The following is a 57353-nucleotide window of genomic DNA, read 5'->3' as shown; positions in this document are numbered from 1 at the left end:
AGGCCGGGGCGGCGATCCTTCAGATACGGGTTGGCCTCGCGGGAGGCGGCGAGGAAGGCGGGGTCGGCGTCGGCGACGACGAGTTCCTCGCCGCGTCCGGCACGGGCCCGGGCGATCCCGTCGGGACCGGCCAGCGCGGAGAGGCCGAAGAACTCGAACTCCCCTTCCTGGCCGACCCGGTTGGCGTAGGCCACGTACATCTGGTTCTCCCAGGCCCGCACCGGGATCATGGACTCGGCGACCAGCTGGAACGGGTGCATGTTCGCCGTCGGGACGAGCAGCAGGTCGGTGCCGGCCAGGGCGTGGGCGCGGACGTACTCCGGGAACTCGACGTCGTAGCAGATCATGAGCCCCACGGTCAGTCCGCCCAGCACGGCCTGGACGACGGCCTGTTCGCCCGGCGTGAAGTGGTCGCGCTCGAAGCCGCCGAAGAGATGGGCCTTGCGGTGGTTCATGAGGCGGTCGCCGGTGGCGGAGATCAGCTGGGCGGAGTTGTGGACCGTGCCGCCGTCGCGCTCCGGGTAGCCGTAGGCGATCGCGAGGCCGTGCCGGGTGGCGAGGTCGGCGATCGCGTCCGCGGAGTCGCCGTCGGCCGGCTCGGCGAGGCGGGCGATGTCGTCGCCGATCGCGTACCCGGTCAGGAACATCTCCGGCGCGGTCAGCAGCGCGGCGCCCGCTGCCGCGGCACGGCCCGCTGCGGCGTCGAGGACCTTGAGGTTCTCGGCGACGGAGCCGGGGCGGCCGGAGCTCTGGAGCAGGGCGGTACGCATGCGTGTTCCTCACCGGTACAGGTGCGTGTGGGGGGCAATTAGACGGTACGGTCGCCTGCCGCGGACCGGCAAGAAGGAGCTGTTGCGCGCCGGTGAGCGGTTCATTGCGTACGAGGCCCCCCGGGCGGCGATTCGTTGCGCACCCCGGGGCGGAGATCTGCTCCTCCCGGAGGCGCAGCCCGCGGCCTGGCCCCCGCCGGGCGGCGGAGAGGCGATGCCGACCCGGGCGCGATGTGGGCCGGGCGCCCCGCCGGGACAGTGGTGAGCGTCCGCTTCACCTGCAGAAAGGACCGTCATGCAGCGTCGTACGAAGATCGCCGTGCTCGGGGCCGTGCTCCTGCTCGTCACCGGGGCGACGGGGTCCGCCGCGGCGTACGGGACCGACGGCCACCCGCGGCAGGAGGCCGCCGCGCTCACCGGCACCGCGAAGCTGTACCGGGCCGCCGGGGACGACATCACCTTCACCTTCGACGCGCATCTGGCGGCGAAGGACCACGACAACCCGCTCGACGCCACCGGCACCTTCCGGTGGAGCCACTACGCGGCGAACGGCGAGGGCGGCTGGGCGAAGGCCCGGGTCGACTGCCTGGTCACCGGAGGCAAGGTGGCCGTCGTCTCCGGCGTCATCACGGACACGGACCTGGACGGGGTGAAGGGCCACCGGGTCGGCATCAGCGTCCACGACACCGCCGGCACCGACCGCCTCGGCTACAGCTGGGCGGCCACCGAGAACATGGGCCCGAAGGACCTCCCCAAGTGCATCAGCTCGGCCCCCTTCGAGAGGGTCAAGCAGGGCACGGGCGACTTCAGGGTCGTGCCGTGGCAGCCGGACTTCTAGCGCGCCGACCGGTGGCGCCCTATGGGACGCCCCGTCGGCCCCGTGACGCTCTCCCCAGCACCAGTAGCGCCGCCGTCATCAGATACGGCGTCGCGAACAGCGTGAAGGTGGTGCTGTGTGCGGCTCGGGTCTCGACGGCCGCGTACAGGCCGTAGACCGCGACCGTGGCGAGGTCGCTGCCCAGGCCCGCCACCGAGGTCAGCGTGGCGCGGGCGGTGTCGTCGATGCGGCGTTGCAGGCGTACGTCGGCCAGTACGGTCGCCAGCTGGAAGCCGCCGAAGGCGACGGCCACCAGGGTGAGGGCGAGCGGGGTGCGCGTCGCGGCACCCAGGGCCAGGGCGAGCGCGGCGATCGTGAGGACCACCGCCAGCCCCGCGGTGCCGAGGCGCTCGCACCGCCCGGCCAGCAGACTCCCGGCCGTCGCTCCCGCCCAGATCAGCAGGAGCAGATACGGGACCGTCGCGTCGCCCACGCCGGTGTCCCGCACCAGCAGCGGCGTGTACTCGTCGAGCGCCTCCCACACGGCCCCCACCGCCGGGACGAGCAGCAGCGCGCCCCGCAGCGAGCGGTCGCGGCGGACCTCGGCCAGCCCGTCCCGCAGGGTCGCGGCCCAGCCCTCACCCCCGGCCTCGGGCGCCGGCCGGTCCTCGGGGAACCGGGTCGCCGTCACCGCGCTCGCCAGACAGGCCAGCACGCTCGCCGCTCCCACGGCCGGATAGCCGCCCCAGGCGAACACCGGCCCGGCCAGCGCCAGGGCCGCCATGATCGCGACATGCCCCGCGGCCCTGGCCCGGCCCATGATCCGGGCGTAGTGCTCGGCCGCGCCGAGCCGCTCCAGCTCGTCGTACACCAGCGCCTCCAGCGCACCGGAGCCGAGCGCTCCGCGCGCGCCCCACAGGAAGAAGCCGAGGGCGAAGGCCCCGTACGAGGGAGTGAGCACCCACAGGGTGAAGCCGGCCGCGGTGAGCAGCGGGCCGAGCCAGAGCAGCACGCGCCGGGACACGGCGTCGGCCCAGGCGCCGGAGGGCACTTCGAGCAGTACGCCGGTGAGGGACCAGATCGCGAAGAGGGAGGAGATCTGCCAGACCGAGAGGCCGGTGTCGCTGAACAGCAGCGCGTACACCGGGTAGAGCAGGACGAAGTCGTCGAGGAACGCGTAGCCGTACAGCGTGGCCGTGAACCGGCGGACGCCGGCGGTGGCGGGCACACGCGCAGGTGAGAGTGTCATGAGGCCTTCCCGCAGGGACGGATCGGATGCCGGATGTACGGCGTCCGAGGCGGCCCTCGGGAGGCGCGGCTGGTGGATCAATGTCGCCAGGTCATGACACCGATGGTAGGCGCAGCCGGCGCGGGCGGGCGCGGAATTTCGCCGGGCGGTTACGTCGGCGAACCGGACGAGAAGCGGCGCAGCAGGGGCGAGAGCACCAGCACGGACTTGGTGCGCTCGACGAACGGCTCCCCGGCGATGCGCTCCAGGACCCGCTCGAAGTGCCGCATGTCGGAGGCGAAGACCTGCGCGACGGCGTCCGCGTCGCCGGTGACGGTGGAGGCGGCGACGACCTCCTGGTAGCGCTCCAGGCCTCGCCGGATGGTCTCCGGCGAGGTGTTGTGCCGGCAGTAGATCTCGACGAACCCCTCGGTCTCCCAGCCGAGGGCACCGGGATCCACCCGTACGGTGAAGCCGGTGATGGCCCCGGTGGCGCGCAGCCGGTCCACGCGCCGTTTGACGGCGGGCGCGGACAGGCCGACGAGTTGCCCGATGTCCGCGTAGGAGCGGCGGGCGTCCTCGGCGAGGGCGTGCACGATGCGTTCGTCGAGATCGTTCAGCACTGCTGGTCGTTCACTTCTCTTCTGGCGCGGCGACTTCCGGAGCGGGAACCGCAGGCGTGGCAAGGCGGGAACGGCGGTAGCCGTACCCGAAGTAGAACACGAGCCCGACCGCCATCCAGACCCCGAACACCACCCAGGTGACCGCGGACAGACTGCCCATCATCCAGACGCAGAAGGCGAGGCCGAGGGCCGGCAGTACGGGCGAGAGCGGGACGCGGAAGGTGCGCGGCATGGCCGGGCGGGTCCGGCGCAGCACCACCACGGCGACGTTGACCAGCGCGAAGGCGAAGAGCGTGCCGATGCTGGTGGCGTCGGCGAGCTGGCCGAGCGGGATCGCGGCGGCGAGGACGCCGCAGAACAGCGAGACGATGACGGTGTTGGCGCGGGGCGCTCCGGTCTTCGGGTGGACCTTCGCGAACACCTTGGGGGCGAGCCCGTCGCGGGCCATCGCGAACAGGATGCGGGTCTGGCCGTAGAGCACGGTCAGCACGACGCTCGCGATGGCGATGACCGCGCAGGCGGCGAGCAGGGTGCCCCAGAAGCTCTGGCCGGTGACCTCGCGCATGATCTGGGCGAGCGCGGCCTCCGAGTCGGAGAACTGCCGCCAGGGCTTGGCGCCCACGGCGACGGCGGCGACGAGGACGTAGAGCGCCGTCACGATGACCAGCGACAGCATGATCGCGCGGGGCAGGTCGCGCTGGGCGTTCTTCGCCTCCTCGCCGGCGGTGGAGGCGGCGTCGAAGCCGATGTAGGAGAAGAAGAGGGTGGCGCCCGCCGCGCTGACGCCCGCCATGCCCAGCGGCATGAAGTGCGCGTAGTTGCCGGACCGGAAGCCCTGGATGCCGATCGCGCAGAACAGCACCAGCGCGGCGATCTTCACGGCGACCATGATCGTGTTGGCGCGGGCGGACTCCTTGGCGCCGCCCAGCAGGAACACCATCGCCAGCAGGACGACGATCAGCGCGGGCAGGTTGAAGATGCCGCCGTCGCCGGGCGGGGCGGACAGGGCGTCGGGGATGGTGACGCCGATGGTCCCGTCGAGCAGTTCGTTGAGGTACTCGCCCCAGCCGACCGCCACCGCCGCGACCGAGACGCCGTACTCCAGGATCAGACACCAGCCGCAGATCCAGGCGATCAGCTCGCCCATCGTTGCGTATGCGTACGAGTACGAGGACCCGGCGACCGGGATGGTGCCCGCGAGCTCGGCGTAGGACAGGGCCGAGAAGAGCGCGGTCAGGCCGGCTATCACGAAGGAGAGGGTGACGGCCGGACCGGCCTTGGGCACGGCCTCGCCGAGGACGACGAAGATGCCGGTGCCGAGGGTGGCACCGATGCTGATCATGGTGAGCTGCCACAGCCCGAGGGAGCGCCGCAGGCTCCCTCCCTCACCCTGACCGCCCTCCGCGACCAGGCGCTCCACCGGCTTGCGGCGCATGAGGCGCGCGCCGACGCCCGGGGACGGCGGGGCGTTGGTGGTGCGGTCGTGCGGGGGTGCGCCTTGGTCGAGCACGCGCTGACTCCTTCGTCACTGCGGTCAGGGCGGCGGGAACCGGCGGCGTCCCTGCGTCTGCAGGGACCCACCGAGCGGGGTCCCCGCCACGCCACGTACAGCGCATGACCCTACGGGTCCGGGCTTCACGGGCGTAATGCAGCAACCTTGCATGTGCGCGCAAGATCGTTGCGTTCCTCTCGGCGGGGGTGCCCATTCGTTGCACACGGGGACCCCCGTCCGTTCAGCTCCAGCTGGCGTGCAGGGGCTTGCCCTCCGCGTAGCCCGCGGCGCTCTGGATGCCGACGACGGCCCGCTCGGCGAACTCCTCCAGGGAGTTGGCCCCGGCGTAGGTGCAGGAGGAGCGGACGCCCGCGATGATCGAGTCGATGAGGTCCTCGACGCCGGGGCGGGCCGGGTCGAGGAACATCCGGGAGGTGGAGATGCCCTCCTCGAACAGCGCCTTGCGGGCGCGGTCGTAGGCCGACTCCTCCGACGTGCGGTTGCGGACCGCGCGCGCGGAGGCCATGCCGAAGGACTCCTTGTACAGGCGGCCGTTCGCGTCCTGCTGCAGGTCGCCCGGGGACTCGTAGGTGCCCGCGAACCAGGAGCCGATCATCACGTTGGAGGCGCCGGCCGCCAGCGCCATGGCGACGTCGCGCGGGTGGCGGACACCGCCGTCGGCCCACACGTGCTTGCCGTACTTCTTCGCCTCGGCGGCGCACTCCAGGACGGCGGAGAACTGGGGCCGGCCCACGCCGGTCATCATGCGGGTGGTGCACATGGCGCCGGGTCCCACGCCGACCTTGACGATGTCCGCGCCCGCCTCGATCAGATCCCGTACGCCCTCGGCGGCGACGATGTTCCCGGCCACGATCGGGACCTGCGGGTCGAGTGCCCGCACCACCTTGATCGCGCCGATCATCGACTCCTGGTGGCCGTGCGCCGTGTCGATGACGAGCGTGTCGACGCCCGCGTCGAGCAGCTGCTTGGCCTTGCCCGCGACATCGCCGTTGATCCCCACGGCGGCGGCGATGCGCAGTCTGCCCCGCGCGTCGGTGGCCGGTGTGTACAGCGTGGCGCGCAGGGCGCCCTTGCGGGTGAGGATGCCGGCGAGGCGGCCGGCTTCGTCCACGGCCGGGGCGTAGCGCCGGTTGGCCGCGTCGAGCCGGTTGAAGGCCTCGCGGGGGTCGATTCCGGCGTCCAGGAGCAGCAGGTCGCGCGACATGACGACCTCGAGCTGGGTGAAGCGGTCGACGCCGGTCAGGTCCGCGTCGGTGACGACACCGACGGGCCGGCCGTCCCCGTCGACGACGACGCCCGCGTTGTGCGCACGCTTGGGCAGCAGGGCCAGCGCGTCGGCGACGGTCTGGTGCGGGGAGAGCACGATCGGGGTGTCGAGCACCAGGTGGCGGCTCTTGACCCAGGAGACGACCTCGGTGACGACCTCGATCGGGATGTCCTGCGGGATGACCACGAGGCCGCCGCGCCGGGCCACCGTCTCGGCCATGCGACGGCCTGCGATGGCGGTCATGTTGGCGACGACCAGCGGGATCGTGGTGCCCGTGCCGTCCGGGGAGCTGAGGTCCACGCCCTGCCGCGAGCCGACCGCACTACGGCTCGGGACCATGAAGACGTCGTCGTACGTCAGGTCGTAGGCGGGCTGGATGTCGTTGAGGAAACGCACGTGCTGCACATCCCAGTCGATCAGAGGTGGCCCCCGGACAGGTCAGCCAGGGGGAAGAGCACGTACTTCATTGTCCCATGTCGGCTGGAATGCGATGCCCGGGCAGATCGTCCAGGCTGGTCAGAGGGTCACTTGGAGGATCCTCCGAGAGCCAGTGCCACCGAGAGCGCCGGGGTGCGGTCGGCCGCCTCGGCGAACACCTCCTGGGCCGTCCCCCATTCGTCGGGGCGCGCCTCGGCGTAGGGCCGCCAGCCCCGTACGACGACGAGCAGCCCCCGCTCGACCGCGCCCTCGGGCCACAGGGCGCGGTCGGAGAGGCTGTCGGCGAGGGCGTCCCAGTTGCGACCGAACCAGTCGGGCAGCCCGAGGGCACGCGCGCAGCGGTCCATCAGGCCCGCCTTGTCCGTGACCCCGTCGAGGTCCAGCGTGACGACGAGCTCCGTCATCCGTTCTCCGCCCTGAACGATTCGTGGGTGGTGCCGCGGCACCATGTCGGCGCTGCCACCGCGGCCGTACGCCTGCTGACCTGCCGTCAGGGGCCGTCGGGGTCCGACCTGTTGAGAGCGGACCTCGGGGTGGGGCCCGAGGTCATCAGGACGTCCGCGGCGGAGGTGTCCGTCACCAGGCTGGTGACGAGCCCGGACCGCAGCACCGCGTCGATGGCGGCGGCCTTGCGCGCACCGCCCGCGATCGCGACGACCTCGGGGATACGGCGGAGCTGGTCGGTCTTGACCGTGATGCACCGCTCCCCCAGGTCCCGTCCGACCCTGCGGCCCTCGCTGTCGAAGAGGTGCGCGGACATCTCGGCGGCGACTCCGAGGGAGGCGTAGTGCGCGCGCTCCTCGTCGCTGAGCATGTCGTGCACCGTCGAGATGCCCGGCTCCCAGGAGCCGATGGAGACACAGGCGACCGTGACCTTGTCGAAGTACTCGAAGGCGCGGGCGATCCCGGTCTGGTTGCGCAGCGCGGAGGCGGTGGCCGCGTCCGGCAGCAGCATCGGCGCGTAGATGGGGTGGGCGTCGCCGCCGGACACCTGGGCGGCGCGGCGCACGGCCTCGACGGACCCGCGCTCGGCCGTCCCGGCGTCGTAGACACCCGTCAGCTGCACCACCGTGCACGGCGGCAGCCTGTCCAGGGCCGCGGCCATGTGGATGGTGGAGCGGCCCCAGGCGAGGCCGAGCACGTCGCCCTCGTTGACCAGCTCGCCGAGCAGGTCGGCGGCCACCTCACCGAGGTTCTCGGGGTCGGGCGACTCGTCGATCTCGGCCGGGGACTCGACCACCACCGCGTGCCTGAGGCCGTAGCGGGCGCGCAGCGCGTCGGAGCGCTCCGCGTCCAGCTCGGCCGGGACACGGATCTCGATGCGCACGAGGTCCCGCTCGAGCGCCGTCTCCAGGACCCGGGCCACCTTGAAGCGGCTGACGCCGAACTCCTCCGCGATCTGGATCTTGGACTTGCCCTCGAGGTAGAAGCGGCGGGCCATGGCCGCCGCCTGCACCAGCTCAGCGGGTCCCATCCGTACTGCTGACCGGCCCGCCGTCATACCCGACACGGCGATCTCCTCACTGCTGTTCACGCACTGGATTCGCCGTTCATCCTTGCAGATCCGGCGTACTTGATCCGCCCTGATGGGCGGCGTTCACGTAGCTGTTCACGTTCTGGTCGGTCAGTGGTCGCATGCCCAGGACGCCTTCGATGTCGCGTTCTCGGCCCGGGCGCGCAGTGCGCGGACCGCTTCGGCCGGGTCGTCGGCGCCGTAGACCGCGGATCCCGCGACGAAGACGTCGGCGCCCGCCTCGGCGCAGCGCTCGATGGTGGAGGCCGAGACACCGCCGTCGACCTGCAGCCAGAGCTCCAGGCCGTGCTTGCTGATCAACTCGCGGGTACGGCGGATCTTCGGGAGCATGATGTCGAGGAACGCCTGCCCGCCGAAGCCCGGCTCCACGGTCATGATCAGCAGCATGTCGAGCTCGGGGAGCAGGTCCTCGTACGGCTCGATGGGCGTCGCGGGCCTGAGCCCCATGGACGCGCGGGCGCCCTTGGCGCGGATCTCCCGGGCGAGCCGCACCGGGGCGGTGGCCGCCTCGACATGGAAGGTGACGGATCCGGCCCCCGCCTCGACGTACTGGGGCGCCCACCGATCGGGGGCCTCGATCATCAGATGGCAGTCCAGCGGGGTGTCCGTCGCACGGGCCAAAGACTCTACGACCGGCACACCGAGCGTGAGGTTCGGGACGAAATGGTTGTCCATCACGTCGACATGGAGCCAGTCGGCTCCCTCGACCGCCCTCGCCTCGTCCGCGAGGCGGGCGAAGTCGGCGGACAGGATGCTGGGATTGATCTGCGCTGCCATGCCCCAAGCCTGCCATGTCCGGGCACGTTTGTTCGCGCCGGTCCGGACCCAGGGCGTTCTTCGGATGTCGCACCGGGCCCCGGCATGCCATGCTGGGCGGCCCACGGGCTACGGGGGTGGCCATGACCGAGGGGAAGACGGACGGCAAGGGGCACGGACGCCATGTGCGCCAGGGCCTCATCGGAGTCCTGACCGGGCATCGCAGCAAGTGGGTCATCGTGGCCCTGTGGCTGGTGGTGCTCGTGCTCGCGGCGCCGCTCGCCTCGAAACTCACCGACGTGCAGGACAACGACGCCGCGTCCTGGCTGCCGGGCTCCGCGGAGTCCACCCAAGTCCTGGACGCGTCCGACGAGTTCAGGCCGGAACAGATCCCGGCCGTCGTCGTCTACGCGCGCGAGGGCGGCCTCACCGCCCAGGACCGGGACAAGATCGCGCAGGACGCCGACCAGCTCAGGCAGCTGACCGCGCACGGCATCCGCGGCGCCGAGACCCGCGGTCCCGTCTACAACGAGCGGTCGGCCCCCGAGGCGGCGCAGATCTATGTGCCGATCACGATGGACGAGAAGGGCTGGGAGCGGATCGCGCCCGCCGTCGACTCCATCCGTGACCGTACGGGCCGCAGCACGGGCGGTCTCGCCGTGCATGTCACCGGTCCCGGCGGCACCTCGGCCGACTTCTCCGAGGCCTTCGAGGGCATCGACTCCACGCTGCTGCTCTCGGCGATGGGCGTCGTCATCGTGATGCTGCTGCTCACCTACCGCAGCCCGACCCTGCTCTTCGTCCCGCTGATCTCCGTGGTCGTCTCCCTGTTCACCGCGCAGGCACTGATCTATCTGCTGGCCAAGCACGCGGGACTCACGGTCAACGGCCAGAGCGCGGGCATCCTGACGGTGCTCGTGTTCGGCGCGGGGACGGACTACGCCCTGCTCCTGGTCGCCCGCTACCGGGAGGAGCTGCGCCGGCACGAGGACCGCCACGAGGCGATGGCCCTGGCCCTGCACCGGGCGGGCCCGGCCGTGCTGGCCTCGGGCGCCACGGTCGTCATCAGCATGCTCGTGCTGCTGGCCGCCGAGATGAACTCGACCAGCGGCCTGGGCCCGGTGGCCGCGATCGGTGTGGCGGTCGCACTCCTGGCGATGCTCTCGCTGTTCCCCGCCCTGCTGCTGATCTTCGGCCGCTGGATCTTCTGGCCGGTGATCCCGCACTTCGGCTCGGCCGACCCGACCGAGCGCGGTGTCTGGGCCCGGATGGGCCGCACCATGGCCCGCAACCCGCGCGCGATCTGGGCCGCGACGGCGGCGGCCCTGGCCCTGATCTCCCTGGGCCTGCTGCAGCTGCGGGCCCAGGGCATCAGCAACGCGGACGCCTTCACCGGCAAGCCGGACTCGATCACCGGTCAGGAGGTCTCGGAACGCTACTTCCCGGCGGGCAGCGGCGATCCGCTGGTGATCGTCTCGAACCAGGCCCAGGGCGCGGAGGTCCGCGAGGTGGTCGCGGACATCAGGGGCGTGGTGCCCGAAAGCCTCACGGTGCCGCCCGGCACGAAACCCGAGCACCAGGGCCAGGTGCTGTTCGAGGCCACGATGACCGACCCGTCCGACAGCGAGGCCGCGAAACACACCGTCGAACGGGTCCGGGACGCCGTCCACGCGGTGCCGGACGCCGACGCCCAGGTGGGTGGCGGCACTGCCGCCCTGCTGGACATGGACGCGGCGACGACGCACGACAACCTCGTGATCATCCCGGCGGTGCTCGTGGTCGTCCTGCTGATCCTGGGCGCCCTGCTGCGCGCCCTGGTGGCCCCGCTGCTGCTGATCGGCACCGTGGTGCTGTCGTTCGCGGCGGCCCTCGGCGCCAGCGCGCTCGCCTTCCGGCACATCTTCGACTACGCGGGCGAGCAGACGGACTTCCCGCTGTTCGTCTTCGTGTTCCTGGTGGCGCTGGGCATCGACTACAACATCTTCCTGACCACACGCATCCGTGAGGAGGCCGGCCACCAGGGCACCCGCCCCGGCGTGGTGACGGGCCTCGCCGCGACGGGCGCGGTCATCACCTCGGCCGGCCTGGTGCTGGCGGGCACGTTCGCCGCCCTCGGCACCCTGCCGATGGTCGCCTTCGCCGAGATCGGCTTCGCCGTCGCGCTGGGCGTCCTGCTGGACACCTTCGTCGTACGGTCGGTGCTGGTCACCTCGCTCTTCCTGGACGTCGGCCGGAAGGTGTGGTGGCCGCACCGGCTGGCCCGTCAGGACGCGGGAACGGCCGCGGCGGCACAGCCCGAGGCGCGGATCAGCCAGTCCTCCGAATGAGCGCCAGATACATGGCGTCGGTGCCGTGCAGATGCGGCCACAGCTGTACGTCGGGGCCCTCGCCGAGATCCGGTACGCCCGGCAGGAGGGGGCGCGCGTCGACGAGTTCGGCCTCGGGGTGCTGCTTGAGCAGGTCGTCGACGACGGCCCTGGTCTCGGCGAGGTGCGGCGAGCAGGTGGCGTAGCCGACGATGCCGCCGACCCGTACGGCGTCCAGGGCGCCGGCGAGCAGGGCGCGCTGCAGCGGAGCGAACCCGTCCAGGTCCTCGGGACGGCGCCGCCAGCGCGCCTCGGGCCGTCTGCGCAGGGCGCCCAGCCCGGTGCAGGGCACGTCCATCAGCACGCGGTCGAAGGAGCCGGGGCGCCAGGGCGGCCGGGTGCCGTCGGCGGCGATGACCCGGTAGGGCCCGGGGTTGCCGTCCAGGGCCCTGGCCACGAGCCCCGCCCGGTGGGGCTGCTTCTCGGAGGCCAGCAGGGTGGCACCGCGCTGGGCGGCGAGCGCACCGAGCAGCGCGGCCTTGCCGCCGGGGCCCGCGCACCCGTCGAGCCACAGCTCGTCGCGGCCCTCGACCGGCGCGGCGGCGAGCGCCAGCGCCACGAGCTGGCTGCCCTCGTCCTGCACCCCCGCACGGCCCTGGCGTACGGCCTCGATGGCGCCGGGTTCGCCGCCCTCGGCCAGCCGTACGGCATACGGCGACCAGCGCCCAGGCACGGCCGCCTCCTCGCCGAGCAGTTCCTCGGTCGTGGCCCGGCCGGGCCGCGCGACCAGGGTGACGTCGGGCCGTTCGTTGTCCGCCTCCAGCAGCCGCTCCAGACCGGCCCGGCCGCCGCCGAGGGAGTCCCACAGCGCGGAGACGACCCAGCGCGGGTGCGAGTGGACGACGGCGAGATGGTCCTCGGGGTCCTCGTCGTAGGGCGGCGCGACGCGCTCGATCCAGTCGTCCAGATCGTGCTGCGCGACCTTGCGCAGCACGGCGTTGACGAACTTGGCCCGGCCGTCGCCGAGCACCACCCGGGCGAGCTCGACGGTGGCCGACACGGCGGCGTGGGTCGGGATGCGCGTCCCCAGCAGCTGGTGCACACCGAGGCTCAGCACGTCCAGCACCGGGGGGTCGACCTCGCGCAGCGGCCGGTCCACACAGGCCGCGATGATCGCGTCGTACGTCCCCTGCCGCCGCAGCGTGCCGTACACCAGCTCAGTCGCGAGCGCCGCGTCCCGCGCGTCGAAGTCGCCCTTCTCGCGTGCCTTGCGCAGCAGCGGCGGGAGCACGAGGTTGGCGTACGCGTCCCGCTCGTCCACGGCCCTCAGCGCGTCGAACGCGAGGATGCGGACGGGGTCCTTCTTCGGCCGCCGGTAGGGCTTGCCGGGCCTGCGCGGCCCACGGGAGGTGTCGCTCACGAAAAAGGTGCTCCGGAAGTCTGAGAGAGATACGCACCAAGGGTACGTCCCGGCCGTCGTGCCGGTGCCTTCAGCTCTGGTGCCGGTGCTCCCGCTCGTCGTACGGGGACTCCCGCGCGGGGCGCCGCTAGTCGCCGAGGGTCTCCCCGTCGGTGATGCGCGCGCCGCGCGCCCAGTCCGCCGCGCGCATCGGCTTCTTGCCCTGGGCCTGCACCCACAGCAGCTCCACGGCGTACGAACCGGTGCCCGCGTGCACGCTGTTCTTGCCGACCGCCAGCTGCGCCGGTGCGAGGTCGGTGCGGTCCGGCACGGGCGTGACCTGGATGAGCTTGAGCCGCTCGCCCCGAAAGGTGGTCCAGGCACCGGGCGCCGGGGTGCAGCCCCGCACCACGCGGTCGACCCTGAGCGCCGGGGCGGCCCAGTCCACCCGGGCGTCCTCGACGGTGATCTTCGGCGCCATGGTGACGCCCTCGGCGGGCTGCGGCAACGCCTTCAGGGAGCCGTCCTCGATGCCGTCCATCGTGGCGGCGAGCAACCCCGCGCCGGCGAAGGCGAGTCGGGTGAGCAGGTCGCCGCTGGTGTCGGTCGGGCGGATCGTTTCGGTGACCGTGCCGTAGACGGGCCCGGAGTCGAGGCCCTCCTCGATGAGGAAGGTGGACGCGCCCGTCATCTCGTCGCCGGCCATGATCGAGTGCTGCACCGGTGCGGCACCGCGCCAGGCGGGCAGCAGCGAGAAGTGCAGATTGACCCAGCCGTGGGCGGGGACGTCGAGGGCGACGCGGGGCAGCAGCGCGCCGTAGGCGACCACGGGACAGCAGTCGGGGCCGATCTCCCGCAGCCGCTCCAGGAATGCGGGCTCCTTCGGCCTGAGCGGCTTCAGCACCTCGATGCCGGCGTCCTGCGCCCGCTGCGCCACCGGTGAGGCGACGAGCCTGCGGCCCCGGCCGGCCGGTGCGTCGGGGCGCGTGACGACGGCGGCCACCTCGTGCCGCTCGGAGGCGATGAGAGCGTCCAGGGCGGGAACGGCGACCTCGGGGGTACCGGCGAAGACGAGCTTCATGGGTGGGCGGGGCCTCTCGGGCGGGGGCTGGTGCGGCGACGCACAAGTCTATGACCACCGCCGGACGGTGCCGTGTCCGTGGGCGCGGACGGCCGGGAATCCGCCCAGGTCCGCGGCGCGCGGCCGCCCCCGGGGGCGTATGCATATGCCCCTACGCCCCCTGACCGTGACCCGCGGAGCAAAAACACGTTGGTCAAGAAAGAGTTGACCACAACGGGCCGCATCACGCGGCCCGGACCCTTTTCATCGCCGGTTCGAGAGGCTTGTTCATGGCCGACCACGCAACCCACGACGCCCAGGCTCGGGCCAGCCTGCACTTGCTGGTGCGGGACATCGAGCGGGTCCGCCGGCAGGTGGACGCACTGCGCACCCTCACCGCGCAGTTGGGCAACGTCTACCGTCCGCGCCGCTCCGGTCCCTCCACGGGCTTCGTCGTCTACGGACGCGCTCCCGCCCCGACGGTCCGCCTCGCGCAGGAACTGCGGGACAGTGTCGAGACCCTGGTCACGGCGGCGGTGGACTTCGACCGCTCCCTCGGCTTCTCGTGGGACGCGGTGGGTTCCGCGCTCGGCGTCACCAAGCAGGCGGTGCACCGCCGTTACGGCGCCCGCCGCGCCGCGACCCAGGCGGCCGCCGAGAGCGAGCGGGCCACCGAGCCGACGGGCTCCCTGCCGGTCGGCGTCAACACCGGCGTCCAGACGGTCCCGACGGTCCCCGCGGCCCGCTCCATGCCGACCCAGCCGACCTCCGGCAGCCCCGCCCTCCGCGAGGACCCAAGGCCCACAGCCTTCCCCGGCCCACGCAACGGCTGAGCCACCTCTTCCCCTGCCCTCCCGGGCCACCCCTGCCGGGAGGGCAGACGCTTGCGCCGGGTCGCTCCAGCGCGGCCGGTCCGCCGAGCGAGCACACCGGGCCCCCGAGCGGGCCTCGCTTGACGCCGGGGGGATCGACCCGCACCCGCACCTCGCGGACTCCCCCGGCCCCCGAGCCCCGGGCCATCCGCACCGGACAGACAGACGTCGCGGCACCGCCCCCATACGCCCGCCGCCCGCACAGCCCTCACCCGATGTCCGGCGGATCGACCCGCACCCGCACCGCCGGCTCCCCGGGTCCCCGGGCCATGCGCGCCGCCTGGGCCGACTTCAGTGCCGAAGCCAGGGCGGCACCGCTCCCCGGTGGTACCCGGACCAGGGCGCGCTCCCAGCGTTCGCCCGGGGGTGGGGCGCCCGGCCGGCGTGGCCGACCCGCGGTGGTGACCGGTAGCGGGACGGGGCCCAGCACCTCGGCGTCCCGGGGCAGTTCGACGGTGCGCAGGAACTCGGTGACGGCCTCCCCCGGCCCGGACACCGCCGCCATCCGCGACACCGGCGGGAAGCCCAGCTCGGCGCGCTCGGCGAGTTCGCGCACCGCGTGTCCGACGGGATCCCAGCGCACCAGCGCCTGCACCGGCCGCAGCGTCGGCTCGGCGACGACGACCACGGTGCCGCCGGCGCTCTGCGGCCGCACGAGCGCGGCGGCCGCGATCCATCTGCGCAACGCGTCCTCACCGGCGCGCAGATCGGGCCGTCCCAGCATGGCCCAGCCGTCCAGCAGCAGGGCGGCCGCATAGCCGCCCTCGGCGACCGGCTCGGCGCCGGGCGTGCTCACGACCAACGCGGGCGCGCCCGGCACGGTGTCGAGCACCTGCTCGCGCCCGGAGGTGCGCACGGCGACGGCGGGAAACGCGCGCCCCAGCTCCTCGGCGGTCCGCCGCGCCCCCACGACCTGTGCCCGCAGCCGGTGCGCCCCGCACTCCGGACAGTGCCAGGCCGCCTCGTCGCGCCCGCACCACCCGCACCGCAGGGCCGCTCCCGACTCCTGCCCCTCCAGCGGCCCCGAGCAGTGCCGACAGCGCGCGGGAGCACGGCAGTTGGCGCAGGCCATCCGGGGGACGTAGCCCCGCCGCGGGACCTGCACGAGCACCGGGCCGTGCCGCAGGCCCTCCCTGACGGCCTGCCAGGCGAGCGTCGGCAGCCGGGCGGCCCGGGCGGCCTCGTCCCGTGCGAGATCGCCGTCACCGACGGTCCGGACCAGCGGAGCGACAGCTCGCACCTGCTCGCGCACGGCGACCAGCGGCCGGGCCCAGCCGCTCTCGACGAGCTGCGCGGCCTCCACGGTGCAGCTCCAACTCCCCAGCAGAAAAGCGCACTTGTCGAGCGCCGCCCGCAGCAGCAGCACTTCTCTCGCATGCGGCTGGGGGGCGTGCTGCTCGCTGTGGCTGTCGTCCCCGTCGTCCCAGATGGCGACGAGGCCGAGGTCCTGCACCGGGGCGAACATCGCGGCCCGGGTCCCGACGACGGCCCGCACGGATCCGCGCCTCACCGCCAGCCACTCGCGGTAGCGCTTCTCGGGTCCGGCGTCGGCGGTCAGCACCGCATGCCGGCCCTCCCCCAGCAGTTCGGTGAGCGCGGCGTCGACCCGCGCGACCGCCCGCCCGTCGGGCAGCACGACGAGCGCACCGCGTCCGGAGGCCAGGGTCGCGGCCACGGCACGCGCCAGTTCGTCGCTCCACTCGGGCCCGGGCAGCGCGTTCCACACCGCGCGCGGCGCGCCCCCGGTCGCCAGCGACCGAAGAAAGCCGGCCCCTCGCTCGTACCGCTCCCAGGACCCCGCCTCGGGCACCCCCGGGGGCGGCAGCGGCTCGGGCGAGGAGCGCTGCTCGGCGCGCGCGCTGCGCGGCGGCACCGCGAGCTGCAGCACATCGGCGAGACTGCCCGCGTACCGGTCGGCCACGGCCCGCGCGAGTCCCAGCAGCTCCTCGCTCACCACCGGCTCCGGCGAGACGACCTGGGCCAGCGCCGCGAGCGGTCCCGAGTAGTCGGACTCCGCCAGCCGCTCGACGAGGAAGCCGTCGATGAGCCCGCCGCCCTCACGCCGTCCCTCGCGCACCCGGTGCCGCCCGGCTCCGAACCGCACCCGCACCCGCACGCCCGGCTGGGCGTCGGCGTCCAGCTCCTGCGGCACGGCGTAGTCGAAGTACCGGTCGAGATGCAGTACGCCCTTGTCGACCAGGACCCGCGCCACCGGCAGCTCCTTCGCCAGCGCGGCCCCCCGCCACGTCCGCGGCTTGGCCCTCGGCACCTGGGCCTTGCGCACGCTCTCCCGGATGAGCGCAAGCTGCTCGGGCGGCGCCCCCTCGGCCCCACCGTCCACCGGCCCGTCCTCGCTGCTCACCCCTGCATTCTTGCAAAGCCCACTGACACCGACGCGCCCCCGAGTTCCCGACCGGCGGGCGACCTCACCGCCGGGAACACGCCGAGGCCCGGCCCCCCGAAGGGAACCGGGCCTCTCGGCACGTCGCAGGGACCTACAGGCCCACGGCCTTGCGCAGGGCGTCCACGCGGTCCGTCTTCTCCCAGGTGAAGTCGGGGATCTCACGGCCGAAGTGGCCGTAGGCCGCGGTCTGGGCGTAGATCGGGCGGAGCAGGTCGAGGTCGCGGATGATCGCGGCCGGGCGGAGGTCGAAGACCTCGTCGATGGCCTTCTCGATCTTCTCGGTGTCGACCTTGGCGGTGCCGAAGGTCTCCACGAAGAGACCGACCGGCTCGGCCTTGCCGATGGCGTACGCGACCTGGACCTCGCAGCGCGAGGCGAGGCCCGCGGCGACCACGTTCTTCGCGACCCACCGCATCGCGTACGCGGCGGAGCGGTCGACCTTGGACGGGTCCTTGCCGGAGAAGGCGCCGCCGCCGTGGCGGGCCATGCCGCCGTAGGTGTCGATGATGATCTTGCGGCCGGTGAGGCCGGCGTCGCCCATCGGACCGCCGATCTCGAAGCGGCCGGTGGGGTTGACGAGGAGGCGGTAGTTCTCCGTGTCCAGCTTGATGCCCTCGTCCAGGAGCGCCTTCAGCTCCGGCTCCACCACGAACTCGCGGATGTCGGGGGCGAGCAGCGACTCCAGGTCGATGTCGCTCGCGTGCTGCGAGGAGACGACCACCGTGTCGAGGCGGACGGCCTTGTCGCCGTCGTACTCGATGGTGACCTGCGTCTTGCCGTCGGGGCGCAGGTAGGGGATGGTGCCGTTCTTGCGGACCTCGGACAGGCGGCTCGACAGGCGGTGCGCCAGGAAGATCGGCAGCGGCATGAGGGTGGGCGTCTCGTCCGTGGCATAGCCGAACATCAGGCCCTGGTCGCCCGCGCCCTGGCGGTCCAGCTCATCCTCGTCGCCCTCGACCCTGGACTCGTACGCCGTGTCGACGCCCTGGGCGATGTCGGGGGACTGCGCGCCGATGGACACCGAGACACCGCAGGAGGCGCCGTCGAAGCCCTTCTTGGAGGAGTCGTAGCCGATCTCGAGGATCTTGTTGCGGACGAGGGTCGCGATGTCCGCGTACGTCTTGGTGGTGACCTCACCGGCCACGTGCACCAGGCCGGTCGTGATCAGGGTCTCGACCGCGACCCGGGAGGTCGGGTCCTCGCGCAGAAGCGCGTCGAGAATGGTGTCGCTGATCTGGTCAGCGATCTTGTCGGGGTGACCCTCGGTCACGGACTCCGAGGTGAACAGGCGACGGGACACAACGCTCCCTGGGGTTGCAGCGGCTGCTGGCTGATCATAGGCGGACGGCCCGGGGGCTGCGCCCGGTGTCGTCCGAGAACAGTTTATCGGTCGTACCCCGCCATCGGCCTCCCTGTCTCGCCTCTCGGGAGTGCTGTGACCTCGGGCACGGGCATTCTGCCCGGATCCCGGCGGCCTTGGCCAGAGGCGCCACACCTCTGTGGCAGAGGTGTGAGAGGTCCGAGAAGCGGATGGAACATTCAGGTGAGGCGCTGCGCCACCAGGTCCCACACCGTTTCGGCCAGGTGCTCCTTGGGCCCGTGGGCGACCGGGGTCTCGGTGCCGTCGGCGCCCAGCACCACCGCCTCGTTCTCCTCGGAGCCGAAGGTCTTGCGCTCCCCCACCTCGTTCACCACGAGAAGGTCACAGCCTTTTCGTGCCAGCTTCGCCCGGCCGTTGGCCAGGACGTCGTCGGTCTCGGCGGCGAAGCCCACGATCACCTGACCGGCCCTGGCGCGCTCCGCCGAGATCTCCGCGAGGATGTCCGGATTGCGCACGAGGACGATGGGGTCGGGCTCCTTGTCGTCCTTCTTCTTGATCTTCCCGGACGCGTACGCCGCGGGGCGGAAGTCCGCGACCGCGGCCGCCATCACGACGGCGTCGGCGTCCGCGGCGGCCTTCAGCACGGCCTCGCGCAGCTGGACGGCCGTGCCGACCGGGACGACGTCCACGCCCGCCGGGTCGGGCAGGCCGGTGTTCGCGGCAACGAGCGTGACCCGGGCGCCGCGCGCCGCGGCGGTGCGGGCGAGCGCGTACCCCTGCTTGCCGGAGGAGCGGTTGCCGAGGAAGCGCACGGGGTCGAGGGGCTCGCGGGTGCCGCCCGCGCTCACCACGACGTGCCGGCCCCTGAGGTCGGGCTCGGTGACGCCGCGGTCGAGCACACGGCGGCAGACGGCGTAGATCTCCGCCGGGTCGGGCAGCCGGCCCTTTCCGGTGTCGACGCCGGTGAGCCGGCCGACGGCGGGCTCGATGACGACGGCGCCGCGGCGGCGCAGCGTCGCCACGTTCTCCTGGGTGGCCGGGTGCTCCCACATCTCCGTGTGCATCGCGGGGGCGAAGACGACCGGGCAGCGGGCGGTCAGGAGCGTGTTGGTGAGCAGGTCGTCGGCGAGGCCGTGAGCGGCCTTGGCGAGGACGTCCGCGGTGGCCGGGGCGACGACAACGAGATCTGCGTGCTGGCCGATGCGGACGTGCGGGACCTCGTGGACGTCGTCCCAGACCTCGGTGGAGACGGGGTGGCCGGACAGGGCGGACCAGGTCGCGGCGCCCACGAAGTGCAGGGCGGAGGCGGTCGGCACGACGCGCACGTCGTGTCCCGACTCCGTCAGCCTGCGCAGCAGCTCACAGGCCTTGTACGCGGCGATGCCGCCGCTGACCCCCAGCACGACCTTCGGCTTGTCCACCGGGCCTCCCCTTCGTCGAACGTACGGACTCCATGACACACCACAGGCCCGACAGTCGCGCTGCCGGGCCTGTGGAAAAACCGAATGCGATACGAAAGTACTACTGCGAGTACTACTGCGCGGGACCCTCGATGGCCTCGGACGTCAGCAGACCCGCGTTGATCTCGCGCAGGGCGATCGAGAGCGGCTTCTCGTGGACGTGGGTGTCGACGAGCGGACCGACGTACTCGAGGAGGCCCTCGCCGAGCTGCGAGTAGTACGCGTTGATCTGGCGGGCACGCTTGGCCGCGTAGATCACGAGGCTGTACTTCGAGTCGGTGGCCTCGAGGAGCTCGTCGATCGGCGGGTTGATGATGCCCTCGGGCGCGGAGATGGAAGAGGACACGCTCTACCTTCCGATGGATGGGAAAAGATCGGTCGTGATCACATCACTCGTGATCACAGGACATCCATCAAGGCTAGCAGCTCGCGCGCCACGTCCTCGACGGAGGTGTTGACCAGGGTCGTGTCGAACTCCGGCTCGGCCGCCAGCTCGATCTTCGCCGCGGCCAGGCGGCGCTCGATCACCTCGGGCGGTTCGGTGCCCCGCCCGGTGAGCCTGCGCACGAGCTCCTCCCAGGAGGGCGGAGCCAGGAACACCAGCCGGCCCTCGGGCATGGTCTCGCGGACCTGCCGGGCGCCCTGGAGGTCGATCTCCAGCAGGACCGGCACGCCGGCCTCGAGGTGCTCCAGCACGGCCGCACGCGGCGTGCCGTAGCGATTGCCCGCGAACTCCGCCCACTCCAGCAGCTCGCCGTTGGCGATCAGCTTGTCCATCTCCTCGTCGGTGACGAAGAAGTAGTGGACACCGTGCTTCTCGCCGGGGCGGGGCCTGCGGGTCGTCGCCGACACCGAGAGCCAGACCTCGGGGTGTTCCTTGCGCATATGCGCGACGACCGTGCTCTTGCCGACCCCGGAGGGGCCGGAGAGCACGGTCAGCCGCGGACGTGCGTCCGGGGGCTCGGGGGTCGTCCCCCGGGATGTTGCAGCCATGCAGCGATTATTCCAGCAATCCCCAAGTGCCCGGGACGCCCGGTCCCGGGAACCCGGACTCAGGAGCCGGTGCTGCCGAACTCACGCTCCAGGGAGGCGATCTGGTTGGAACCGAGGCCGCGCACACGGCGGCTTTCGGAGATGCCGAGTCGCTCCATGATCTGCTTGGCGCGGACCTTGCCCACGCCCGGCAGGGACTCGAGCAGCGCGGAGACCTTCATCTTGCCGATGACGTCGTTCTCCTGGCCCTGCTTGATGACCTCGTGCAGGGAGGCGCCGGAGTGCTTGAGTCGATTCTTGACCTCGGCCCGCTCCCGGCGAGCCGCGGCGGCCTTTTCGAGCGCGGCTGCGCGCTGTTCAGGGGTAAGGGGCGGAAGAGCCACGCCTACGTCACCTCGGATGTCGAACTGTCGGATACGGACCGGTGAGGAACCTAGTCGCCCCACACCTGGGGAGCCACGAGCAACACGCTTGCCCGTTGACTCTCGTCGGAGACTAGCGGGCAAGTCCGCCAGAGTCAGCGAGAACAGCGGAAAAGTCCTGGTCAGCCTCCGCCAGGTCGGACATTTAGAACATACTGCCCCGGATTTGAGCATGTATCCAGGCTCAAGCCGTTCCTAGAACACTCGTCCGGCCACTCGTCGGAGGACTCGCTCGACCGGCCGGAACGCCCGCGAGGAGGGTCGTGACGGCCGCGGAGGGCCGTCACGAAGACCTCACACGGCCGCCACGGCGACCCGGATCTCCTCCGCGTAACGGTCCGCGGCCGAGCGCAGCGCCCCGGCGTCCGGACCGTGCCGCAGCACTCCCCGGCTGACGTGCGGCACCATGTTGCGCACCGCCGCGCCGAACACCCGGGGAAGATCGGCGGGCGTCGCCCCCTGGGCGCCGATGCCGGGCGCCAGGAGCGGCCCGTTGATGTCCAGGTCGTACGTCGACAGATCGCCCAGGGTGGCGCCGACGACCGCCCCGAAGGAGCCCAGCGGCTCCTCGCCCGCGTTCTCGGCGGCGAGGTGCGCCAGCATCGTCGCCCCCACGTTCCGTCCGTCGGCACGGACCGCGTGCTGCACCTCGCCGCCCTCCGGGTTGGAGGTCAGCGCGAGCACGAACAGGCCCGTGCCGCTCTCCCGGGCGAGGGCGACGGCCGGGGAGAGCGAGCCGTAGCCGAGGTAGGGCGAGACGGTGAGCGCGTCCGAGAACAGGGGCGAGTCCTTGTGCAGGAAGGTCTCGGCGTACGCGGACATGGTCGAGCCGATGTCGCCGCGCTTGGCGTCCATCAGGACCAGCGCACCGGCCGCCCGCGCCTGTTCGACCGACTTCTCCAGTACGGCGATGCCGCGCGACCCGAAGCGCTCGAAGAACGCGCTCTGCGGCTTCAGCACGGCGACCCGGTCGGCCACCGCCTCGACGACCGTGCGGCTGAACCGCTCCAGACCGGCGACGTCGTCGTTGAGACCCCACTCGACGAGCAGCGAGGCGTGCGGGTCGATGCCGACGCACAACGGGCCGCGTTCGTCCATGGCGCGGCGCAGACGGGTACCGAAGGGGTCGAGAGCGCTCATGCGGTCTTCCTTGTGTCGGCGCCGACCGCGTCGGCGAGGGTGGCGTACGGGCTGGTGCGGAGGCGGGCGGCGAGGCCCTTGTGGACGGCGCGGGCCCAGAAGGGACCCTCGTAGATGAAGGCGCTGTAGCCCTGCACCAGGGTGGCGCCGGCCAGGATGCGCTGCCAGGCGTCCTCGGCGTTCTCGATGCCGCCGACGCCCACCAGGGTGATGCGGTCGCCCACGCGCGCGTAGAGGCGGCGCAGCACCTCCAGGGAGCGGGTCTTCAGGGGTGCTCCGGACAGGCCGCCGGCCTCCTTGACGAGCGAGGGTTCGGATGTCAAACCGAGTCCCTCGCGCGCGATGGTGGTGTTCGTGGCGATGATCCCGTCCAGGTCGAGCTCCACGGCGAGGTCGGCGACGGCGTCCACGTCCTCGTCGGCGAGGTCCGGTGCGATCTTCACCAGCAGCGGGACGCGACGGCCGGTCACCGTACGGTCGGCGGCCTCGCGGACGGCCCTCAGCAGCGGGCGCAGCGCCTCGGTGGCCTGCAGATTGCGCAGACCCGGCGTGTTGGGCGAGGAGACGTTCACGACCAGGTAGTCGGCGTACGGCGCCAGGCGCTCGGTCGACGTGACGTAGTCCGCGGCGGCCTCGTCCTCGGGGACGACCTTGGTCTTGCCGATGTTGACGCCCACGACGGTCCTGAAGACCGGCTCACGGGACGCCAGGCGGGCCGCCACGGCCAGCGAGCCCTCGTTGTTGAAGCCCATGCGGTTGATCAGCGCGCGGTCCTTCACCAGCCGGAACAGCCGCTTCTTGGGGTTGCCGGGCTGCGCCTCGCCGGTCACGGTGCCGATCTCGACGTGGTCGAAGCCCAGCATCGACATGCCGTCGATGGCGACGGCGTTCTTGTCGAAGCCGGCGGCGAGCCCGAAGGGGCCGTGCATGCGCAGCCCGAACGCCTCGGTGCGCAGTTCCTTGTGGCGGGGCGCGAGCGCGGCGGCGACGAAGGTGCGCAGCACCGGGATGCGGACCGCGAGCCTGATCCACCGGAACGCCAGGTGGTGGGCCCGCTCCGGGTCCATCCGCTTGAACACCAGACGGAAGAAAAGCTTGTACATCACTGTGTCCTCGTGAAGAGGGGGACACCGTTTCCGGTGTCCCCCTCGTCGGCTGCTAGTCGCGGGCCGCGGTCAGGTGCTCCGCGTGTTCCTGGAGCGAACGGACGCCCACGTCACCGTGGTTGAGGGCGTCGATGCCCTGGACGGCGGCGGCGAGCGCCTGGACCGTCGTCAGGCACGGGACCGACCGCGCCACGGCCGCCGTACGGATCTCGTAGCCGTCGAGGCGGCCGCCGGTGCCGTACGGGGTGTTGACGATGAGGTCGACCTCGCCGTCGTGGATGTACTGGACGATGGTCTTCTCGCCGTTCGGGCCGGGGCCCTCGGACTGCTTGCGCACAACCGTGGCGTTGATGCCGTTGCGCTTGAGGACCTCGGCGGTGCCGGAGGTGGCGAGGAGCTCGAAGCCGTGGGCGACCAGCTCGCGGGCCGGGAAGATCATCGAGCGCTTGTCGCGGTTGGCGACCGAGATGAACGCGCGGCCCTTGGTGGGCAGCGGGCCGTAGGCACCCGCCTGCGACTTGGCGTACGCCGTGCCGAAGACCGAGTCGATGCCCATGACCTCGCCGGTGGAGCGCATCTCCGGGCCGAGGACGGTGTCGACGCCGCGGCCGTGGATGTCGCGGAAGCGCGACCACGGCATGACGGCCTCCTTGACGGAGATCGGCGCGTCCAGCGGCAGTTCGCCGCCGTCACCGGTCGCCGGGAGAAGGCCCTCCGCGCGCAGTTCGGCGACGGTCGCGCCCAGCGAGATGCGGGCGGCGGCCTTCGCAAGCGGCACCGCGGTCGCCTTCGAGGTGAAGGGGACGGTGCGGGACGCGCGCGGGTTGGCCTCCAGGACGTAGAGGATGTCGCCGGCCATCGCGAACTGGATGTTGATCAGGCCGCGTACGCCCACACCGCGGGCGATGGCCTCCGTGGACGCCCGCAGACGCTTGATGTCGAAGCCGCCGAGCGTGATCGGGGGCAGCGCGCACGCCGAGTCGCCGGAGTGGATGCCGGCCTCCTCGATGTGCTCCATGACGCCGCCCAGGTAGAGCTCGTGGCCGTCGTAGAGGGCGTCGACGTCGATCTCGATCGCGTCGTCCAGGAAGCGGTCGACGAGGACCGGCCGGGAGGGGCTGATCTCGGTCGACTCGGCGATGTAGGACTCCAGCCGGGTCTCGTCGTAGACGATCTCCATGCCGCGCCCGCCGAGGACGTAGGAGGGCCGGACGAGGACCGGGTAGCCGATCTCGTCGGCGATGGCCTTGGCGCCGGCGAAGGTGGTGGCGGTGCCGTGCTTGGGGGCCGGCAGGCCCGCCTCGGCGAGCACCCGGCCGAACGCGCCCCGGTCCTCGGCCGCGTGGATGGCCTCCGGCGGGGTGCCCACGATCGGCACGCCGTTGTCCTTGAGCGCCTGCGCGAGGCCCAGCGGGGTCTGGCCGCCGAGCTGGACGACGACGCCCGCCACCGGGCCGGCCTGCTGCTCGGCGTGGACGATCTCCAGCACGTCCTCGAGCGTCAGCGGCTCGAAGTACAGGCGGTCGGAGGTGTCGTAGTCCGTGGAGACGGTCTCCGGGTTGCAGTTGACCATCACGGTCTCGTACCCGGCGTCGCTCAGCGCGAAGGAGGCGTGGACGCAGGAGTAGTCGAACTCGATGCCCTGGCCGATGCGGTTGGGGCCGGAGCCCAGGATGATCACCGCGGGCTTCTCGCGGGGCGCGACCTCGCTCTCCTCGTCGTAGGAGGAGTAGAAGTACGGCGTCCTGGCGGCGAACTCGGCGGCGCAGGTGTCGACCGTCTTGTAGACCGGGCGGATGCCGAGCGCGTGCCGGACCTCGCGGACGACGTCCTCGCGCAGGCCGCGGATGCCGGCGATCTGGGCGTCGGAGAAGCCGTGCCGCTTGGCCTCGGCCAGCAGCTCCGAGGTCAGCTCGGGGGCCGCGGCGAGCTCGTCGGCGATCTCCTTGATCAGGAAGAGCTGGTCGACGAACCAGGGGTCGATCTTCGTGTACTCGAAGACCTCCTCCTGGGTGGCACCCGCGCGGATAGCCTGCATGACCGTGTTGATGCGGCCGTCGGTCGGGCGGACCGACTCCTCCAGGAGGGCGGTCTTGTCGCCGGGCTCGCCCGTGAAGGTGAACTGGCTGCCCTTCTTCTCCAGCGAGCGCAGCGCCTTCTGGAAGGCCTCGGTGAAGTTGCGGCCGATGGCCATGGCCTCGCCGACCGACTTCATGGTGGTGGTGAGGGTGGAGTCGGCGGACGGGAACTTCTCGAAGGCGAACCGCGGCGCCTTGACGACCACGTAGTCGAGGGTCGGCTCGAAGGAGGCCGGGGTCTCCTGCGTGATGTCGTTCGGGATCTCGTCGAGGGTGTACCCGACGGCAAGCTTGGCCGCGATCTTGGCGATGGGGAAGCCGGTCGCCTTGGACGCGAGCGCCGAGGAGCGCGAGACGCGCGGGTTCATCTCGATGACGATGACCCGGCCGTCCTCGGGGTTGACCGCGAACTGGATGTTGCAGCCGCCGGTGTCGACGCCGACCTCGCGGATGACGGCGATGCCGATGTCGCGCAGGATCTGGTACTCGCGGTCGGTCAGCGTCATCGCCGGGGCGACGGTGATCGAGTCGCCGGTGTGCACGCCCATCGGGTCGAAGTTCTCGATGGAGCAGACGACCACGACGTTGTCGTGCTTGTCGCGCATCAGCTCCAGCTCGTACTCCTTCCAGCCGAGGATGGACTCCTCCAGGAGCACCTCGGTGGTGGGAGACAGGGTCAGACCCTGGCCCGCGATGCGGCGCAGCTCCTCCTCGTCGTGCGCGAAGCCGGAGCCGGCGCCGCCCATGGTGAAGGAGGGGCGGACGACGACCGGGTAGCCGCCGAGGGTCTCGACGCCCTGGAGCACGTCGTCCATGGAGTGGCAGATGACCGAGCGGGCGGACTCGCCGTGCCCGATCTTGGCGCGTACGGCCTCGACGACCTCCTTGAACAGGTCGCGGTCCTCGCCCTTGTTGATGGCCTCCACGTTGGCGCCGATCAGCTCGACGCCGTACTTCTCCAGCGTGCCCGCCTCGTGCAGCGAGATGGCGGTGTTGAGGGCCGTCTGGCCGCCCAGGGTCGGCAGCAGCGCGTCCGGGCGCTCCTTGGCGATGATCTTCTCGACGAACTCGGGTGTGATCGGCTCGACGTAGGTGGCGTCGGCGATCTCCGGGTCGGTCATGATCGTCGCCGGGTTGGAGTTGACCAGGACGACCCGAAGGCCCTCGGCGCGCAGGATACGGCACGCCTGCGTGCCGGAGTAGTCGAACTCGGCGGCCTGGCCGATGACGATCGGGCCGGAGCCGATGACCAGGACGGACTGGATATCGGTGCGCTTAGGCACGCTGGCCCTCCAGAGCTGTGCTCATCAAAGACGTGAAGCGGTCGAACAGGTAGGCGGCGTCGTGCGGACCCGCTGCCGCTTCGGGGTGGTACTGGACGCTGAAGGCCGGGCGGTCGAGGAGCTGCAGTCCCTCCACCACGTTGTCGTTGAGACAGACGTGGGAGACCTCCGCGCGGCCGTAGGGCGTCTCGGAGACCTTCTCGAGCGGGGCGTCGACGGCGAAGCCGTGGTTGTGTGCGGTGACCTCGACCTTGCCGGTCGTGCGGTCCTGCACGGGCTGGTTGATGCCGCGGTGGCCGTACTTCAGCTTGTACGTGCCGAAGCCGAGCGCCCGGCCGAGGATCTGGTTGCCGAAGCAGATGCCGAACAGCGGGGTGCCGCGCTCCAGGACCGCCCGCATGACGGAGACGGGGTGGTCGGCCGTGGCCGGGTCGCCGGGTCCGTTGGAGAAGAAGACCCCGTCGGGGTTGACGGCGTAGATGTCCTCGACGGTGGCCGTGGCCGGGAGCACGTGCACCTCGATGCCGCGCTCGGCCATGCGGTGCGGGGTCATGCCCTTGATGCCGAGGTCGACGGCGGCGACGGTGAACTTCTTCTCGCCGACGGCCGGGACGACGTAGGCCTCCTTGGTGGCGACCTCGGCGGCGAGGTCGGCGCCCTTCATCTCGGGGGCCTGGCGGACCTCGGCGAGCATGGTGCCCTCGTCGGGCAGGGCGTTGCCGGAGAAGATGCCCACGCGCATGGCGCCGCGCTCGCGCAGATGCCGCGTCAGCGCGCGCGTGTCGATGCCACAGATGCCGACGACGCCCTGCTCGCGCAGCTCGTCGTCCAGTGAGCGGCGGGAGCGCCAGTTGGACGGCACGCGCGCGGGGTCGCGCACGACGTAGCCGGCGACCCAGATGCGCTTGCTCTCCGGGTCCTCGTCGTTGACGCCGGTGTTGCCGACGTGCGGGGCGGTCATCACGACGACCTGGCGGTGGTACGACGGGTCGGTCAGGGTCTCCTGGTAGCCGGTCATGCCGGTCGAGAAGACCGCCTCGCCGAAGGTCACCCCCACGGCCCCGTAGGCACGGCCGCGGAAGATCCGGCCGTCCTCCAGGACGAGTACGGCGGGAGCCGCGTGCCTGTGCGCGGCGGTTCCCCTGGTGGAGGTTGTCATCGTGCGCCTTCCGTCTTGTTGATCATGTGGTTCAGGGTCTCGACCCACTCGGTGTGCTCGGCGGCGTGGTCGGAGCGGAAGCCCGAGTCGATCAGCCGATCGCCGTGCTGCCAGGTCACCACGAGCAGCCCGCCCTCGGTCAGCACCTTGCCGGCGATGCCCTTGTCGAGCCGGGCCTCGCGCACTTGCGCGAGGGGGACGAAGAAGTCGGTCGCACCGGGGCGTACGACGTCCAGTCCCGCGTCCGTCAGCGTGAGCTCGACCCGGCTGCGGGTGCCCAGGCCGTGCGCCACGATGCGGTCCAGCCACTGACCGGCGGTGGTGGAGCCGTGGTAACGCCCGCTCATCGTCAGTCTCGCCTCGCCGGGCTCGTCCGGCGCGTCAGGAAGCTCGGGCACGTCGCCCTGGAGCGTGCCGCGCCACTTCCAGCCCTCGCGCATCAGCCAGTAGACGAGCGCGACGAACAGGACGAGCCCGACGAGCCAGCCGACCCGGGCGGCCCAGTCGGTGACCTCGGCCGACTGCTTCCCGGCGGCCTGGTACGTCAGATGCAGAGGTGTCACGTGAGCTTCCCGTCGATGAGCGTGGCCCGGCCCCGGAGCCAGGTGTGCGTCACGCGGCCGGGCAGCTCACGCCCTTCGTACGGGGTGTTCCGGCTGCGCGAGGCGAAGCCCGCGGGGTCCACGGACCCACGGTATGCCGTGTCGACGAGCGTGAGGTTGGCGGGCTCACCGGCCGAGACGGGACGCCCGTGCCCCTTCGCCTGTCCGATCTCGGCGGGCTTGACGGACATCCGCTCGGCGACCCCGGCCCAGGTGAGGAGCCCGGTGTCCACCATGGTCTCCTGCACCACCGACAGCGCGGTCTCCAGGCCCACCATCCCCATGGCGGCCGCGGCCCACTCGCAGTCCTTGTCCTCGTGCGGGTGCGGGGCATGGTCGGTGGCGACGATGTCGATCGTGCCGTCGGCGAGCGCCTCGCGCAGGGCGAGCACGTCGCGCTCGGTGCGCAGCGGCGGGTTGACCTTGTAGACCGGGTTGTAGGTGCGCACCAGTTCGTCGGTGAGCAGCAGGTGGTGCGGGGTGACCTCGGCGGTGACGTCGATGCCGCGGGACTTGGCCCAGCGGACGATCTCGACGGACCCGGCGGTCGACAGATGGCAGATGTGCACCCGGGAGCCGACGTGCTCGGCGAGCAGGACATCCCGGGCGATGATCGATTCTTCGGCCACCGCGGGCCAGCCGCCGAGGCCGAGCTCGGCGGAGACGACGCCCTCGTTCATCTGGGCGCCCTCGGTCAGCCGCGGCTCCTGGGCGTGCTGGGCGACGACCCCGCCGAAGGCCTTCACGTACTCCAGCGCGCGTCGCATGATCACGGCGTCGTCGACGCACTTGCCGTCGTCGGAGAAGACGGTGACACCGGCGGCCGACTCGTGCATGGCGCCGAGCTCGGCGAGCTTCTTGCCCTCCAGGCCGACGGTGACGGCGCCGATGGGCTGCACGTCGCAGTAGCCGTGCTCCTGGCCGAGCCGGTAGACCTGCTCGACGACTCCGGCCGTGTCGGCGACCGGGAAGGTGTTGGCCATGGCGAAGACGGACGTGTAGCCGCCGGAGGCCGCCGCGCGCGTGCCGGTGAGCACGGTCTCGGAGTCCTCGCGGCCGGGCTCGCGCAGATGGGTGTGCAGGTCGACCAGGCCCGGCAGCAGCACCTTGCCCGCCGCCTCGACGACCTCGGCGCCGTCGGCGCTCAGATCGGAGCCGACTTCGGCGATCGTCGCACCGTCGATCAGGACGTCCTGCGCCTCGCCGCCGAGCACCTTCGCACCACGGATCAGGATCTTGCTCATGTCTCTTACTTCTCCTCGATGGTGCGGGCGTGGGTGACGGCGGGCTCGTTGCCACCGAGCAGCAGGTAGAGAACGGCCATCCGGATGGAGACTCCGTTTGCGACCTGCTCGACGACGGTGCAGCGGTCGGAGTCGGCGACCTCGGCGGTGATCTCCATGCCGCGGACCATCGGGCCGGGGTGCATCACGATGGCGTGCTCGGGCATCCGCGCCATGCGGTCGCCGTCGAGGCCGTAGCGCCGCGAGTACTCGCGCTCGGTCGGGAAGAACGCGGCGTTCATCCGCTCGCGCTGCACGCGCAGCATCATCACCGCGTCGGACTTGGGCAGTACGGCGTCGAGGTCGTACGACACCTCGCAGGGCCAGGTCTCGACGCCGACCGGCACCAGGGTGGGCGGTGCGACGAGGGTGACCTCGGCGCCGAGCGTGTGCAGCAGATCGACGTTGGAGCGGGCGACCCGGCTGTGCAGGACGTCGCCGACGAGCGTGATGCGCTTGCCGGACAGGTCCTGGCCGAGACCGGCGTCCCGGCCGACGAGGCGGCGGCGCATGGTGAAGGCGTCGAGCAGGGCCTGCGTGGGGTGCTGGTGCGTGCCGTCACCGGCGTTGATGACGGCGGCGTCGATCCAGCCGGAGTTGGCGAGACGGTACGGCGCTCCGGAGGCGCTGTGCCGGATGACCACGGCGTCGACGCCCATGGCCTCCAGGGTCTGGGCGGTGTCCTTCAGGGACTCGCCCTTGGAGACGCTGGAGCCCTTGGCGGTGAAGTTGATGACGTCCGCGGACAGGCGCTTCTCGGCGGCCTCGAAGGAGATCCGCGTGCGCGTGGAGTCCTCGAAGAAGAGGTTGACGACAGTGCGGCCGCGCAGGGTCGGCAGTTTCTTGATCGGCCGGTCGGCGACCCGGGCCATCTCCTCGGCGGTGTCGAGGATCAGGACGGCGTCGTCGCGGGTGAGGTCGGCGGCCGAGATGAGATGACGCTGCATCTGTCAGGCTCCGTAAGGCAGTTCGGTCGGGGAGATTCCGGGCAGGCCGGGGCACGCCGAGGGCCGGGGTGCCCCTCGGCCCGCTACTGGGTCTGCTTCACACCGAGCAGCACGGTGTCGCGACCGTCCTCCTCGGCGAGCAGGACCTTGACCGTCTCCCGCAGCGACGTGGGGAGGTTCTTGCCGACGTAGTCGGCGCGGATGGGCAGTTCGCGGTGGCCGCGGTCGACCAGGACCGCGAGCTGCACCGCGCGCGGGCGCCCGACGTCGTTCAGGGCGTCGAGGGCGGCGCGGACGGTGCGGCCGGAGAAGAGCACGTCGTCGACGAGGACGACGAGGCGGCCGTCGATGCCGTCACCGGGGATCTCGGTGCGGGCCAGCGCACGCGGCGGGTGCATGCGCAGGTCGTCGCGGTACATGGTGATGTCGAGCGAGCCGACCGGGATCTTCCGGTCGGTGATCTCCTCGAGCTTCGCGGCGAGCCGCTGGGCGAGGAAGACGCCTCGGGTGGGAATGCCGAGGAGCACCACGTCGTCGGCGCCCTTGGCGCGCTCGACGATCTCGTGGGCGATGCGGGTCAACACCCGCGCGATGTCGGGCCCTTCGAGCACGGGCCGGGCATCGGACGCTTGCATGTCCATACGAAACGGACCCCCTTCTCCGCCTCACGGGACGGACCTTAAAGGACGTCGGATTTGCGCCATCCACGGTAGCAGGCCCGTACGACGCCCCAGATCACCCCCCTGGCGTAACCGGCCACCGCTGCCACGGAAGAGTCGGTGTGGACCATTCGGCTTGACGCACAAGAGTCACGCTGCGTAACCTCACAGTGAGTTACGAGACGCGCGGCTCGGAACCCCTCGAGCTGCGCCGACACAGTGTCCGGGGAGCTATATGTCCAGCGAATACGCCAAACAGCTCGGGGCCAAGCTCCGGGCCATCCGCACCCAGCAGGGCCTTTCCCTCCACGGTGTCGAGGAGAAGAGCCAGGGACGCTGGAAGGCGGTCGTGGTCGGATCGTACGAGCGCGGCGACCGAGCCGTGACCGTGCAGCGCCTCGCCGAACTGGCGGATTTCTATGGGGTCCCGGTCCAGGAGCTGCTCCCGGGCACCACTCCCGGCGGTGCCGCCGAGCCGCCGCCGAAGCTGGTCCTCGACCTGGAGCGGCTGGCGACCGTGCCGGCCGAGAAGGCGGGCCCCCTTCAGCGCTATGCGGCGACGATCCAGTCCCAGCGCGGTGACTACAACGGCAAGGTGCTGTCGATCCGCCAGGACGACCTGCGCACACTCGCCGTCATCTACGACCAGTCCCCCTCGGTCCTGACCGAGCAGCTGATCAGCTGGGGTGTGCTGGACGCGGACGCGCGCCGTGCCGTCGTCCACGAGGACGCCTGACACCCACAGAGCAGAAACGTGCCGCCGGGGTGGCCGGAACTTCACGGTTCCGGCCACCCCGGCGGCTTTCTGCGGCCTCCGTGGACCTCGCGGGCACCGGAGGACGGCAGCACACGTCAACAGACGCCAGGGGGCCCGCAGCACGACTGCTGCGGGCCCCCCGGCACTACGTGGCTCCGTGCGTGGCTCTCTGCGAGGCCTGCGAGAACGCGTCCGCTACGCCTCGTCCCGGCGCAGCGAGGGCTTCAGCTCCTTGAGCCGGCCCAGCAGACCGTTGACGAACGCGGGCGACTCGTCCGTGGAGAACTCCTTCGCCAGCTGCACCATCTCGTCCAGCACGACGGCGTCCGGGATCTCGTCGGCCCAGATCAGCTCGTAGGCGCCGAGACGCAGGACGTTCCGGTCCACCACCGGCATCCGGTCCAGCGTCCAGCCGACCGCGTACTGCGCGATGAGGTCGTCGATGCGCCGGGCGTGCTTGGCGTAGCCCTCGACCAGCTGCATCGTGTACTCGCTCACCGGCGGCTGCCGGGTGTCGTCCCGGGAGAGCCGGATCCAGTCCGCGAGGACGGTCAGGACATCGGCGCCGCGCTGGTCGCCCTCGAAGAGGATCTGGAAGGCGCGCTTGCGGGCCGTGTTGCGGGCAGCCACGGTTAGCTGTTCACCCGGCCGAGGTAGTCGCTGGTACGGGTGTCGACCTTGATCTTCTCGCCGGTGGTGATGAAGAGCGGGACCTGGATCTGGTGGCCGGTCTCCAGGGTGGCGGGCTTGGTGCCGCCGGTGGAGCGGTCGCCCTGGACGCCCGGCTCGGTCTCCTGGACGGTCAGCTCGACGGCGGCGGGCAGCTCGACGAAGAGCACCTCGCCCTCGTGCTGCGCGACCGTGGCCGTGAAGCCCTCGACCAGGAAGTTGGCGGCGTCGCCGACGGCCTTGCGGTCGACCATCAGCTGGTCGTAGGTCTCCATGTCCATGAAGACGAAGTACTCGCCGTCCATGTACGAGAACTGCATGTCGCGCTTGTCGACAGTGGCCGTCTCGACCTTGACGCCGGCGTTGAAGGTCTTGTCGACGACCTTGCCGGAGAGCACGTTCTTGAGCTTGGTGCGCACGAAGGCAGGGCCCTTGCCGGGCTTGACGTGCTGGAACTCGACGACGGACCAGAGCTGGCCGCCTTCGAGCTTGAGCACCAGGCCGTTCTTGAGGTCGTTCGTGGAAGCCACGGTTGCGGAATCTCCTGGACTGACGTGGACGACCCCGGCGCACGCGCATAGCCGAGAGCTAGAGCGCGAGCAGCTCCTTGGTCGTGATGGTGAGTAGCTCGGGTCCGCCGTCCGCCTCGGGGCGGACGACGAGCGTGTCATCGATCCGGACGCCGCCCCGGCCCGGGAGGTGGACCCCCGGTTCGACGGTGACCGGCACGCAAGCGTCCAGTTTACCCATGGCCGCAGGGGCCAGAACCGGGTCCTCGTCGATTTCGAGTCCCACACCGTGCCCCGTCAGGGGCGGCAGTCCTTCCGCGTGCCCCGCGGAGTCCAGCACCTGCCGTGCGGCGCGGTCGACGTCGCGGCAGGCCGCGCCGGGCACCAGATTCTCCCGTCCGGCGCGCTGGGCGGCGAAGACGAGGTCGTAGAGCTCGATCTGCCAGTCCGCGGGGGACGTGCCGATGACGAAGGTGCGGCCGATCTCGCAGCGGTAGCCGCGGTAGGCGGCACCCAGGCAGACGGAGAGGAAGTCGCCCTCCTCGACCCGGCGGTCGGTGGGCCGGTGGCCGCGGCGCCCCGCGTTGGGGCCGGTGGCGACGGAGGTCGGGAAGGCGGGGCCGTCGGCGCCGTGGTCGACCAGGCGCCGCTCCAGTTCGAGGGCGAGGTGCCGTTCGGTGCGGCCGACGAGGATGGACTCCAGGAGCTCGCCCAGGGCCTGGTCGGCGATCTCGGCCCCGATGCGCAGACAGGAGATCTCCTCCTCGTCCTTGACCACCCTCAGCTGCTCGACCACTCCCCCGAGATCGGTCAGCCGCAGCCGCGGGACGACGGAGCGGATGGCGCGGTGGCGGGCCACGGTGAGGTGGTGCTCCTCCACGGCGAGGGTGTCGGCGCGCCCGGCCTCGGCGAGGTCGGCCGCGGCGACCGCGGGATCGCCCGCGGTGCCGGGCAGCGTCTGCACCCGCAGTGCGTCGTCGGGGCGGCCCTCCGCGGGTCGGTCGTCCGGCGGACCGGCGCACAGCAGCACGTCGTCGGCCTTGCCCAGGAGCAGGACGGCGCCGCGCGGGGCCGTGCCCGCGAGGTAGCGGACATTGGCGGGGCGGGAGATCAGCGCCGCTGCGCTGCCGCTCGCCTGGCACTGTTCCCGAAGCCGCCTGCGGCGGGTGGCGTACACCTCTGACATGACACGAGCGTAGGAGCGGTGGGGGATTTGTGCCGGTTGGGAGGGTGCCGTTCGGGGGACGGGCGCTACCAGGCGGGCGGACTCGCGATCGACCTCGCCAGTACGTCGTCCAGGACACGGGCCGTCGCGGGCACGTCCAGCTGGGAGTTGTCGATGATCGGCAGGCCCGAGCCGTACCAGCCCGCCATCCGGCCGTGGATACGGGCGACCTCCTCGTCGGTGAGGCGGCGGTTGCCGGAGCGTTCCGCGTTGCGCTCCAGGACGATCTCCAGGCCGGGGAGCAGGACGACCGGCAGGAGGCCGGGGCCCACATGACGCTTCCAGCCGCCGAGGCCGACGACCGGGCGGTCGGGGAAGACGGCGTCGTCCAGGATGCAGGAGATGCCGTTGGCCAGGAAGTTGCGGGCGGCGAAGCCGCAGGTGCGGCGGGCCAGGCGGTACTGCGCCTCCGAGTGGTCGTTCCACCCCGACTGCGGGTCGGCGAAGCCCGAGCGGACCCATTCCCGTACGTCGTCGAGGCTGATGTGGGCGGTGGGGACCCGGCGGTGTTCGGCCCAGTACTTGGCGACGCTCGTCTTTCCGGCGCCCGCGGGGCCGATGAGCAGCACGGCGAGGGTGGTGCCCGTCGCGTCCGGCGCCGCCGTGGCGGGCGGTGCGCTGGGCATGGCGACCGGGCCGCCTGGCGGCAGCGGGACATGACCCGTGGTCTCCGGGGGCGGTGGAGCGGGGGCGTGCTGCGCCGCGGGTGCGTTCGGCGCCTGCGGGTAGCCCGGTGCCGGGGGCGGCGGGGGCACGGGGGCCGTGCCGTGCTGCGGGTCCGCCTGGTGCGGACCCGGGTGGTGTGCGGCCGGTGACCAGCCGGCGGCCGGTCCGTGCCCCGGCTGATGGGGCGGCGGCAGCGGCGGACCCACTGCGTGCTGCATCCGGTGCCACTCCGTCTCGTATCCATGGGCGCGGTGTCGCCGCAGGCAATCGACGCCGGGAGCGGGGGGCTGATCCCACTCCCTACTGAACGGTACCTTCCCCGGCCGTCGTTTGGTGAACGGCCGGGGAAGCCCCGAAGTGCCCAGCCTCGCAAGGCACATCGGACGGATGACGCCCCGGGGTACTTACTCCCCCACTTCGCCGTACGCGGCCAGCAGCACGGCGGGGTCGGGTCCCTCCAGGACGGTGGGCTTGGCCAGTCCGTCCAGGACGATGAAGCGCAGCAGGTTGCCGCGGGACTTCTTGTCGACCTTCATCGTCTCCAGCAGCTTGGGCCACTGGTCGTGGCGGTAGTGCAGCGGCAGGCCGACCGATTCCAGGACGGTGCGGTGGCGGTCGGCCGTGGCGTCGTCCAACCGGCCCGCGAGGCGCCCCAGTTCGGCGGCGAAGTGCATGCCGACGGAGACCGCGGCGCCGTGCCGCCACTTGTAGCGCTCGTTCTTCTCGATCGCATGGCCGAGCGTGTGGCCGTAGTTGAGGATCTCCCTGAGGCCCGATTCCTTCAGGTCGGAGGAGACCACCTCGGCCTTGACCCGGATCGAGCGCTCGATGAGCTCGGCGGTGTGCGGTCCCGCCGGGGTGCGGGCCGCCTGCGGGTCCTCCTCGATCAGCTCCAGGATCACCGGGTCGGCGATGAATCCGGCCTTGATGATCTCGGCGAGCCCGGAGATGTAGTCGTTGACCGGCAGGGAGTCCAGTGCGGCCAGGTCGCACAGCACTCCGGCCGGCGGATGGAAGGCGCCCACCAGGTTCTTGCCCTCGGCGGTGTTGATGCCGGTCTTGCCGCCGACCGCCGCGTCCACCATCGCGAGGACGGTGGTCGGTACGGCGATCCAGCGCACCCCGCGCAGCCAGGTCGCCGCGACGAAGCCGGCCAGGTCCGTGGTGGCTCCGCCGCCGACGCCCACGAGGACGTCGGAGCGGGTGAAGCCGGACTGTCCGAGCGCCTTCCAGCAGTAGGCGGCGACCTCGGCGGTCTTGGCCTCCTCGGCGTTGGGCACCTGGACGGCGACGGCCTCGTAGCCCTGCTCGGCCAGGTCGGCGCGCAGGGCGTCACCGGTCTCGGCGAGCGCCTCGGGGTGGATCACCGCGACGCGCCGGGCCTTCTCCCCCACCAACCCGGGCAGTTCGTCCAGGAGTTGACGGCCGACCAGCACCTCGTAGGGGTCGCTGCCCGCGCTGCCGCCCACCTGGATCCGGGTGACTGCCTCGCTCATGCTTCTTTCAACTCCAGTGCGTCCAGGGCGACTTGGGTGACCTCTTCGGGCGTACGGCCGTCGGTGGCCACGACCGCGGTGGCGACCTCCTCGTACAGCGAACGCCGGGCGTCCATCAGCTCCCGCCACTGCTTGCGCGGGTTGACCGCGAGCAGTGGGCGCGCGGTGTTCAGCCCGGTGCGCTTGACCGCCTCCTCGACGTCCATGGAGAGATAGACGACCCGCGCACCGGCCAGCAGTGCGCGCGTGTCCGGGTCCAGGATCGCGCCGCCGCCGAGCGCCAGGACGCCGTCGTGCTCGGCGAGCGCCTTGTGCACGGCGGCCTTCTCGATCGCGCGGAAGGCCGGCTCGCCCTCGTCGACGAAGATCTCCGCGATGGTGCGGCCCTGTTCGGCCACGATGTCGTCGTCGGTGTCGCGGTAGCCGGCGCCGAGCCGCTCGGCGAGCAGCCGACCGACCGTGGACTTGCCCACGCCCATCGGGCCGACCAGCACGATCGCACTCACCGCGGTCACCGGATGACCAGGTTGTCGAGGTAGGACCGCACATTGCGGCGGGTCTCGGCCACACTGTCACCGCCGAACTTCTCCGCCACCGCATCCGCCAGCACCAACGCCACCATCGCCTCCGCGACGATCCCGGCCGCCGGCACCGCCGACACATCCGACCGCTGGTGATGCGCCTGCGTCGCCTCACCGGTGGCCACATCCACCGTCCGCAGCGCCCGCGGCACCGTCGCGATCGGCTTCATCGCCGCCCGCACCCGCAACAGCTCACCCGTGGACAACCCGCCCTCGGTACCCCCGGACCGCCCCGACACCCGCCGGATCCCCTCCGGCGTGCCCACGATCTCGTCATGCGCCTTCGACCCCGGCACCCGCGCCAGGTCGAACCCGTCACCGATCTCGACACCCTTGATCGCCTGGATGCCCATCAGCGCCCCCGCCAGCCGCGCGTCCAGCTTGCGGTCCCAGTGCACGTGCGAGCCCAGACCCACCGGCACGTCATAGGCCAGCACCTCGACCACACCGCCCAGGGTGTCACCGTCCTTGTGGGCCTGATCGACCTCCGCGACCATCGCCTTCGAGGCGTCCGCGTCCAGACAGCGCAACGGATCCTCATCCAGCCGCGCCACGTCCGCCGGCGTCGGATACACCCCGGCCGGGGCCTTCACCGAGCACAGCTCCACCACATGGCTGACGATCTCGATGCCGGCCGTCTCCTTCAGATACGACCGCGCCACCGCACCCAGCGCCACCCGCGCCGCCGTCTCCCGCGCCGACGCACGCTCCAGGATGGGCCGCGCCTCCTCGAAGCCGTACTTCTGCATGCCCGCCAGATCGGCGTGACCGGGCCGCGGCCGGGTCAGCGGCGCATTGCGGGCCAGCCCCGCCAGAATCTCCGCATCCACCGGGTCGGCCGCCATCACCTGCTCCCACTTGGGCCACTCCGTGTTGCCCACCATGATCGCGACCGGGGACCCCAGCGTCAGACCGTGCCGGACACCACCGAGGAAGGTGACCTCGTCCCGCTCGAACTTCATGCGCGCACCGCGCCCATAACCGAGCCGGCGCCGGGCCAGATGGTCCGCCACCATCTCCGTGGTGATCGGGACACCGGCGGGAAGGCCCTCCAGCGTCGCCACGAGTGCGGGACCATGGGACTCCCCCGCGGTCAGCCAGCGCAACCTGCTCAACGGTGCTCCTCAGTGCTCGCGCCCTGGTACTGCCTGCGTACGCACGTCCTCGCGTACGGCGACGGCGCGACCAGGTGCGCGGCCCCGGCCCGCCACCTCCGATCCTCCCACGTCCACGAGGCACCCCGGCTCCCGGTCCGGCAGACGGACAAGGGCTGACAGACGAGAGCGTCCCCTGACGGACGCGGGCGCCGGGCGCACGGGTCAGCGCCGCTGCGCCGCCTCGCGCATCGCGGTCAGCGGGGAGCGCGGATCGCCGGAGGGTCGCGGCCGCTGAGCACCTGCCCTCTCTCCGCGGGCCTCCCAGGCGGCGGCGAGCGGGGTGGGCTCGTACGGCCGGCGCATCGGTACCCCCGGCAGGCGTCGTCGAGATCACCAAGGGCGCCTGGAAGGCACGAGCCGCAGCGGACCAGTCGGCCGGGCGGACGGGTCAGCGTCGCTGCGCGGCCTCGCGCATCGCGGTCAGTGGGGAGCGCGGATCGCCGGTGAACTGCCGGAACTGGAAGACGGCCTGGTGCACCAGGAGGTCGAGACCGCTGAGCACCTGCCCGCCGCGCGCCTCCCAGGCGGCGGCGAGGGGGGTGGGCCAGGGCTCGTAGAGCACGTCGAAAAGGGTGCCGACATGCGCGGGCAGCCGCTCGGCCAGCGCGTCGGTGCCCCCAGCGGGCGTCGTCGAGATCACCAGGGGCGCCTCGAAGGCGCGGGCCGCGTCGGACCAGTCGGCCGGGCGGACCTGGACGCCGAGCCGCTCGCCCCACTGCCGCATCTCGTCCGCGCGCCGCTCGCTGCGTACGTACACGGTGACCTCACCGGTGCAGATGCGGGCGAGCGCGGCGAGCGCCGAGGAGGCCGTGGCTCCGGCGCCGAGGATCGCGGCCGACTCGGCCTTCTCCACTCCACGCTCGTGCAGCGCGGCCACCAGGCCGGGGATGTCGGTGTTGTCGCCGACCCTGCGCCCGTCGGGCCGGAACACCACGGTGTTGACCGCCTCCACCGAGGCCGCCGTGTCGGTGATCTCGTCGAGCAGCGGGATGACGGCACGCTTCAGCGGCATCGTCAGGGAGAGCCCCGCCCACTCGGGGCCGAGCCCCTCGAAGAACCCGGGCAGCGCCGCCTCGTCGACGTCGAAGCGGTCGTACGACCATCCCTGCAGGCCGAGGGCCCGGTACCCCGCGGTGTGCAGCTGCGGGGACAGGGAGTGGGCGATGGGCGAGCCGAGCACGGCCGCCCTTCGGGTCGCGGTCATCAGTTCTTGTTCCTCGACGCATTGAATTCGTCGACCAGCTTGTTGTGCTCGGCGAGCGTCTTGGTGAACTTGCTGGTCTTGCCGTCCAACGAGATGAAGTAGTACCAGCCGTCGTGCGTCGGATCGATCGAGCCCTTGATCGCCTCGGCGCCGGGGTTGTCGATGGGACCGGGCGGCAGGCCCTTGATGTAGTACGTGTTGTACGGGTTGTTGTACTTGCGCAGCTCGGCGATGCTCAGGTCGATCTTGCTCTGGTTCTTCACGTAGTTGTACGTGGAGTCGAACTCGAGCGAGCCGTAGGTCTCGGGGTTGTTGGGCTTGAGCCGGTTGTAGACGACCTCGGCCATCTTGCGGAAGTCGTCGTGGCTGGTGCCCTCGGCCTGCACCAGGCTCGCCACGGTGAGCAGTTGCCAGGGCCCGTCGAGTCCCAGGCTCTTCGCCTTCTTCTCCAGGCCCAGCTCCTCGTAGGTGCCGTTCGCCCGGGCGACCATGTCCTTCAGGACGGCCTCGGGCTTCTGGCCCTTGGACACGGCGTAGCTGGAGGGGTAGAGGAATCCTTCCAGCGGATCCTTCAGGTTCGGGTGGTTCAGCGCCCACGAGGGCAGGCCGAGCTTCTTGTAGTTCTGCTTCGCGACCTTCGCGGTGGCGCCCTTGCTGAGGCCGAGGCGCGTGTCGATCAGCTCGTAGACCTTCGTGTTGCGGGTGCCCTCGGCGATGATCAGGTTGCTGCGGCTCTTCGGACTGAGCATGAGTTCGACCGCACTGGCGGCCGACATCTGTTTCTGCAGCGTGTAGACGCCGTCCTGGATCGTCTTGCCCTTGTCGTTCGACTGCTGCGCGGAGACGAACGCGTCGACGCTCTGGACGACGCCCGCCTCCTTGAGCTTCTGGCCGATCACATAGCCGCCGGCGCCCTTGGGGATGACGACGGTGACCTGCTCGCCGTTGCCGTCGCCCGCGTAGTCGGGCGCCGCGCCGAAGCGGTCCTGGTAGAACTGCCAGCCGAAGTAGCCGACCCCGCCGACGCCGCCCGCGAAGATCGTCACCAGGACGAGACAGGCGCACCCGCTGCGGCGCTTCTTCGGCTTCTTGCCGCCGCGGCCCTTGCTGCCGGCCCGGCCGTCATCGTCGTCCTCGTCGTCATCGCCGCCACCGGCGAAGAAGGCGTGTTCGCCCTGGTCGGGGCCGGGGTCCCAGTCGGTGCGCGGCGGCTCGGGCTCGGCCTGCCTGCGGCTGGGCGGCTCGGGCGGCGGGTAGGCGTCGGGCGTGCCGTAGTAGTCGGGCCCGCCGTCGCCATACGACGCCGTCTGCTGGCCGTACGGGTCCGAGGGGTCGGTGTACTGGACCTGCTGCCCGGCGCCCCAGCCACCCTGGTCGTACGTCTGCTGCTGACCCTGGTACTGCTGCCGTCCCTGGTCGTATGTCTGCTGGCCCTGGTACTGCTGGTGGCCCTGACCCGCGTAGTACTGCTGGTCGTAGCCCTGGTACTGCTGCTGCCCCTGCCCGTAGCCGGACTGTCCGCCGTCGCCCCAGTCGCCGTACTGCTGCTGCGGCTGCTGCGGATAGTGCTGCGGCTGGCCGCCGTAGGGGGACTGCGGGCCCTGGGCCTGCTGTCCTCCCCATCCGTCGTCCCCGTACAACGGGTCCTCCGGATGCCACGGTTCGGAGCCTTGGCCCCGGCCATACTCAGTCATCGATCCCCTAGAGCCGCGAGGCGGCAGTGACGCGGCTTTTGACCGGGTCCCGTCCCGCCTCTTGCTGTGCGGTCGCTGTTCGAACAGCGGCGCAGTCGCGCGGAACGTTACCGTATCGCGATCAGATGACCACTTCGACGCCCTCGCCGGGTGCTTTGCCTGACACCCGTTCGGATTCGAGCGCCTGCTGAAGGATGATCACAGCGGCGGCCTGGTCGATGACGGAGCGGCCCTTCTTCGACTTCACGCCCGAGGCGCGCAGCCCCTGACCCGCCGTCACCGTGGTCATCCGCTCGTCCACGAGCCGGACCGGCACCGGGGCGATGCGCTTGGCGAGCTCCTGCGCGAAGCCGCGGACCTTCACCGCGGCGGGACCCTCGCCCCCCTTGAGGGAGCGAGGCAGGCCCACGACGACCTCGATCGGCTCGTACTCCTCCACCAGTTGCTTCAACCGGCGGTGAGCCGCGGGAACGTCCCGGCCGGGGACCGTCTCCACCGGAGTGGCGAGGATCCCGTCGGGGTCGCACGAGGCGACCCCGATGCGGGCGTCCCCGACGTCGATCGCGAGCCTGCGGCCCTTGCGCAGCGTCACTTCGCGGTGTCCGTGACCAGTCGCTCGACGGCGTCCACGGCCTCGCCGATCGCGGCCGGGTTCTGGCCGCCGCCCTGGGCGACGTCCGGCTTGCCGCCACCGCCGCCGCCGAGGGTCTTGGCGGCCGTACGAACCAGGTCGCCGGCCTTGAGGCCGCGCTCACGGGCGGCGTCGTTGGTGGCGATGACGGTGAGCGGCTTGCCGTTGTTGACCGTGAACAGCGCGACCACGGCGGCGCGTCCGCCCTGGATGCGGCCGCGCACGTCGAGGACCAGCTTGCGCAGGTCGTCGGCGGTCGTGCCGTCCGGCACCTGGCCGGTGACGACGGCGACGCCACGGACGTCCTTGGCGGACTCGGCGAGACCGGCGGCGGCCTGCAGCACCTTCTCGGCGCGGAACTTCTCGATCTCCTTCTCGGCGTCCTTCAGCTTGCCGAGCATCGAGGAGACCTTCTCCGGCAGCTCCTCCGGGCGGCCCTTGAGCAGCTCGGTCAGCTGGTTGACGACCGTGTGCTCGCGGGCGAGGAAGCTGTAGGCGTCCACACCGACGAGGGCCTCGATACGGCGGACCCCCGAGCCGATGGAGGACTCGCCGAGCAGTTTGACCAGGCCGAGCTGGGCGGTGTTGTGCACGTGCGTGCCGCCGCACAGCTCCTTGGAGAAGTCGCCGATGGTCACGACGCGCACGCGCTCGCCGTACTTCTCGCCGAACTCGGCGATGGCGCCCTGCTTCTTGGCCTCGTCGATGCCCATGACGTCGGCGCGCACGTCGAGGTCGCGGGCGAGCACCTCGTTGATCTTCTGCTCGACGTCGCTCATCACGGCCGTGGGAACGGCGGACGGCGAGCCGAAGTCGAAGCGGAAGCGGCCGGGCTGGTTCTCGGAACCGGCCTGGGCGGCCGTCGGGCCGAGGGCGTCGCGCAGGGCCTGGTGGGTGAGGTGCGTGGCGGAGTGGGCGCGGGCGATGGCCTTGCGGCGGCGGCCGTCGATGGAGGCGTGGGCCTTGGCGCCGACGGTGACCTCGCCGACCTGGACGACGCCCTTGTGGACGTAGACGCCGGGGACCGGCTTCTGGCAGTCGCGGACCTCGATGACGGCACCGGAGTCGGCCTTGATCCGGCCGGTGTCGCCGATCTGGCCGCCGCCCTCGGCGTAGAAGGGGGTGCGGTCGAGGACGATCTCGACCTCGTCGCCCTCGGTGGCGGCCGGGGAGGAGGCGCCGTCGACGAGGATGCCGACGATGGTGGACTCGCCCTCGGTCTCGCTGTAGCCGATGAACTCGGTCTCGCCGGTCCTGTCGGCGATCTCGCGGTAGGCGCCGGCGCCGGCGTGCCCGGTCTTCTTGGCCTGGGCGTCGGCCTTGGCGCGCTCCCGCTGCTCCTTCATCAGGCGGCGGAAGCCGTCCTCGTCCACCGACAGGCCCTGTTCGGCGGCCATTTCGAGGGTGAGGTCGATCGGGAAGCCCCAGGTGTCGTGGAGCAGGAACGCCTTGTCGCCGGGCAGCACCGCGGAGCCCGCGGCCTTGGTCTCGGAGACGGCGGTGTCGAGGATGTTGGTGCCGGCCTTCAGCGTCTTGAGGAAGGCGTTCTCCTCGGCGACGGCGACCTTCTCGATGCGCTCGCGGTCGGTGATCAGCTCGGGGTACTGCTGGCCCATCATGCCGATCACGGTGTCGATGAGGTCGAGGACGACCGGGCCGGTGGCGCCGAGCAGGCGCATGTTGCGGATGGCGCGGCGCATGATGCGGCGCAGCACATAGCCGCGGCCCTCGTTGCCGGGGGTGACGCCGTCGCCGATGAGCATGACGGACGTGCGCATGTGGTCGGTGACGACGCGCAGGGAGACGTCGGAGGCGTGGGCGGCGCCGTAGTGCACGCCGGTCAGCTCGGTGGCCTTCTTGATGACGGCCATGGAGGTGTCGATCTCGTACATGTTCTGCACGCCCTGCAGAATCATGGCGAGGCGCTCCAGGCCGAGGCCCGTGTCGATGTTCTTGCTCGGCAGCTCCCCGAGGATCTCGAAGTTGTCCTTGCCGATGCCCTCGCCGCGCTCGTACTGCATGAAGACGAGATTCCAGATCTCCACGTACCGCTCGTCGTTGACGGCGGGGCCGCCCTCGGCGCCGAACTCGGGGCCGCGGTCGTAGTTGATCTCGGAGCAGGGGCCGCAGGGGCCGGGGACGCCCATGGACCAGTAGTTGTCCTTCATGCCGAGGCGCTGGATGCGCTCCTTCGGCACGCCGACGACCTCGTGCCAGATGCGCTCGGCCTCGTCGTCGTCCTGGTAGACGGTGATCCAGAGCTTCTCCGGCTCCAGGCCGTAACCGCCCTTGTCCTGGGGGCTGGTGAGCAGCTCCCAGGCGTAGGTGATGGCGCCTTCCTTGAAGTAGTCGCCGAAGGAGAAGTTGCCGCACATCTGGAAGAAGGTGCCGTGCCGGGTGGTCTTGCCGACCTCTTCGATGTCCGGCGTGCGCACGCACTTCTGGACGCTGGTGGCGCGGTCGAAGGGCGGCTTGACCTCACCCAGGAAGTAGGGCTTGAAGGGCACCATGCCGGCCGGGACGAGGAGCAGAGTCGGGTCGTCCGCGATGAGCGACGCCGAAGGGACGACGGTGTGCCCGCGCTCCTCGAAGAAGCTCAGCCAGCGGCGGCGAATCTCGGCCGACTCCATCAGTGGTCCTCATTCCGGTTGTACGAGTACGTCTGGTACGTCGAACCCTCGACGTACTTCGGGGTGTTGCGGTTCTCGATGGCGGCGTACCGCCGGACTGCGGGGAGTTCGGGGGCGGTGTTGATGCCGAGGGCCTCCCCCAGCTCCTCCTCCCGCTGCGCCATGTTCTCGCGTACGTCCAGCGCGAAGCCGACCGCCCGGTCCTTGAGCCGGTGGCCGGCGTCGATCGCCTTGTGGGCGGCGGCCGCGGCGAGGTTCTCGGGGGTCAGCTGCTTCAGCTTGCGGTTGACCTTGGTGGTGGCCCACACGCCGGCGGCGACGCCCGTGGTGAACCAGAAGGTACGGCGGAACATCTCTCGCTCAGTCCCTCTTCCCCGAGTCGTTCCCCCGCTTCGGCTTCTGACGTCGCCCGGCCGGGACGGTGCGGCCGACGATCACGGTGCTCTTCGGCGCCCCTGCGGGCGCACCGTCCTTGCGGCCGCCCAGGGCGCGGCGGACGCCGTAGCCGAAGGCCGCGACCTTGACCAGCGGGCCGCCGAACGTGGAGGCGACGGTGGTGGACAGCGCCGACGCGTTCGACGTGACCTCCTGGACGTCGGTGGCGATCGCGTCGACCCGGTCGATCTGGGTCTGCGCGGAGCGCACCGCGGCGGAGGCGTCGGCCAGCAGCGGGACGGCCTGGTCGGTCACGTCCGCGACCAGCTTGGTGGTCGCCCTGAGCGTCTGGGCCACCCTTGCCAGCGCCACGGCGAGGAAGGAGACCAGGATCGCCCAGAAGACGGCCACCAGGATTCCGGCCACTTCTCCACCGGACACCTCGCGCACCCGCTCCCTGAAACGTGTCTGAACATCGAAAAGCAATGGACCCGAGCCTATCGCGCCGGGGACGAAGCTCCGCACCGGATTACCCGCGCGCGCTGCCGGGTCGCGTGAAGCGATTGTACGGAGTGAATACGGTTCAGTACGCTCCGTATTCCATGCGGAACCATCAACCCGGCGGGGGCCTCGCGGACGGCAATCTGCCTCTGGAACTCAACGCGTTCGTGGGGCGATCGGCCGAACTCTCCGGGCTGGCGCAGGTGCTTGACGCCGGACGTCTGGTGACGGTGACGGGCGCGGGCGGGGTCGGCAAGTCGCGGCTCGCGGCCCGGGCCGCCGCACGGTGCGCGCCGCGGGACGGGGTCTGGCGCGTCGAGCTGGCGCCGGTGCACGATCCGGAGTTCGTGGACTACGCGGTCGTGGAGGCGCTGGGGCTGACGGACCACACGACGCGGGCGCCCCTCGAGATGCTGCGCGCGCATCTCGCCGACCGCCAACTGCTGCTCGTCCTGGACGGGTTCGAGCATCTGGTGGAGTCGTGTGCCGCGCTGGTGGACGAGTTGCTGCGGCAGGTGCCCGGGCTGAGGGTGCTCGCGGTGGGGCGCCGGCCGCTGGGCGTGGCGGGCGAGCGGGTCTTCCCGCTGGCGCCGCTGGGCGAGGACGAGGCGGTCGAACTGCTGCTGGACCGGGCGGCGGAACAGCAGCCGGCGGTCGCGGACGGCCCGGACGTGCGCGAGGTGTGCCGGCGCCTGGACGGGATCCCGCTGGCGATCGAGCTGGCCGCGGGGCGGCTGCGGGCGCTGTCCCCCGCGCAGCTGCTGCAGCGCCTGGACGACCGCTTCCGGCTGCTGACCGGCAGCGAGCGCACTGCGCTGCCCCGCCATCGGACCCTGCGCCTGGCCATCGGCTGGAGCCATGAACTGTGCACTCCCCGGGAGCGGTTGCTGTGGTCGCGGCTGTCGGTGTTCGCCGGACGGTTCGACCTGGAGGCCGCCGAGTACGTCTGCGGCGGGCACGGCCTGAAGGCCGACGACGTCCTGGACGTGCTCACCGAACTGCTCGCGCAGTCGGTGGTCGCACGCGAGGAGACACCGGCGGGCGTGCGCTACCGGATGCTGGACACGGTGCGTGCGTACGGCGCCGAGTGGCTGGAGGCGACAGGGGACGCGGCCCGGCTGCGGCGGCGCCACCGCGACTGGTATCTGGGCCTTGCCACCTGGTGCGAGCTGGACTGGTTCTCGCCGCGCCAGGCGGAGGTGGCCGCGCGCGTGGAGGCGGAGCTGCCGAATCTGCGCAGTGCTCTGGAGCACTGTCTCGACGAGCCGGAGGAGGCGCATCTGGGCCAGTACCTCGCGGGCTCGCTCTGGTTCCACTGGGCGGGCTGCGGGCGGCTGTCGGAGGGGCGGCACTGGCTGGAGCAGGTGGTGCGCCTCGACGCCGGGCACGAGCAGTCCCGGCTGAAGGCCCTGTGGGTGCTCGGCTATGTGGCGATCCTCCAGGGCGACACGGTGCCCGCGCTGGCCGCACTGCAGGAGTGCCGGGAGGAGGCGGAGCTCTCCGGCGACCCCACGGCGGTGGCGTACGCGGAGCACCGCGCCGGATGCCTGGCCCTGGTCAGCGACGACATGGCGCGCGCCGAGCGGCTGCTGCGCTCGGCGCTGGACCGCTACCAGGAGATCGGCGAGCTCAACAGCAATGTCCTGATGTGCCAGGTGGAGCTGGCGATGACGCGCGCGTTCCAGAGCGATCTGCCGGACGCGGTACGGCTGTGCGAGGACGTACGGCGGGTGTGCGAGGACCACGGCGAGCGGTGGACCCGGGGCTACGCGTTGTACGTCCTGGCGTACGCGGCTTGGGCGGAGGGCGATCTGGCGCGGGCGCGCGCCCTGCTGGCCGAATGCCTGACCGGCGCCCATGCCTTCCACGATCTGCTCGGCTCGGTGCTGGCGGTGGAGCTGCTGGCGCTGGTCACGGTCGCGCAGGGCGATGCGGCGGAGGCGGCGGTGCTGCAGGGCGCGGCGGCGAGGATGTGGCCGTCGGTGGGCCTGCCGCTGTTCGGCTCGGCGCACTACAACGCCCCGCACGAGCTGTGCGAGGCGACGGCCCGGGAGCTCCTCGGCGACGCACGCTACGAGGAGTGCGTGGCGGAGGGGGAACGGCTGGTGCGGGAGGCGGCCGTCTCGCGGGCGCTGGAGCGGCCGCTGCAGGCCGTGCCGTCGCCGCGGGAGGTGGTCCGGCACCCGTCGGCGGGTGCCGGCATGCACGAACCCGCCGCCTCCCGCGCCCGTAAGGGCGGGGAGACGGCGGGCTGAGGTGGTGCGTGGTGCTACCGCCTGCTGGTGATCAGCGGGCGTAGTACTCGACGACGAGCTGCTCGTCGCAGATCACCGGGATCTCCTTGCGGTTCGGCTCACGGTCCAGGCGGAATGCCAGGGCCTTGAGGTTCACCTGGAGGTAGCGCGGGGTCTCGCCCTCGGGGGCGAAGCCGCCCTCGCGGGCGATGGAGAAGAGGGTCTTCTCACGGCTGCGCTCGCGGACCATCACGACGTCGTCGGGACGGACGCGGAAGGAGGGCTTGTCGACCTTCTGGCCGTTGACCTCGATGTGGCCGTGCACGACCATCTGACGGGCCTGGTAGATGGTGCGGGCGATGCCCGAACGCAGGACCAGGGCGTCGAGACGGCGCTCGAGCTCGATGATCAGGGCCTCGCCGGTCTTGCCCTGGACCTTGGAGGCACGCTCGTAGGCGCGGACGAGCTGGCGCTCGGACACGTCGTACTGCGCGCGCAGACGCTGCTTCTCGAGCAGACGGACCTTGTAGTCCGAGTTCTGCTTGCGGCCGCGGCCGTGCTCACCCGGCGGGTAGGGACGGGCCTCGAAGTACTTGACGGCCTTCGGGGTCAGCGCGATGCCGAGGGCACGCGACTTCTTGACCTTGGGGCGGGACTGGTTCGCCACTGTCTTTAGTCTCTTCTCTGAAGTTTCTTCGGCTTGTCAGGGTTAAGGGAGGTCGCATCCGCAGCCGGGGAATCCCTCCTCGTCCTGCTGGACTTCGGTGGGCAGCCGCTCCCCTGGTCTGGGCACATACGTGCAGCACGCGAGTGGCCCACCGACCTCTCCCGTCCTGGGACGGGTGGTGGTGGGCTGCCCGCGACACCGTTCGACGGTGCGCGACGCTCCTGGAACCCCTGGGGGCTCCGGCCGGATGACCCGCTCTGACGGCACGGGACTCGGCACTTCGGCGAAGTCTACAGGGTGCTCAGGACCGTCTGCGACCGAGGTGCTTCCTGGTCCACTCCACCGCGTCCGCGTATCTTGCCTCCGCGCCGTGTCTGCTCGGCGTGTAGTACTCGCGGTCCTTGAGGGCGTCCGGGGCATACTGCTGCTCGGCGATGCCCTCGGCCAGGTCGTGCGGATACACGTATCCCTGCGCGTGGCCGAGCTTGGCGGCGCCCTTGTAGTGACCGTCGCGCAGATGGGGCGGCACCTGGCCGGCCAGTCCCTTCTTCACGTCCTCCAGGGCGGCCCCGATCGCCGTCGTCGCGGAGTTGGACTTGGGGGCCAGGGCGAGGGCGATGGTGGCGTGGCTGAGGGTGAGGGCGGCCTCGGGGAAGCCGATCATGGCGACGGCCTGGGCGGCGGCGACCGCGATCGGCAGTGCGTTGGGATCGGCGAGGCCGATGTCCTCGCTCGCCGAGATCATCAGGCGGCGGGCGATGAAGCGGGGGTCCTCGCCGGCCTCGATCATGCGGGCCAGGTAGTGCAGCGCGGCATCCACGTCCGAGCCGCGGATGGACTTGATGAGGGCGCTGGCGACGTCGTAGTGCTGGTCGCCGTCGCGGTCGTACTTCACCGCCGCCCGGTCGACCGTCTCCTCCAGCGTCGTCAGGGAGATCTCCGTCTCACCCTTGTCCAGGGCGGCGCCGGCCGCCGCCTCCAGTGCGGTCAGGGCGCGGCGTGCGTCGCCGCCGGCGATGCGCAGAAGGTGGTCCTCGGTGTCCTCGGGGAGGGTGACCGCGTCCTTCAGGCCCCGCTCGTCGCCGAGCGCCCGCTTCAGCAGTCCTCTGATGTCGTCGTCGGTGAGGGGTTCGAGGGTGAGCAGGAGGGAGCGGGACAGCAGCGGGGAGATCACCGAGAAGTACGGGTTCTCCGTCGTCGCCGCGATCAGGGTCACCCAGCGGTTCTCGACCGCGGGCAGCAGGGAGTCCTGCTGGGCCTTGCTGAAGCGGTGGATCTCGTCGAGGAAGAGGACGGTCTCCTGGCCGTACCCACCGGTGGCGCGGCGGGCGCCGTCGATGACAGCGCGGACCTCCTTGACGCCCGCGGTGATCGCCGACAGCTCGACGAAGCGCTTGTTGGTGGCCTTGGAGACGACGTAGGCCAGGGTCGTCTTGCCGGTGCCGGGCGGGCCCCAGAGGATCACCGAGGACGGTCCGGCGGGTCCGCCGGCGCCCTCGCCGACGAGTCTGCGCAGGGGCGAGCCCGGTTTGAGCAGATGCTGCTGGCCCACGACCTCGTCGAGGGTGCGCGGGCGCATCCGCACGGCCAGGGGGCTTCCAGCCGGATCCTTCTCCTGGCGTTCTTCTGCGGCGGCGGTGAACAGGTCGGGCTCCACGTCAAGAACCCTAATTCACCGCACTGACAACGCGTCCGGGCCCTGCAGAAGCCCGGTCAGCTGGTCCAGAAGTCCCACCAGCGGGTCAGGACGAGCATGCCGATGATGCCGACGTGCAGCACGGGCACGACCCAGGTGAACTCGCCGAAGAAGCTCTTCAGCCAGCGCGGGGAGGGCAGGAAGCCGTTGCGGATGTTGAACGAGGTGACGTACCAGAACATGGTGATCGTCGCGACCCAGGCCAGCGAGCACCACAGGCACAGCGCGTTGATCCGGTACAGGGACTGGAACTGCAGCCAGGTGCAGAAGCCCACGCCGAAGAGGGTGCCGAAGTTGAAGGTGAGCCAGTACCAGCGCGGGTAGCGGGCGCGGGCGAGCAGGCTCATGCCGACGCAGATGACGATGCCGTAGCAGACCAGGCCGAGCATCGGGTTGGGGAAGCCGAAGACGGCGGCCTGCTTGGACTCCATCACGTTGCCGCAGGAGACCACGGGGTTGAGGCTGCAGCCCGGGGTGAACGTCTTGCCCGCGACCTTGGCCTCGAGGATCTTGTTCTTGTCGATCGTGATGACCCATGCGGCGAGCAGACCGGCCGCGCCCGTGATCACCAGCAGCAGGGCCAGGGCACGGCTGCCGCCCGCCGTCCGTGGTCCGGCCGAGTCGGGTCCCGGAGCGGGCTCGGTGGACACGTCTTTGACTGTGGTCTTGCTCATCACGCCGATTCCGTCTGCTTGAGAGTGGGACCTTCTTCGGGCAGGGGCCATTGTGCCGCACTCGACCCCGCGTCCACCGTTCGGTGGACATAAGGAAGTACGCACGGTCGTTCCTGAGCGTTCGGTTCCGGCCGACCCTGGGTGCATGACAACACACGCGAACGAACTCGCGGTGGACGTACGGGGGCTGCGCAAGCAGTACGGGGACGTGACCGCGGTGGACGGCATCGATCTCGAGATCCGCCCGGGCGAGGTGTTCGGCCTGCTGGGACCCAATGGCGCGGGCAAGAGCACCACGGTGGAGATCCTCCAGGGCAACCGCAGCCGGGACGCGGGCGAGGTGTCGGTGCTCGGGTCCGATCCGGCGGCCGGCACGCGCGCGTGGAGGTCCCGTGTGGGAATCGTCTGGCAGGACGAATCGGCACCCGCCGAGTTGACGGTCGGCGAGACCGTACGGCATTTCGCGCGCTACTACCCGCGCCCGCGCGACCCCGAGGAGGTCATCGGCCTGGTGGGCCTTCAGGCCAAGGCGGGCAGTCGCATCAAGGCGCTGTCGGGCGGCCAGCGCAGGCGGCTCGACGTGGCCCTCGGGGTGATCGGCGGCCCCGACCTGCTGCTCCTGGACGAGCCGACGACCGGTTACGACCCGGCGGCCCGCCGGCAGTTCTGGGAGCTGATCAGGCTGCTCGCCGACGAGGGCACGACGATCCTGCTGACCACGCACTACCTGGAGGAGGCGGAGGCCCTCGCCGACCGGCTCGCCGTGGTGGCCCGGGGGCGGGTCGTCGCCACGGGCGAGCCCGCGGCGCTGCGGGAGCGGTACGGCACGGACGCCACGGTCGAGTGGACCGAGCGGGACGGCACCACCCGCACCGAGCGCACGGACACCCCGACCAGGACGGTCGCCGAGCTGATGCACCGCTTCGACAGCGAGATCCCCGGCCTGAGGGTGAGCCGCCCCACGCTGGAGGACGTCTACCTCCGGCTGACCGGACAGGAGGACGCGCGATGACCACGACCGCCGTGGAGACCAGGACCGGGCCGGACACCGTGCGGCTGCCCGGGGCATGGGGGCTGGGCCTCGGTCGGGGCGCCCTGGAGATCAGGCAGTTCTTCCGGCAGCGCGACCAGGTGGTGTTCACGTTCGCGTTCCCGGTGGTGTTCCTGTTCCTGTTCGCGTCGATCTTCAGCGACGACGTGGAGGGCGCGGGCATCACCGCCTCGCAGCTGTACGTCCCGGCGATGATGGCGGCCGGCATCATGTCGACGAGCTTCCAGTCGCTCGGCATCTCCATCGCCATCGAGCGGGACGAGAAGGTGCTGCGCCGGCTGCGCGGGACACCGATGCCGCCGGCCGCGTACTTCCTCGGCAAGATCTGGCTGGTTCTGTTCACCGGCCTGCTGGAGACGGCGATCCTGCTGCTCGTCGGCACCACCGTCTACGACGTGGATCTGCCCTCGGACGCGACCGACTGGTTCGACCTGGCCTGGATCTTCGTCCTCGGTCTGACGGCGTGCGCCCTGCTCGGCATCGCGATCAGCTCGGTGCCCAAGTCCGGCAAGAGCGCGACCTCCGTCGTCGTCCTGCCCTTCCTGGTCCTGCAGTTCATCTCGGGCGTGTACATCGCGATCGACACCATCCCCGACTGGATGCTGAACATCGGGGCGCTGTTCCCGCTGAAGTGGATGTGCCAGGGACTGCGCGGGGTGTTCCTGCCGGACTCGGCTCACATCCTCGAGCAGACGGGCAGTTGGGAGTTCGGCAAGGTGGCGCTGGTGCTCGGGGCGTGGTGCGTCGGAGGATTGGTGCTGTGTCTGCTGACCTTCCGGTGGAAGAACCGGCGCGACGGATGAGCGGGCGGGCACCCGCCGTAGGTGCCTACACCTGGGACCGGTCCTTCCGGCTCTGGGACACCTATTTCGCGCTGATCTGGCTGGCCACCCTGGCGTTCGTGCTCGGCACGGGACAGCCGGGGTGGCCGGTCCGGCTCACCGCGGCGGCGCTGCTGCTGCCGTTGATCCCCCTGTACGTGTGGGTGGGGCGGCCCCTGCTGCGGGGCGATCCCCCGCCCGAGCGGCAGGCGTTGCTCTATCTCCTCGCGATGACGGCCCTGTTCCTGCCCTCGGCGATCCTGGTCGGCGAGACGCGGGTCATGACCTTCGCGCTCGTCCCCCAGTGCTTCATGACCCTGCGCATGCGGTGGGCGATCACACTCGTGGCCGTGATCAACGTGGTGCCGGTGGTGGGCTGGGCGCTGCTGTGGTGGCCCGGCGAGCAGGAGGTCTTCTTCAACGGGCTGTTCGCCGTGGTCAGTCTGGTCTTCTCGGTGGCCGTCGGCACCTGGGTGATCCGGATCATCGACCAGAGCCAGGAGCGGGCCGCGCTGATCGCGGAACTGGACGCGAGCCGCCACGAGATCTCGCGTCTGTCCGCCGCGCACGGGGCGCTGGCCGAGCGCGAGCGCATGGCCCGGGAGATCCATGACACCCTCGCGCAGGGCTTCACCAGTGTGCTGATGCTGATCCAGGCGGTGGAGGCGGAGCTCGACGACGACGTCCCGCAGGCCCGCCGGCATCTGGCCCTCATGGACGAGACGGCCCGGCAGAACCTCGCCGAGGCCCGTGCCCTGGTCGCCGGCGCCGCGCCCGCCGACCTCGACGGCTCGTCCCTGCCGGACGCGCTGCGCCGGCTCGCCACCCGGCACGGGGCCACGCTGGAGGTGACCGGTCCGGTGCGCCCGCTGCCCGCCGCCCCCGAGGTGGTGGCACTGCGCGCCTGCCAGGAGGCCCTGTCGAACGCCCGCAAGCACGCGGGGAGTTCGGCCTCCGTCGGCATCGCGCTGACGTACCGCGACGACACGCTCACCGTGTCCGTACGGGACGACGGCTGCGGCTTCGACCCGGGCGCCCCCAGCGTCGGTTACGGTCTTGCCGGGCTGCGTGCCCGGGCCACCGAGGTCGGCGGGACGGCGCGGATCCGCAGCACACCGGGCGACGGCACGACGGTGACCGTCCGGCTGCCCGTGTCGCCCGCACCGCCTGCGTCGCCCGCATCCCCCGTAGCGCCGTTGAGGAGCTCATCGTGATCCGGATCGTCCTCGCCGACGACCATCCCGTCGTACGGGAGGGGCTGCGGGCGATGCTCAGTGCCGAGCCGGACCTGGAGGTGGTCGCCGATGCGGAGAGCGGGCCGCGGGCGGAGGCGCTGGCGGCCGAACTGCGGCCCGACATCGTGCTCATGGATCTGCGCATGCCGGGCGGCGGGGGCGTCGACTCGATCGTGCGGATGGGCGAGGCGGGGCTGCCGTGCCGGGTGATCGTCCTGACGACGTACGAGACGGACCGCGACATCCTGCGGGCGGTCGAGGCCGGAGCCGCGGGCTATCTGCTCAAGGACATGCCGCGTGCCGAACTGGCGGAGGCGGTACGGGCGGCAGCCCGCGGCGAGACGGTGCTCGCCCCCTCGGTGGCGGCCCGCCTGGTCGACCAGCTGCGCACCCGGCCGGAGCGGCCGCGCCTCTCGGAGCGGGAGACGGCCGTGCTGCGGCTGGTGGCGGAGGGCTGCACCAACGCGGAGATCGGCCGCCGGCTCTTCATCGGCGAGTCGACCGTGAAGACCCATCTCCTGCGCGCCTTCGGCAAGTTGGGCGTCGACGACCGCACCGCGGCCGTCACCAGCGCCATGCGCCACGGGCTGCTCGACCCATGACAAAGGCGCCGGCCACGCGCATGGCCGGCGCCCCTGGGACGTCTAGCCGAGCCGGGACTCCAGCTCGGCCACGATCTCGTTCACGCCGACCGCCGTCTGCTCGCCGGACTCCATGTCCTTGAGCTGGACGACGCCCTCGGTGAGGTCGCGTTCGCCGGCCACGATCGTGTAGCGGGCGCCGCTGCGGTTGGCGTTCTTCATCGCGCCCTTGAGGCCCTTGGCGCCGTAGGAGAAGTCGGCCGCGATGCCGAGCTTGCGCAGCTCGGTGACCTTGCCGAACAGGACGCGGCGCGCCTCCTCGCCGAGCGGGACCGCGAACACGCTGGTCGTGGAGGGCAGTTCGAGCTCGACGCCCTCCGCCTCAAGCGCCAGGACCGTGCGGTCCACGCCGAGGGCCCAGCCGACGGACGGCAGCGCGGGGCCGCCGATCATCTCGGAGAGGCCGTCGTAGCGGCCGCCGCCGCCCACCGCGGACTGCGAGCCCAGACCGTCGTGGACGAACTCGAAGGTCGTGCGGGTGTAGTAGTCGAGGCCGCGCACCAGCTTGGGGTCGTCCTCGAAGACCACGCCCGCCGCCGTGATCAGCTCACGGACCTCCTCGTGGTACGCCTTGCAGGCGTCGCACAGGTAGTCACGCAGCAGCGGGGCGTCGCCCAGCTGCTTCTGGACGGCGTCGCGCTTGTCGTCCAGGACGCGCAGCGGGTTGATCTCCGCGCGGCGCAGCGTGTCCTCGTCCAGGTCCAGGCCGCGCAGGAAGTCCTGCAGCGCCGCGCGGTAGACGGGACGGCACTCCTTGTCGCCCAGGCTGTTGAGCAGGATCCGGAAGTCGCGCAGGCCCAGCGAGCGGTAGGCCTGGTCGGCCAGGATGATCAGCTCGGCGTCCAGTGCCGGGTCCTCCGCGCCGATCGCCTCGGCGCCGACCTGCGAGAAGTGCCTGTAGCGGCCCTTCTGCGGGCGCTCGTAGCGGTAGTACGAGCCGGAGTACCAGAGCTTGACCGGCAGGTTGCCCGCCTTGTGGAGGTTGGCCTCCAGCGCGGCGCGCAGCACGGACGCGGTGCCCTCGGGGCGCAGCGCCAGCTTGTCGCCGCCCTTGGTCTCGAAGGCGTACATCTCCTTGGTCACGATGTCGGTGGACTCACCGACGCCGCGCGCGAAGAGCTCGACGCTCTCGAAGCCGGGCGTCTCGATGTAGCCGTAGCCGGAGTTGCGCAGGGGCGCGGCGATCGCGTCGCGGACGGCCAGGTACTTGGCGCTGTCCGGCGGGATCAGGTCGTACGTGCCCTTGGGGGCCTTGAAGGTGCTCACGGAAGGTCTCGTCACATTCCTCGTCGGGGAGCGGGCTGGGCTCCCTGGCCGGCGGCCACCTGCCGCAGATACGGGTTGGTGGCGCGCTCCTGGCCGATGGTCGTCTGGGGGCCGTGGCCGGACAGCACCACGGTCGAGTCGTCGAGCGGCAGGCACACACGGCCCAGCGAGTCGAGCATCTCGGCCATATCGCCGCCGGGCAGGTCGGTGCGTCCGATGGAGCCGGCGAAGAGCAGATCCCCGGAGAAGAAGACCGACGGGATCTCGGTCGTCTCGGGCATCCGGAAGGTCACCGACCCCTTGGTATGGCCGGGCGCGTGCGCGACGGAGAACTCGAGCCCCGCGAGCGCCAGCCGCGCGCCGTCGGCCAGCTCCTCGACGTCGTCGGGCTCCCCCACCGTCAGCTCGCCCATCAGCGGCATGCCGATGGAGCGGCCGAGCGCCTTCTCCGGGTCGCTCATCATGTAGCGGTCCTCGGGGTGGATCCACGCCGGTACGTCGTGTGCGCCGCACACCGGGACGACCGAGGCCACATGGTCGATGTGGCCGTGGGTGAGGACGACGGCGACGGGCTTGAGCCGATGCTTCCTGAGCGCTTCCTCGACTCCTTCGGTGGCCTGGTGGCCGGGGTCGATGATCACGCACTCCTCACCGGCGGCGGGGGCGACGAGATAACAGTTCGTCCCCCAGGCCCCGGCGGGGAACCCGGCAATGAGCACGATCGTCCTTCGTTGTGTGTCGGTCACAGACGGCTACAGCTGCTGTCAGAGCCTACCGGCGCTGCCGAATCCTCAGCGAACCCATATACGGTACGGGGCACACGCAGGCGGTCGGCTCACAAGACGCACGCGTCCCAGTCGACGTACGAGACGCATGAGGAGAGAACCCGGTGGTCACCCAGGAACAGCGCAAGCGCCAGCTCGCGCGGGAGAAGTTCTTGCGGCAGCAGCAGCGGCGTACGGCTGCGCGGCGCAAGGCGAAGATGCGCAATTCGGTGATCGCGTCGGTGCTCGGCGTGGTCCTGATCGGCAGCCTGGCGCTCTACACGACCGGCGTGCTCAAGGACGACAAGAGCGACGACAAGGCCAACGCGAGCTCGCAGACGACCCCGAGCGCCGCCGCCACCAGCAAGGCACCGGACCCGTGCGCCAAGCCGGCCAAGGGCTCGGTGAAGAAGCTGAGCTGGAAGAAGGAGCCGGCGATGACCATCGACAAGTCGGCGAAGTACACGATGGACCTCGACACGACCTGCGGGGACATAAGCATCGCGCTGAAGGCGTCGGCCGCGCCGCACACCGTCAACTCCTTCAACTTCCTTGTCGGCAAGGGCTACTTGGACCACACCAAGTGCCACCGACTGGTCCCCCAGGGGATCTACGTGCTCCAGTGCGGCGACCCGACGGGCACCGGCACCGGCGGACCGGGCTACACCATCCCGGACGAGAACCTGAAGGACAAGAGCCTCAAGGGCCAGGTGTACCCGGCCGGCACGGTCGCCATGGCCAACCAGTACAACCCGCAGACCAAGAAGGG

Annotated in this window: 52 protein-coding genes (2 of these 52 cut by a window edge); 10 read left to right on the top strand and 42 right to left on the bottom strand. The window is 71.3% G+C overall.

Annotation, left to right across the window (positions count from 1 at the left end; all coding sequences use genetic code 11):
* Nucleotides 1–770: the 5' portion of a carbon-nitrogen hydrolase family protein gene (locus MQN93_RS32445; protein ID WP_242712362.1), read on the bottom strand. The gene continues 19 nt to the left of window position 1, outside the view; only the first 770 of its 789 coding nucleotides appear in the window; the start codon lies at nt 768–770; the stop codon falls past the left edge of the window.
* 295 nt (nt 771–1065) lie between these two features.
* Between MQN93_RS32445 and MQN93_RS32440 the strand changes: the two genes are divergently transcribed.
* On the top strand, nt 1066–1608 hold the full coding sequence (locus MQN93_RS32440; protein ID WP_242712361.1) for a hypothetical protein: 543 nt from the start codon (nt 1066–1068) through the stop codon (nt 1606–1608).
* A 19-nt stretch (nt 1609–1627) separates the two neighbouring features.
* On the opposite strand, the gene MQN93_RS32435 is transcribed toward MQN93_RS32440, so the two are convergent.
* The 7 genes from MQN93_RS32435 to rpe all read right to left on the bottom strand — a co-directional run bounded on the left by MQN93_RS32435 (nt 1628) and on the right by rpe (nt 8967).
* Nucleotides 1628–2836, bottom strand: coding sequence for an MFS transporter (locus tag MQN93_RS32435; protein WP_242712360.1), 1209 nt, complete (start codon nt 2834–2836; stop codon nt 1628–1630).
* A 149-nt stretch (nt 2837–2985) separates the two neighbouring features.
* Entirely contained in the window at nt 2986–3438 is a 453-nt protein-coding gene (locus MQN93_RS32430) for an Lrp/AsnC family transcriptional regulator (RefSeq protein WP_016434200.1), read from the bottom strand.
* Between the two features lie 10 nt (nt 3439–3448).
* Complete coding sequence (locus MQN93_RS32425; protein WP_242712359.1) at nt 3449–4948, bottom strand: amino acid permease; 1500 nt, start codon at nt 4946–4948, stop codon at nt 3449–3451.
* Nucleotides 4949–5171: 223 nt separating this feature from the next.
* Nucleotides 5172–6614, bottom strand: a complete 1443-nt coding sequence (locus MQN93_RS32420; protein WP_242712417.1) for a GuaB1 family IMP dehydrogenase-related protein — start codon at nt 6612–6614, stop codon at nt 5172–5174.
* A 128-nt stretch (nt 6615–6742) separates the two neighbouring features.
* A complete protein-coding gene (locus tag MQN93_RS32415) occupies nt 6743–7060 on the bottom strand; it encodes a barstar family protein (RefSeq protein WP_242712358.1) in 318 nt (105 codons plus the stop codon).
* Between the two features lie 86 nt (nt 7061–7146).
* The gene (locus MQN93_RS32410) at nt 7147–8190 is read right to left on the bottom strand and encodes a sugar-binding transcriptional regulator (protein ID WP_078516590.1); all 1044 of its coding nucleotides are present in this window, start codon (nt 8188–8190) and stop codon (nt 7147–7149) included.
* 90 nt (nt 8191–8280) lie between these two features.
* Nucleotides 8281–8967 carry a ribulose-phosphate 3-epimerase gene (gene rpe / locus MQN93_RS32405; protein ID WP_242712357.1) on the bottom strand — a complete coding sequence of 229 codons (687 nt, stop codon included), beginning with the start codon at nt 8965–8967 and terminating at the stop codon, nt 8281–8283.
* Nucleotides 8968–9089: 122 nt separating this feature from the next.
* On the opposite strand from rpe, the gene MQN93_RS32400 reads away from it, so the two are divergent.
* Nucleotides 9090–11273, top strand: coding sequence for an MMPL family transporter (locus MQN93_RS32400; RefSeq protein ID WP_242712356.1), 2184 nt, complete (start codon nt 9090–9092; stop codon nt 11271–11273).
* On the opposite strand, the gene MQN93_RS32395 is transcribed toward MQN93_RS32400, so the two are convergent.
* Together MQN93_RS32395 and fmt are read right to left on the bottom strand one after the other, a co-directional pair.
* The gene (locus MQN93_RS32395; RefSeq protein WP_242712355.1) at nt 11254–12672 is read right to left on the bottom strand and encodes an RsmB/NOP family class I SAM-dependent RNA methyltransferase; all 1419 of its coding nucleotides are present in this window, start codon (nt 12670–12672) and stop codon (nt 11254–11256) included. The two genes, MQN93_RS32400 and MQN93_RS32395, sit on opposite strands and share 20 nt — an antisense overlap.
* Nucleotides 12673–12799: 127 nt before the next feature.
* Nucleotides 12800–13732: a methionyl-tRNA formyltransferase gene (gene fmt, locus MQN93_RS32390; RefSeq protein WP_242712354.1), complete on the bottom strand. Its 933-nt coding sequence runs from the start codon at nt 13730–13732 to the stop codon at nt 12800–12802.
* A gap of 269 nt (nt 13733–14001) precedes the next feature.
* On the opposite strand from fmt, the gene MQN93_RS32385 reads away from it, so the two are divergent.
* The gene (locus MQN93_RS32385) at nt 14002–14544 is read left to right on the top strand and encodes a hypothetical protein (RefSeq protein WP_016434209.1); all 543 of its coding nucleotides are present in this window, start codon (nt 14002–14004) and stop codon (nt 14542–14544) included.
* Nucleotides 14545–14791: 247 nt separating this feature from the next.
* On the opposite strand, the gene MQN93_RS32380 is transcribed toward MQN93_RS32385, so the two are convergent.
* The 14 genes from MQN93_RS32380 to pyrR form a co-directional block, all read right to left on the bottom strand.
* Nucleotides 14792–16945, bottom strand: a complete 2154-nt coding sequence (locus MQN93_RS32380; RefSeq protein ID WP_242712353.1) for a primosomal protein N' — start codon at nt 16943–16945, stop codon at nt 14792–14794.
* 133 nt (nt 16946–17078) lie between these two features.
* The gene (gene metK, locus MQN93_RS32375) at nt 17079–18287 is read right to left on the bottom strand and encodes a methionine adenosyltransferase (RefSeq protein WP_016434211.1); all 1209 of its coding nucleotides are present in this window, start codon (nt 18285–18287) and stop codon (nt 17079–17081) included.
* Between the two features lie 239 nt (nt 18288–18526).
* A complete protein-coding gene (gene coaBC / locus MQN93_RS32370; protein ID WP_242712352.1) occupies nt 18527–19729 on the bottom strand; it encodes a bifunctional phosphopantothenoylcysteine decarboxylase/phosphopantothenate--cysteine ligase CoaBC in 1203 nt (400 codons plus the stop codon).
* A gap of 112 nt (nt 19730–19841) precedes the next feature.
* On the bottom strand, nt 19842–20114 hold the full coding sequence (gene rpoZ, locus MQN93_RS32365) for a DNA-directed RNA polymerase subunit omega (protein WP_003977348.1): 273 nt from the start codon (nt 20112–20114) through the stop codon (nt 19842–19844).
* A 53-nt stretch (nt 20115–20167) separates the two neighbouring features.
* Complete coding sequence (gene gmk / locus MQN93_RS32360) at nt 20168–20761, bottom strand: guanylate kinase (protein ID WP_016434213.1); 594 nt, start codon at nt 20759–20761, stop codon at nt 20168–20170.
* Between the two features lie 59 nt (nt 20762–20820).
* Nucleotides 20821–21144, bottom strand: a complete 324-nt coding sequence (locus MQN93_RS32355; protein ID WP_003977346.1) for an integration host factor — start codon at nt 21142–21144, stop codon at nt 20821–20823.
* Nucleotides 21145–21477: 333 nt separating this feature from the next.
* On the bottom strand, nt 21478–22323 hold the full coding sequence (pyrF, locus tag MQN93_RS32350; protein ID WP_242712351.1) for an orotidine-5'-phosphate decarboxylase: 846 nt from the start codon (nt 22321–22323) through the stop codon (nt 21478–21480).
* Nucleotides 22320–23426, bottom strand: a complete 1107-nt coding sequence (locus tag MQN93_RS32345; protein ID WP_242712350.1) for a quinone-dependent dihydroorotate dehydrogenase — start codon at nt 23424–23426, stop codon at nt 22320–22322. Before MQN93_RS32345 ends, pyrF begins: the two co-directional genes overlap by 4 nt.
* A 55-nt stretch (nt 23427–23481) precedes the next feature.
* On the bottom strand, nt 23482–26790 hold the full coding sequence (carB, locus tag MQN93_RS32340; protein WP_242712349.1) for a carbamoyl-phosphate synthase large subunit: 3309 nt from the start codon (nt 26788–26790) through the stop codon (nt 23482–23484).
* Nucleotides 26783–27949: a glutamine-hydrolyzing carbamoyl-phosphate synthase small subunit gene (gene carA / locus MQN93_RS32335; protein WP_242712348.1), complete on the bottom strand. Its 1167-nt coding sequence runs from the start codon at nt 27947–27949 to the stop codon at nt 26783–26785. Before carA ends, carB begins: the two co-directional genes overlap by 8 nt.
* The gene (locus MQN93_RS32330) at nt 27946–28512 is read right to left on the bottom strand and encodes a PH-like domain-containing protein (protein WP_242712347.1); all 567 of its coding nucleotides are present in this window, start codon (nt 28510–28512) and stop codon (nt 27946–27948) included. The genes carA and MQN93_RS32330 overlap by 4 nt, the downstream gene beginning before the upstream one ends.
* The gene (locus tag MQN93_RS32325; protein WP_242712346.1) at nt 28509–29795 is read right to left on the bottom strand and encodes a dihydroorotase; all 1287 of its coding nucleotides are present in this window, start codon (nt 29793–29795) and stop codon (nt 28509–28511) included. Before MQN93_RS32325 ends, MQN93_RS32330 begins: the two co-directional genes overlap by 4 nt.
* A gap of 5 nt (nt 29796–29800) precedes the next feature.
* Nucleotides 29801–30781, bottom strand: a complete 981-nt coding sequence (locus tag MQN93_RS32320; protein WP_016434220.1) for an aspartate carbamoyltransferase catalytic subunit — start codon at nt 30779–30781, stop codon at nt 29801–29803.
* 83 nt (nt 30782–30864) lie between these two features.
* Entirely contained in the window at nt 30865–31422 is a 558-nt protein-coding gene (gene pyrR / locus MQN93_RS32315) for a bifunctional pyr operon transcriptional regulator/uracil phosphoribosyltransferase PyrR (protein ID WP_016434221.1), read from the bottom strand.
* Between the two features lie 253 nt (nt 31423–31675).
* Between pyrR and bldD the strand changes: the two genes are divergently transcribed.
* Nucleotides 31676–32176: a transcriptional regulator BldD gene (bldD, locus tag MQN93_RS32310; protein WP_016434222.1), complete on the top strand. Its 501-nt coding sequence runs from the start codon at nt 31676–31678 to the stop codon at nt 32174–32176.
* A 216-nt stretch (nt 32177–32392) separates the two neighbouring features.
* Here the strand turns inward: bldD and nusB are convergent, their stop codons facing one another.
* The 13 genes from nusB to MQN93_RS32245 form a co-directional block, all read right to left on the bottom strand.
* Nucleotides 32393–32827: a transcription antitermination factor NusB gene (nusB, locus tag MQN93_RS32305; RefSeq protein WP_016434223.1), complete on the bottom strand. Its 435-nt coding sequence runs from the start codon at nt 32825–32827 to the stop codon at nt 32393–32395.
* Nucleotides 32828–32829: 2 nt separating this feature from the next.
* Nucleotides 32830–33396 carry an elongation factor P gene (gene efp / locus MQN93_RS32300; protein WP_016434224.1) on the bottom strand — a complete coding sequence of 189 codons (567 nt, stop codon included), beginning with the start codon at nt 33394–33396 and terminating at the stop codon, nt 32830–32832.
* Nucleotides 33397–33454: 58 nt separating this feature from the next.
* A complete protein-coding gene (locus tag MQN93_RS32295) occupies nt 33455–34561 on the bottom strand; it encodes an aminopeptidase P family protein (protein ID WP_016434225.1) in 1107 nt (368 codons plus the stop codon).
* A 65-nt stretch (nt 34562–34626) separates the two neighbouring features.
* Nucleotides 34627–35484 (bottom strand): Pro-rich N-terminal domain-containing protein, encoded by an 858-nt coding sequence (locus tag MQN93_RS32290; RefSeq protein WP_242712345.1) that lies wholly within the window; start codon nt 35482–35484, stop codon nt 34627–34629.
* Nucleotides 35485–35670: 186 nt separating this feature from the next.
* A complete protein-coding gene (gene aroB, locus MQN93_RS32285) occupies nt 35671–36762 on the bottom strand; it encodes a 3-dehydroquinate synthase (protein ID WP_242712344.1) in 1092 nt (363 codons plus the stop codon).
* Nucleotides 36759–37241 carry a shikimate kinase gene (locus tag MQN93_RS32280; protein WP_278191427.1) on the bottom strand — a complete coding sequence of 161 codons (483 nt, stop codon included), beginning with the start codon at nt 37239–37241 and terminating at the stop codon, nt 36759–36761. The genes aroB and MQN93_RS32280 overlap by 4 nt, the downstream gene beginning before the upstream one ends.
* 32 nt (nt 37242–37273) lie before the next feature.
* Entirely contained in the window at nt 37274–38458 is a 1185-nt protein-coding gene (aroC, locus tag MQN93_RS32275; protein ID WP_016434229.1) for a chorismate synthase, read from the bottom strand.
* Nucleotides 38459–38888: 430 nt separating this feature from the next.
* Nucleotides 38889–39704: a shikimate dehydrogenase gene (locus MQN93_RS32270; protein ID WP_242712343.1), complete on the bottom strand. Its 816-nt coding sequence runs from the start codon at nt 39702–39704 to the stop codon at nt 38889–38891.
* Complete coding sequence (gene mltG, locus MQN93_RS32265; RefSeq protein ID WP_242712342.1) at nt 39704–41398, bottom strand: endolytic transglycosylase MltG; 1695 nt, start codon at nt 41396–41398, stop codon at nt 39704–39706. Before mltG ends, MQN93_RS32270 begins: the two co-directional genes overlap by 1 nt.
* A gap of 121 nt (nt 41399–41519) precedes the next feature.
* On the bottom strand, nt 41520–41984 hold the full coding sequence (gene ruvX / locus MQN93_RS32260; RefSeq protein ID WP_242712416.1) for a Holliday junction resolvase RuvX: 465 nt from the start codon (nt 41982–41984) through the stop codon (nt 41520–41522).
* A gap of 2 nt (nt 41985–41986) precedes the next feature.
* Nucleotides 41987–44659 (bottom strand): alanine--tRNA ligase, encoded by a 2673-nt coding sequence (gene alaS / locus MQN93_RS32255; protein WP_242712341.1) that lies wholly within the window; start codon nt 44657–44659, stop codon nt 41987–41989.
* Nucleotides 44659–45012, bottom strand: a complete 354-nt coding sequence (locus MQN93_RS32250) for a hypothetical protein (protein WP_016434234.1) — start codon at nt 45010–45012, stop codon at nt 44659–44661. Before MQN93_RS32250 ends, alaS begins: the two co-directional genes overlap by 1 nt.
* 7 nt (nt 45013–45019) lie before the next feature.
* The gene (locus MQN93_RS32245) at nt 45020–45484 is read right to left on the bottom strand and encodes a DUF948 domain-containing protein (RefSeq protein ID WP_242712340.1); all 465 of its coding nucleotides are present in this window, start codon (nt 45482–45484) and stop codon (nt 45020–45022) included.
* Nucleotides 45485–45636: 152 nt separating this feature from the next.
* Here MQN93_RS32245 and MQN93_RS32240 point away from each other — a divergent pair, with 152 nt between their 5' ends.
* Entirely contained in the window at nt 45637–47790 is a 2154-nt protein-coding gene (locus tag MQN93_RS32240; protein ID WP_242712339.1) for an ATP-binding protein, read from the top strand.
* A gap of 31 nt (nt 47791–47821) precedes the next feature.
* Here the strand turns inward: MQN93_RS32240 and rpsD are convergent, their stop codons facing one another.
* From rpsD to MQN93_RS32225, 3 genes are all read right to left on the bottom strand, one after another.
* Complete coding sequence (gene rpsD / locus MQN93_RS32235; protein WP_015661793.1) at nt 47822–48436, bottom strand: 30S ribosomal protein S4; 615 nt, start codon at nt 48434–48436, stop codon at nt 47822–47824.
* A gap of 301 nt (nt 48437–48737) precedes the next feature.
* Nucleotides 48738–50093, bottom strand: coding sequence for a replication-associated recombination protein A (locus tag MQN93_RS32230; RefSeq protein WP_016434237.1), 1356 nt, complete (start codon nt 50091–50093; stop codon nt 48738–48740).
* A 56-nt stretch (nt 50094–50149) separates the two neighbouring features.
* Complete coding sequence (locus tag MQN93_RS32225) at nt 50150–50806, bottom strand: vitamin K epoxide reductase family protein (protein ID WP_016434238.1); 657 nt, start codon at nt 50804–50806, stop codon at nt 50150–50152.
* 145 nt (nt 50807–50951) lie between these two features.
* Between MQN93_RS32225 and MQN93_RS32220 the strand changes: the two genes are divergently transcribed.
* Genes MQN93_RS32220 through MQN93_RS32205 form a run of 4 tightly spaced genes read left to right on the top strand, consistent with a single transcriptional unit; the run spans nt 50952 to nt 54515 of the window.
* Nucleotides 50952–51818, top strand: a complete 867-nt coding sequence (locus MQN93_RS32220; RefSeq protein WP_242712338.1) for an ABC transporter ATP-binding protein — start codon at nt 50952–50954, stop codon at nt 51816–51818.
* The gene (locus MQN93_RS32215; RefSeq protein WP_016434240.1) at nt 51815–52660 is read left to right on the top strand and encodes an ABC transporter permease; all 846 of its coding nucleotides are present in this window, start codon (nt 51815–51817) and stop codon (nt 52658–52660) included. Before MQN93_RS32220 ends, MQN93_RS32215 begins: the two co-directional genes overlap by 4 nt.
* Nucleotides 52657–53892, top strand: coding sequence for a sensor histidine kinase (locus tag MQN93_RS32210; protein WP_242712337.1), 1236 nt, complete (start codon nt 52657–52659; stop codon nt 53890–53892). The genes MQN93_RS32215 and MQN93_RS32210 overlap by 4 nt, the downstream gene beginning before the upstream one ends.
* Nucleotides 53889–54515 carry a response regulator gene (locus MQN93_RS32205; RefSeq protein ID WP_016434242.1) on the top strand — a complete coding sequence of 209 codons (627 nt, stop codon included), beginning with the start codon at nt 53889–53891 and terminating at the stop codon, nt 54513–54515. The genes MQN93_RS32210 and MQN93_RS32205 overlap by 4 nt, the downstream gene beginning before the upstream one ends.
* 42 nt (nt 54516–54557) lie before the next feature.
* On the opposite strand, the gene hisS is transcribed toward MQN93_RS32205, so the two are convergent.
* Nucleotides 54558–55820, bottom strand: coding sequence for a histidine--tRNA ligase (hisS, locus tag MQN93_RS32200; RefSeq protein ID WP_242712336.1), 1263 nt, complete (start codon nt 55818–55820; stop codon nt 54558–54560).
* An 11-nt stretch (nt 55821–55831) separates the two neighbouring features.
* Nucleotides 55832–56539, bottom strand: coding sequence for an MBL fold metallo-hydrolase (locus tag MQN93_RS32195; RefSeq protein WP_242712335.1), 708 nt, complete (start codon nt 56537–56539; stop codon nt 55832–55834).
* Between the two features lie 170 nt (nt 56540–56709).
* Here MQN93_RS32195 and MQN93_RS32190 point away from each other — a divergent pair, with 170 nt between their 5' ends.
* On the top strand, nt 56710–57353 hold the 5' portion of the coding sequence (locus tag MQN93_RS32190) for a peptidylprolyl isomerase (protein ID WP_016434245.1). It continues 211 nt past the right edge of the window; only the first 644 of its 855 coding nucleotides appear in the window; it begins with the start codon at nt 56710–56712; its stop codon lies beyond the right edge, outside the window.

Source organism: Streptomyces spinosisporus, from assembly GCF_022698145.1.
Lineage (GTDB): Bacteria > Actinomycetota > Actinomycetes > Streptomycetales > Streptomycetaceae > Streptomyces > Streptomyces spinosisporus.
Note: the sequence above shows the minus strand (reverse complement) of the source record. Positions and strands in the feature narration are given on the sequence as shown.

Bases quoted from the DNA above. Each gene is read 5' to 3' on its own strand.
- MQN93_RS32440 (WP_242712361.1), top strand. From the start codon at position 1,066: ATGCAGCGTCGTACGAAGATCGCCGTGCTCGGGGCCGTGCTCCTGCTC.
- MQN93_RS32435 (WP_242712360.1), bottom strand. From the start codon at position 2,836: ATGACACTCTCACCTGCGCGTGTGCCCGCCACCGCCGGCGTCCGCCGG.
- MQN93_RS32415 (WP_242712358.1), bottom strand. From the start codon at position 7,060: ATGACGGAGCTCGTCGTCACGCTGGACCTCGACGGGGTCACGGACAAG.
- rpe (WP_242712357.1), bottom strand. From the start codon at position 8,967: ATGGCAGCGCAGATCAATCCCAGCATCCTGTCCGCCGACTTCGCCCGC.
- MQN93_RS32400 (WP_242712356.1), top strand. From the start codon at position 9,090: ATGACCGAGGGGAAGACGGACGGCAAGGGGCACGGACGCCATGTGCGC.
- fmt (WP_242712354.1), bottom strand. From the start codon at position 13,732: ATGAAGCTCGTCTTCGCCGGTACCCCCGAGGTCGCCGTTCCCGCCCTG.
- MQN93_RS32385 (WP_016434209.1), top strand. From the start codon at position 14,002: ATGGCCGACCACGCAACCCACGACGCCCAGGCTCGGGCCAGCCTGCAC.
- gmk (WP_016434213.1), bottom strand. From the start codon at position 20,761: ATGGCTGCAACATCCCGGGGGACGACCCCCGAGCCCCCGGACGCACGT.
- pyrF (WP_242712351.1), bottom strand. From the start codon at position 22,323: ATGAGCGCTCTCGACCCCTTCGGTACCCGTCTGCGCCGCGCCATGGAC.
- MQN93_RS32345 (WP_242712350.1), bottom strand. From the start codon at position 23,426: ATGTACAAGCTTTTCTTCCGTCTGGTGTTCAAGCGGATGGACCCGGAG.
- carA (WP_242712348.1), bottom strand. From the start codon at position 27,949: ATGACAACCTCCACCAGGGGAACCGCCGCGCACAGGCACGCGGCTCCC.
- MQN93_RS32325 (WP_242712346.1), bottom strand. From the start codon at position 29,795: ATGAGCAAGATCCTGATCCGTGGTGCGAAGGTGCTCGGCGGCGAGGCG.
- MQN93_RS32320 (WP_016434220.1), bottom strand. From the start codon at position 30,781: ATGCAGCGTCATCTCATCTCGGCCGCCGACCTCACCCGCGACGACGCC.
- pyrR (WP_016434221.1), bottom strand. From the start codon at position 31,422: ATGGACATGCAAGCGTCCGATGCCCGGCCCGTGCTCGAAGGGCCCGAC.
- bldD (WP_016434222.1), top strand. From the start codon at position 31,676: ATGTCCAGCGAATACGCCAAACAGCTCGGGGCCAAGCTCCGGGCCATC.
- MQN93_RS32295 (WP_016434225.1), bottom strand. From the start codon at position 34,561: ATGTCAGAGGTGTACGCCACCCGCCGCAGGCGGCTTCGGGAACAGTGC.
- MQN93_RS32290 (WP_242712345.1), bottom strand. From the start codon at position 35,484: ATGCAGCACGCAGTGGGTCCGCCGCTGCCGCCGCCCCATCAGCCGGGG.
- aroB (WP_242712344.1), bottom strand. From the start codon at position 36,762: ATGAGCGAGGCAGTCACCCGGATCCAGGTGGGCGGCAGCGCGGGCAGC.
- MQN93_RS32280 (WP_278191427.1), bottom strand. From the start codon at position 37,241: ATGGGCGTGGGCAAGTCCACGGTCGGTCGGCTGCTCGCCGAGCGGCTC.
- MQN93_RS32270 (WP_242712343.1), bottom strand. From the start codon at position 39,704: ATGACCGCGACCCGAAGGGCGGCCGTGCTCGGCTCGCCCATCGCCCAC.
- mltG (WP_242712342.1), bottom strand. From the start codon at position 41,398: ATGACTGAGTATGGCCGGGGCCAAGGCTCCGAACCGTGGCATCCGGAG.
- alaS (WP_242712341.1), bottom strand. From the start codon at position 44,659: ATGGAGTCGGCCGAGATTCGCCGCCGCTGGCTGAGCTTCTTCGAGGAG.
- MQN93_RS32250 (WP_016434234.1), bottom strand. From the start codon at position 45,012: ATGTTCCGCCGTACCTTCTGGTTCACCACGGGCGTCGCCGCCGGCGTG.
- MQN93_RS32240 (WP_242712339.1), top strand. From the start codon at position 45,637: ATGCGGAACCATCAACCCGGCGGGGGCCTCGCGGACGGCAATCTGCCT.
- MQN93_RS32225 (WP_016434238.1), bottom strand. From the start codon at position 50,806: ATGAGCAAGACCACAGTCAAAGACGTGTCCACCGAGCCCGCTCCGGGA.
- MQN93_RS32220 (WP_242712338.1), top strand. From the start codon at position 50,952: ATGACAACACACGCGAACGAACTCGCGGTGGACGTACGGGGGCTGCGC.
- MQN93_RS32215 (WP_016434240.1), top strand. From the start codon at position 51,815: ATGACCACGACCGCCGTGGAGACCAGGACCGGGCCGGACACCGTGCGG.
- MQN93_RS32210 (WP_242712337.1), top strand. From the start codon at position 52,657: ATGAGCGGGCGGGCACCCGCCGTAGGTGCCTACACCTGGGACCGGTCC.